Here is a 42,451-nt window from a genome sequence, read left to right on the forward strand (position 1 = left end):
CAGCGCCTGTTCCCGGTCGTCGTACCAGGACAGGTGGTTGCAGAACTCCGGCAGCACCACGAGCTTCGCGCCCCGGTCCGCCGCGGCGTCGATCATCCGCAGGGACGCGGCCAGATTGGCTCGCCGGTCCCGGCCCACGGCGAACTGGGCGGCCGCGACGCGAAACGTACGCGCTTCGTCCATGGTGAACTCCATTGGTTCCTCTAGCGGAACAGTGTTTCCCGAACATACACTCGCGGCGCCCTCCCGCGACAGAGGGAGGCGCACCCGAGCAGAGGAGCAACCACCGTGCTGGTGCACGTCGTTCTCATGCGCTTCACGGATCCGGGCGACGCCCCCGAGGCCGCCGTGAGACTGCGGCAGCTGGCCGTTTCGGTCCCGCAGGTCAAAACCCTGGACGTCGGCCTCGACATCACCGGATCGCCGCACTCCTACGACCTCGTCCTCACCACCCGCCACACCGACCCGGGTGAACTCGCCGCCTACCAGAGCCACCCTGACCACCTGCAGCTGGCCGCCTGGCTCGGCCCCCGCCTCGCCCACCGCGCCGTCGTCGACCACCTGGAACCCTGATACCCAGCCCGTGGTCCCGCCCGCGGCGCCGTCTGACCTCCTGCCTTCAGGGCCCTGCCGGGTAGGCTCCCGGCGCCATGCCCGCGCCCCCCGCCCGGAAGGCGCCGGGTGCGTGCGTGAGCACCGGCTGTACGTACTCCAGCAGGCCCTCGGCCCCGTACTCCCGCCCGTGCCCGCTGCCTTTGACGCCGCCGAACGCGGCCCGCAGCGCCATCCCCGTCCGGTTGTGGGTGTTGACGAACCGGAAGCCCGCGTCGATCCGGGCCGCCAGCGCGAAGGCCCGCTCCTCGTCGGCGCTCCACACCGACGCCGCCAGACCGTACGGCCCGGCATTGACCCGCTCCACCAGCTCCTCCTCGTCCTCGTAGCCCAGCAGGGGCAGCGCCGGACCGAACTGCTCCTCGCACACCAGCGGAGCGTCGTCCCGCAGCCCCAGCAGCAGCACCGGCCGCACGAAGTGCCCGGCGCCCAGCTCCGCCCCGGGCCGTACGGTGCCCAGCTCGACGGCGGTGGCGCCGCGCGCCCGGGCGTCGGCGACCAGCGCACGGATCCGGTCCGCGGCCTGCGCCGAGATCACCGGCCCCACGGTGGTGCCCGGGTCGAGGGGGTCCCCGAGCCGCAGCACGCGCGCTGCGGCCGCCGCATACCGCTCGGCGAAGGAGGCCAGCCGGGACCGCGGCACATAGAGCCGCTTGGCGGCCATGCACACCTGCCCGGCCGTCGCGAAACTCGCCAGGACCAGCCGGTCCAGTTCCGCCTCCGACAGGTCGGCGTCGTCCAGCAGCACGGCCGCGTCATTGCCGCCCAGTTCCATCGTGGTCGGCGTCAGCGCCCCCGCCGCGGCCGCGCCGAGCGCCCGGCCCGCCTCCGTCCCGCCGGTGAACGACAGCTTCCCCACCCCCGGACGGCCCGCCAGCCGCAGCGCGGTCTCCGCGTGCCCGTGGCACACCCGCACCACGTCCGGCGGAAGTTCACGCGCCGCCCCCTCCAGGAACGCCGCCACGGCCAGCGGCGCCAGCGGCGAAGGCTTGACGACCACCGCATTGCCCGCGGCGAGCGCCGGAGCCAGCTTGACGGCGGTCAGGATCACCGGCGCGTTCCACGGGGTCAGCGCGGCCACCACCCCGTACGGCCGCAGCCGCCGCTCCAGCCTGCCCTCCGCGTCGTCCGCCGTGCGGGGCGACAGCAGCGGCGGCGCGTGCTCGGCGTACCAGCGCAGCACCGCCCCGGCGTAACCCACCTCGCCGCGGCAGTCGGCGAGCGGCTTGCCCGACTCCCGGGCGAGCAGCACCGCGAGTTCCTCCGCGGCCGCCTCCAGACCGGCGGCGATCCGCAACAGCGCCGCCGCCCGGTCCGCCGCCGGAGTGCGGGCCCAGCCGGGCGCAGCGCCGGCCGCGGCCGCCACGGCGGCGTCCACCTCCGCACCGGTGTGCGCCCGCACGCTCCCCACCGGCCGGGCCGTGCACGCCGGATTCTCCACCGTGATCGCGGCGGCCCCCCGCACTGGCGCCGGCGTCATCGCGTCCCCCCGGCCCCGCGCAGGGACTCGATCATCGAGCTGCGCAGCAGGGAGCGGCGCGCCGCCACCGGATCCGCGGCCGTCGCACGCAACTCCGCCACCAGGGCGGCCCGCCGGGCCGGCTCCCGGGCGCGCAGCCGCTCCCAATTGGCGTGCGTCTCGGCCCCCACGTAGCGCAGCGCGCAGGCACGGCGCTCCTCGGCGCGGTCGGACAGCTCCTCGTCGGTCGCCTCGCCGGTGAGGACGTCCGCGAGAGCGCCGCCCATCAGAACCGCGTCGTGGATGCCGCTGTTCATGCCCATGCCGCCCAGCGGGTTGTTCACGTGCGCGGCGTCCCCGCACAGCAGCACCCGTCCGCTGCGGAAGGTGCCGGCCACCCGCTGGTGGACCCGGTACAGGCTGGCGTGGGCCAGGGCCGGTCCGCCCGCCCGCGCGCTGAGCCCCCGCAGCCGGCCGGGCAGCCGGGCCAGCTCGCCGCGGTCGCAGGTGCCGTCCGGGGTGGGCAGCAGCACCCGCCAGTGGTCGGGGGTCCGCAGCAGCACCATCCACTCGTCCGGGTCCAGCACGTAGGCGATGGGCGCCAGGTCCGGCAGCACGGCCCGGGGGTCCTCGTCCAGCGAGGCGACGAGGAACCGCTCCGGGTAGGTCATCCCGTGGAACTCGGCCCCCACCGAGCGCCGCACGGCCGAGTGCGCCCCGTCCGCACCGACCAGCCAGGCTCCGCGCACCCGGCCGCCGTCGGCCAGCACGGCGTGAACGCCGCGGGAGGTCTGCTCCACCCCCGCCACCGCCGCCCCGAAACGCACCTCGGTGCCCGGCAGGCGGCCGAGGCGGTCCAGGAGCAGCGGCGTCAGCTTGTTCTGCTCGCACTGGAGCCGGTACGGGTACGGGGTGTCCCCGGCCAGCAGCGACAGGTCCAGGGTGGCGACGGTCCCGGAGCGCCGGTCGCGGAACTGGAAGGAGTCCGCGACCAGGCCGCGGGCCAGCAGCCCCTCCACGACACCCAGGTCGGCGAGCATCTCCAGCGTGGGCGGATGGAAGGTGGAGGCCCGGGACTCCCCGGCCAGTTCCGCACCGGCCTCCAGGACGGTCACGGGCACGCCCCGGCGGGCCAGTACCAGGGCGGCGGTCAGCCCCACCGGCCCCGCCCCGGCCACCAGGACCTTCTCGGCCGCGCTCACCGGGCCGCCTCCACACCCGTGACCCGGGCGCCGGTGAAGTGCAGCAGCGTCTCGGCGCTGCCCTCGTCGACCAGGCCGGAGGCCCCCCAGGCCGGCCGCGGCGTGTCCAGGTGGAGGCTCAGCACCGAGGAGCCGTTCACCTTCACCTCCCCGGCGGCGATGCGGGCGGCCACCCGCAGCCCGTGGTCGGGATCCGCGGCGCACACGTACCCCTCCAGGCCGTAGCCGGTGGAGTTGGCCAGGTACAGGGCCTCCTCCTCGCGCTGGTAGGTGTGGACGGCGGCCACCGGGCCGAACAGTTCCCGGCGGGTGGCCTCCTCGGGCGCCCCGGTGACGAGCAGCGGGGCGAAGTGGTTGCCGCGCTCCGGTACCCCCGTCCACCTGTGGGCCTCGGCCCCGGCCGCGGTCAGCTCGCGCACGGCAGCCGTCAGGGCGCTGCGGTGGCGCGAGTGCGCGAGCGGGCCGAAGCCGGTGCCGGGGGCCAGCGGGGCCCCGGCCCGCAGCGCGGCCAGCTCGCGGCCGGCCGCGTCCAGGACCTCCGACGCCAGGGCGGCGGGCAGGATCAGCCGGCCCAGCGCCCGGCACCACTGGCCGTTCAGCGTCGTCAGCAGCTCCGCCGCCATCCGGCCGGCCGCCCGCGGGTCGGCGCCCGGCAGCACGACCAGCGGGTTGTTGCCGCCCAGTTCGAGCTGGACGGGCTTGAGGGCCCGGCCGCAGACGGCGCCGATCCGGCGGCCCGCCTCCGTACCGCCCGTGAAGGAGACCACACGGATCCGCCGGTCGGCCACCAGGCCGGCCCCGGTCGCGGCGTCCCCGTGCACCAACTGCAGGGCGGCCGCCGGCGCCCCCGCCGCCGCCAGTCCGCGGGCGGCCGCCTCCACCAGCAACTGGGTTCCGTAGGGGACCAGTTCCGGCGCCTTGACGATGACCGGGCAGCCCGCCGCTAGTGCGCTGGCCGCCTTGTGGGCGGCCATCGGCGCGGGCGCGTTGTACGGCACGACGCACAGGGCGGGCCCGAGCGGCGCGCGGCGCACCAGCACCGGCCGGCCGCCGCTGCCGGTGACCGTGCGCCGCAGCAGCCCGGACCGCAGCCGGGCCGCCGCGATGTGGAAGGCACCGGAGAGGATGACCCCGAGGCCCGTGGTCTGACCGAGCGGTACGCCGGTGGCGAAGGCCTCCGCCACCACGATGCGGTGCGCGGCCGCTTCCACCGCGGCGGCTGCGCTCTCCAGGGCGCGGGCCCGGTCCTCGTCCGGCAGATCGCCCCAGACACCCGAGGCGTGCAGGTCGGCGGCTGCCGCCAGCGCGGCCTCGACCCGCTCGGCAGAGCTGCCGAGGGCCGGGCGGACCGCCCGGCCGGTGTCCGGATCCTCCAGGTCGAAGCCGAGGCGCTGCGCGCAGGGCTGCCAGTCACCGCCGGCGAAATCGGCCGTGGCGGGCAGCTCCGCCTCCGGGCCCGAGGAAGGCCCGGCTGCGGCGTCGGCGGGCGGCGGGGTCACCGGTCTTCCCCCAGCGTCGCGAACAGCGCGTGCTCCTGGGCCTCGGTGGCGATCTTCGCCGCTTCCAGACGGCCCCGCTCGGCCGGGAAGGTCATCACCAGCCCCATCGCCAGGTCGCGCAGGGTGCGGCCGATGACCCCGTCCAGGCGCGCCTCGGAGGTGCCGGACGCCTTGAGCGCGCCCAGGGCGACCGCGAAGCAGGCTTCGGTGACCGCGCCCTTGCCCAGCCGCCACTGGCTGAACACCTCCGGTTTGGGCCTGATGGGCGGCTCGGAGGTCTCCAGTTCGAGCTGGCGCCGCAGCCACTGGTAGGCGGTCTCCAGGTTCTGCGTCATGTCCCCGATGAGGACCTGGTGCATGGGCGAGGACGCGATCGGCCGGCCGGTGTCGGCGAAGGTCTTGCGGGTCAGCAGCTCCAGCGTGTAGTCGTACGCGGCCTGCGCGGCGCCCGTGTACACGGCGGCGATGGCGAGCTGGTTGCCGACGAAGCTGCCGCGGCTGACCTGGAGCATGCGGGTGAACGCGCCGGGCACGGCCAGCGCGTCCCGGTCGGCGACGAAGACCCCGTCGAGCCGGATCCCGTGGTTGGCGCTGCCGCGCATCCCGAGCCCGTTCCAGGGCGGCCGGGACGCCACCCCGGCGCCGTCGCGCCGGACGAGGAACATGGCCAGGCCCTCGGCCGTGTCCGTCTTCTCCAGCCGGGCGGTGACGAGGTACAGGTCGGCGACGCCGGTCGCGCAGCCGAAGGACTTCTCCCCGCGGAGCACCCAGCCGCCGTCGGTGCGCGAGGCGGTGGTGGCGATGGAGATGTTCGCCGCGGAGCTCTTCGCCGACTCGCTGGCGAAGTTGGCGAGCCAGGAGCCGGCCGCCATCGTGGTCAGCACCCGCTCGGCGAAGGCGGTCACCACCGGGATCTCCCGCGGCGTGAACAAGCCCGCGCGGATGGCCTCCAGGGGCAGCAGGCCGCGCGAGGCGCTGGTGTTGTGGAAGAAGAAGGCGAGCGCCGTGGAGGGGCAGGCGGTGCCCATGGCGTAGGTGGCCGCGGCGAGGTCGCGCAGTCCGCCGCCCAGGCCCCCGTACTTTTCGGGCACGACGAGTCCGAGCAGCCCCGCCTCCCGCAGCAGCGCGGTGTGGCCCGCCGGGAAGGCGGCCTGTGCGTCGGCGGCCGCGGCCGCTTCCCGCAGGGCGGGCAGGACGGATTCGACGCGCTCGGCGCGCGCCCGCTCGGCCGGCGTCATGCGGTCGAGGAGGTGCGCGCCCGTGAGCGGGAGCGTGGTCATCGGCAGGGTCTCCTTCACTGGGGTTCCGGGGCGCGGGAGGCGGCGGCCGGCGCGGGGGAGGGGGGCGGTGGGCCGGCGGCCGGCTGCGGGAGCAGGGCCCGCGCCTCGGCGCGCAGGGCCCGCAGGGCGGCGCCGTCCAGAGGAGCGGCGACACCCATGCGGGAGCAGAGCAGGACGAGCTGTTCGGTGGCCAGTGCGCCACCGTGGCCGGCGAGGCTGGTCTCGAAGCAGCGGACCCCGCTCTTCATGCCGGTCAGGGCGTTGACCAGGCCGAGGCCGTGGTGGTCGCGCAGGGCCAGGCGCAGTGGCACGGCCCCGGCCTCGGGGACCGCGTCCTGGAGCAGCCGGCGCAGCGCCAGCGGGGAGGCGCCGTCCGCCTCGTCGGGTCCCTCGGCGGGCTCTTCGAGGACGATCTCCCCGCATCCGGCGGCGGTCAGCCGCTGCACGGTCAGCAGGCAGCCCCGGGCCAGCCCCGGGCGCAGCGCGTCGCGTATCCGGGCCACCACGAGCGTGTGGGGGTGTCCGGAGCTGCGTACGGCCCGGACCGTGGCGGCGGCGGCTGCGCCGTCGCCGTCCGGTGCGACGGTGAACTCGACGGCGGGGGAGCCGGCCGCGGCCGCGGCGACGGCTGCGGCGCTGTCGGCGACGTGCACCGAGGAGCCGGCCGGGCTGCCGGACCCGGCCCTGTCGGTCCGCGCTCCGTCGGGGTCGCCGTCCGCGGGGCGTGCCGTCCGGACGCGCACGCCGGCCAGCCGCAGGGCGCGGGCCAGCCGCGCGGTGTGCGGCGCCGCCGCCGCACCGGCCAGGCCGGTGTCGGCCAGGTCCACGCGGTCGGGCAGCGGATCGGCCAACTGCCCCCAGGAGCGCGAGTGGAAGAGCAGCGGGGAGGTGATGCGCGGGACGCCCGCGGCCACCACCTCGCCGAGGAAGATGGTGTGGTCCCCGCCGGGATACCGGTGCCGGACGCGGCAGTCCACCCAGGCCGCCGAGTCCGTCAGGACGGGACTGCCCGTGGCGCCGGGCAGCCAGTCGCCCGCCGCGAAGCGGTCGGTGACACCGGCTTCCATGCCGGCGAACCGGCGCCCCAGTGCGAGGTGGTCGCGGCCCAGGACGTTGACGGCGAAGACGCCGTTGCGTATGAGCAGGTCATGGGAGCGGATGTCCCGGTCCAGGCAGACCAGGACGAGAGGTGGTGCCAGGCTCACGCTGCTGAACGAACTCGCCGTCATGCCGTGCCATCCGTCCGCACCCGCCGTGGTGACGATCCCCACGCCGCTGGGCCACCGGGACAGCACCTGACGGAAGGTCGACTCGTCGATGACGGTGGTCATCGCACCCCCCGCTGGTCGGTGTTTCCTCTAGTGAAACGCTGTATCCACTACGGTAACGACCGGGCGTTCCCGGTGTCAACGAACCGGACGCCCGCGAACCCGCTGTTTCCCATGGGGAAATCACCGTTATGCTGTCGGCACGTCGGGAAAGGGGGCCGTCGCAGCCCCCCCGAGACCATCGCGCAGAAGGACAGCCGTGACCGAGGAGACGAGCAGTAGCCGGTCCGTGGCCGCCGTCGAACGGGCCATGGACGTGCTGTTGATGTTCGGCCGCAGCGGCCGCCCGGATCTCGGCGTCACCGAGATCGCCCAGGAGCTCGGCATCACCAAGGCCGCCGTGCACCGCATCCTGACGGCCCTGCGCAACCGCGACCTGATCATCGCGGACTCCGTCACCCGCCGCTACGCCCTCGGCCCCGCCGCCATCTCGCTCGGCCGCGCCTACCTGGCCCGCACCGACCTGCGGGTGCTCGCCGCCCCCGAGCTGCGCAGGCTCGCCGCCCAGTGCGGCGAGACCGCCACCCTCTCCATCCGCCGCGGGGACACCCGGCTCTACGTCGACCAGGTGGTCCCCGATCAGGAACTGCGCATGGAGGTGGCCCTCGGCATCCCGCTGCCCCTGCACGCGGGCAGCTCCTCCAAGGCGTTCCTCGCCTTCCTGCCCGACACCGAGATCGACACCTACCTCGAACGCCACGCCCTGGACGCGATCACCGACCGCACCATCACCGACCCCGAGCGCATGCGCAAGGAGCTGTCCGCCGTCCGGCGCCGTGGCTACGCCATGTCCGTGGGGGAGCGCCAGAGCGGCTCCGCCTCGCTCGCCGCGCCGGTCTTCGGGTATGACGGGCACGTCATCGCGGTGCTGAGCCTGGCCGGCCCGCAGTCCCGCTTCAAGCAGCGCCTGGCCGAGTGCGCCCCGCTGCTGATGGCCAGCACGGAACGGCTCTCGGCGGAGTTCGGCTACCGCCCCGGGGTCGGCTGACCGCGGCCCCGCAGACGGGGCCCGTCCGTCCTGCGGGCGGGCCGGCCCGGCTCAGAGGTCGGCGCCCGGCTTGAACACCCCCAGGGCCGCGGCTGCGAGGACGCAGGTCCAGATCCCCGCCACGTACGGGACGCAGCCGTTCACCGCCCGCCGCAGCGCCCGCTCCACCCCCGGGCTGCTCCCGGAGCCCGCCAGCGCGCCGAACGCGGCCCCGAACGGACGCAGCCTCAGCCGGATGCCCAGCCCGCAGGCGATCGCGGTCGCGTACAGCAGCACCTTGCCGCCCAGCCAGCGCGGATCGGTGTCCACCCCGAACGGCTCGTCGGCCAGCAGGGTGTAGAGCCCGACGCCCCACAGCGCGGCCGTCACCGCCACCCGCAGGGTCCAGTCCGCCCGGCGCGTCCACGGGTGGCGGCCCGGATGGTGGTGCTCGCGGACGGTCAGCCACAGCCAGAGCGCCGCGAACAGCCAGGTCGCACCCGCGGACCAGCCGTTCAGCAGGTGCTCCGCCCCGTGCGGTTCCAGCGCCATGAGCGTGATGCCGCTCGGCAGGACCAGTACCAGGCAGATCTTCGGTCCGAGATCGAGCCCGCTCATGACGGACAGGGCCGTCGAGCGGGCGGCGAACGGCAGGTCCGGTCGCAGGACGTACCGGCTGGAGACGTAGACACCGAGGTCACCCCCCAGCCAGAAGACGAACAGCAGCAGGTGGAGCAGGATCCACGCCCCGTGCGGATGCGCTCCCACGGCTACCCCTCCCGCCGCGGCGCGGCCGGAGCCGTGGCTCCGGGGAAGGGCCCGGCGCGGCCCAGCAGGGCGGGCACCTGCACGCCGAGCACGTCGCCCAGCCAGGTCCCGGCCGCGGCGGCCGCCTCCAGGTCGATGCCCGGGTCCAGGCCCATCCGGCGCAGCAGGTAGACCAGGTCCTCGGTGGCGATGTTGCCGGTGGCGGCCGGGGCGAAGGGGCAGCCCCCGATACCGCCGAGCGAGGAGTCCAGCCAGGCCGCGCCGGCCGCCGCCGCGGCGACCGCGTTCGCGTAGCCGGTGTTGCGCGTGTTGTGGAAGTGGCAGCGCAGGACCACCCCGGGCGCCTGCTCCCGTACCGCAGTGAGCAGTCGGGTCACCGCGTCGGGCGCGCCCACCCCTATGGTGTCGGCGAGGACGATCTCCTCGGCGCCCGACTGAGCCCCGATCCGCGCCAGTTCAGCCACCCGCGCCTCCGGCGTCTCACCCTCGAAGGGACAGCCGAACGCCGCCGCGATCGTCAGCGAGCGGCCGATCCCCTCCGCGTGGGCCCGGCCGGCTATGGCCTCCCACGCGGCCAGCGCCTCGCGGGTGCCCACGCCCTGGTTGCGCAGGGAGAGCGCCTCACTGGCCACCACCACGTAGTTGACCTCGTCCACGCCGCTGGCGCTCGCCCGCTCCATGCCCCGGGCGTTGAGCACCAGCCCGCTGTAGCGCACGCCGCCCCCGCGCCCGACCAGCCCCATCACCTCCTCCGCCCCCGCCATCTGCGGCACCCGGCCCGGGTGGACGAACGCCACCGCCTCGACCCGCCGCGCCCCGGCGGCCACGGCCCGCGCGATCAGGTCGGCGCGCTGCGCCGGCGACAGGGCGCGCGCCTCGTTCTGCAGCCCGTCGCGCGGGGCCACTTCCACCACACCGGGCCCGGCGGGCGGCCGGGCGGTCGGGGTGCGGTGCGGGGAACCGTCCGGGGAGCCGTCGTCCGCGGAGCCGTCGTCCAGGGAATCGTCCATGCGCCACATTCTGCCGCGTCGATTCCTCTAGCGAAACAGTGTTTCCCAAACTTACACTCGCGGCATGAGTGGACCCCTCTCCGACATCCGTGTCATCGAGACCGGCACCCTGCTAGCCGGCCCCTTCTGCGGCCAACTCCTCGGCGACCACGGCGCCGAGGTCATCAAACTCGAAGACCCCGGACGCGGCGATCCCATGCGCCAGTGGGGACGCGAGCGCCCCTACGGGAAGTCCCTGTGGTGGCCCGTCGTCGCCCGCAACAAGAAGTCCGTCACCTGCAACCTCCGCCACACCGAGGGCCAGGAGCTCGCCCGCCGTCTCGTCGCCCGCGCCGACGTCCTCGTCGAGAACTTCCGCCCCGGCACCCTGGAGCGCTGGGGCCTGGGATACGAGGAACTGCGCGCCGTCAACCCCGGCCTCGTCATGGTCCGCGTCACCGGCTACGGACAGAGCGGCCCCTACGCGCCCCGCGCCGGCTTCGGCTCCATAGGCGAGGCCATGGGCGGCATCCGCCACATCACCGGAGAACCCGACCGGCCCCCGTCCCGTACCGGCATCTCCCTGGGCGACGCCCTCGCCGGCACCATGGCCGCCTACGGCGCCGTCATGGCCCTGCACGCCCGCACCCGCACCGGCGCCGGCCAGATCGTCGACTCCGCCCTCTACGAAGCCGTCCTCGCCTACATGGAGTCCCTGCTCCCCGAATGGGAAGTGGGCGGCTACCAGCGCGAACGCACCGGCCCCGTACTGCCCAATGTCGCCCCCAGCAACGTCTACCCGACCGCCGACGGCGCCGCCGTCCTCATCGCCGCCAACCAGGACACCGTCTTCCGCCGCCTCACCGAGGTCATGGACCGCACCGACCTCGGCGACGACCCCAGGTACGCCACGCACACCGCGCGCGGCGCCCACCAGGGCGAACTCGACGACCTCATCACCACCTGGACCGCCGGCCACGACGCGCACACCCTGCTCGGCGCCCTGCACGCCGCAGGAGTCCCCGCAGGCAAGACCTTCACCGCCGCCGACATGCTCACCGACCCGCACTTCGCCGCCCGCGACGCGATCGTCCGCCTCCCGCACCCCGACTTCGGCGAGATCCCCATGCAGAACGTCGTCCCCAAGCTGTCCGCCACTCCCGGCGCCGTCCGCTGGGCCGGCCCCGAACTCGGCGCGCACAACGACGACATCTACGGCGGCCTCCTCGGCCTCACCCGGGAAGAGCGGGAGAAACTCACCGCGGACGGAGTGATCTGACATGGCCGACACGCCTCTGGCCGATGACTACCGGGCAGCCGGATTCGGCCGCCGCATCGGCTGGGGCGAACACCCCGCCGTCCTCCTCGTCGACCCCGTCCAGGCCTACTGCGCCCCCGACAGCCGCCTCCACCTCGACACGGCCGAAGCGGCCCTGCACGCCATGGCCCGCCTCGCCCGCGCCGCACGCCGCTCCCAGTTCCCCGTCCTCTTCACCGCCGTCCACTACGACGAAGAACCGAGCGCGCACGCACCGCACTTCGCCCGCAAGGTGCCCGGCCTCGACGCATTCCGGGCCGGCAGCCCGCACGCCGCCTTCACCCCTCTCTGCGCCCCGGAACCGGGCGAGATCGTCATCCACAAGCACTACCCCAGCGCCTTCTTCACCACCCGGCTGCGCGACGTGCTGACCGTGCTCGGCGTGGACACCGTCGTCATCGGCGGCTTCTCCACCAGCGGCTGCGTCCGGGCCACCACCTTGGACGCCCTCCAGTACGGGCTGCGCCCCATCGTCGTCCGCGACGCCGTCGCCGACCGGGACGCGGGCCCCCACGAGGGCAGTCTCTTCGACCTCGACTCCAAGTACGCCGACGTCGTCGACCTCGCCGCCGCCTGCCGCCGCCTCGGCGAACCGCCGGAGGCCGGCCCCGCGCAGGCCTGAGGCCGCCCCGGACACCCGGCTGACCGGCCCCGGACGGGGGCTGCGGTCCGGGGCCCCTGAGCGCCCCTCGCCCGCCGACGGGGTCACGGGCCGACGGGAGCAAGGGCGGACAGGTCAGGGGCCGGGCAGGGTGAGGGCGGCCAGGGCGAGGGCGGCCCGGCCGTTCCGCAGCGGGCCGCCGCCCGTCAGGTCCGCCGACTGCCGCTGTTCCGCAGCAGCACCAGCGTGCAGCCGCCGAGCAGGAACAGCGTCCCGCCCAGCAGGGCGGCCACCGGCAGGCCGTCGGTGGACCCGGTCTGCGGCAGCGCGCCCGCACTGCTCCCGGCGCCGGCCGCGGCCGTCCCTCCACCACCGGTGGACGGAGCGGGGGCCGGTGCCGGGGACGCCGGGCCGCTCGCACCGGAGCCGCCCGCACCCACCGTGAGCGGCACCTCCACCAGCTCCTTCGTCGCCGAGATCGACACGGCGACGACGCAGTTCCCGGGCTTGGCGGCGCAGTCCGCCCCACCCGCCTTCGCCTTGACGGTGATCTGGGCGGTGGCCGCTCCGTCGGCCGCGCTGTGCCACACCCCGGCAGAGTCGGTCCTCCCGATGACGGCGGCGTCCGGCGAGGTCTCGCAGTCCGCGGGGCCCGCGGGTTTCGGCTTGCACAGCCCGATCGGCACGAACCCCTGACCGGGGCTCAGCCCCTTCGCCGACACCGTCACCTTGTCCCCGACCGCGAGTCCGGCCGATCTGCTGACGGTCAGCGTCCCGGCGGCGGTGGCCGGCCCGGCCACCACCGCGGCCAGCACCCATGCCGCGGCGAGCGTGCCCGCACAGCGGTTTCTTCGAAGCGATGTCATGCGTTTCCTCCAGAGCCGGAAGGGGACAGCGGGGGGTTCCCGGGCGCCGCCTCCGGGCGCGCCCGGACGAGCGACAGGGCGCCGAGCAGGAGACCGGCACCGGCCACGCCGAGGGACAGGGCCCACATCGGGGTGGACGGCCCGCCCCAGGCGTCGCCGGGTACGGGTCCTGCCGCGGCCACCGGAGCGGCCCGGCCGGTACCACTCGCCTCGCCAAGGACCGTTCCGCCCGCGAAACCGACCGCGACCTGAACACTGTTGGCCGCCGCCAAGGCGGGCGGGGTCCCCGACGGCAGGGGCGCGACACCGACCACGCAGGGCGTCGAACGACAGTCGATGCCCGCGAAGCCCGCGTGCACGGTGAGGGTGACCCGGGGGAGCACACCGTCGGAGCCGATGGTGACCAGGCGCGCACCGCCGCCCAGGTCGCAGTCCTTGTTGCCGGTGTAGCCCTTCTTGCACAGGCCGACCGCGACGGAGGTCAGACCGGGGCGGAAGCCGGTGCCGTCCACGGTGATCTCCTGGCCCTCCGTCAGGCCGGTCGCGGCCGACACCCGCACGGTGGCCCCGTCCGCGGCGGGACCGGCCCCGGTGAGGGCGAGCACCGCGGCCGCCGCGAGGGCCGCCCGGCCGATGCGGTTCTGGGAAATGCTCACGGCATGGCCTTTCCGTTGCGTCGCAGGAGGGCTGCCCGGAAGCCGCCGGGCGCGGGAAGCACGATCGGGCGCGGCCCGGGCACGGCCTGCCCCGCCGGGACGGCCACGAGGACCGCCGTGCCTCGGTCGGCGATCTGGCGCAGGACGGCGCTGACGCCGGGGTCCCTCGTGAGCGGGCCGCAGCCGGGCCCGGTCAGGTCCAGCAGGAGCAGCGTCGGCTGGGCGATGAGCGTCTGGGCCAGCCCGAGGAAGCAGCGCTCGTCGGGGCCGAGCCGGACACAGGCGCCCGCGCCCCCGGTCTCCAGGAACGGAAAGGCCGCGAGGACGCCCGGGGTCACCTCGGCCGCCCGCCGCTGGCCCAGGTGCGCGGTGGCGTCCGCGACCGCGTCCGCCACCGACACCGCCGGATGCCCGCGGTGCAGCACGCCCGCCCGGGCCATGTCCGCCGGGTCGACGAGGGCCGACATCCGCAGGTCCCACCGGCCCGGCTCGGCGACCCGGGACACGTCGTGGCCGCGCAGCCACCAGGTCCCCGCGTCCGCCCGGCGCAGCCCGCCGAGGACGGCCAGTACGGCCCCCGCCCGGCGGCCGGGCAGGCTGTCGGTCAGATACGCGATCTCGCCGGCCGCCACCGTCAGCTGCAACCGCCGCACGGCCGGCCCCTCGGCCGCCCGCACCCCCAGCCCCCGCACACGGAGGGCGGGGATGGCGGTACCGCCCGCCGCACCGGCGGTGTCCGGGTCCGCGGCCGGCCCACGCCTGCGGCGCAGCAGGGTGGCTGCCGTCGCCACCGCGGGAGCCGACCCGATCGCCACCAGGGTGTCCGGGCCGCCCAGCAGGCGACCGGACAGGACGACCGCGGTCATGGCGGCCGCCCCGCCCAGCAGCAGGGCGACCGCGTACCCGGCGTCCTGCGCCCCCCGGGCCACCGGTGACCCGGCGCGCCCCGTCACCGCCGCGGCGCCGCAGGTGAGGACGGCTGCCAGCGCGAGCATGAGCTGCCAGGGCCGGGCGGCTCCCGCGCACGCCGCGACCGAAGCCGTCAGCCCGCTCGCGAACAGCACCACACCCCGATCCGGCAACGCCGCACCCCGATCCGGCAGCACAGCACCCCCGCCGGCCAGCGCCGCGCCCTGGTCCGGCAAGGCCGCACTCCGGTCCGGCGGCGCCACACTCCGGTCCGGCAGCACAGCACCCCCGCCGGCCAGCGCCGCACCCCCGACCGGCAGGCGCCGCGCGGCCGCGGCGAGGCCACACGTCAGGGCCGCCGCCAGCAGGGCCGCACAGGCCAACGGCCGGACGCCCGCCCCGCCCAGCAGCTCCCAGCGGAAGACGACCAGGCTCTGCCCGGCGAACACCGCCCCGCATACGGCCGCGCCCACCGCGCCCGCGGTCCACCGGGAGGGGACGGCGCGCCCGCCGCGGCTGTCGCCCGGGGCGGCGGCCCGCCCACAGGCCGGAACGAGTAGCAGCGCGGCCAGCCCGCACCCGAGCGCGCAGGCGATCTCGGGTCGCTGCGCGAGGAGCACCGTCACCCCTCCCCCCGCAGCCGCCCCCGCCCAGCAGGCTGCGTGCCACGAGTGCGCCGGCCGGTAGAGGCCGAGCGAGCCGCCCGCCAGGGCCGCAGCCATCACCAGCAGGACCGCGAAAACCATCGCCGAGCCGCACAGTGCGGCGAGCAGCGGGGCGACGCCGGCCAGCAGGCACACCCCCACCGCCCGCCGGGCGGCCGCCGTCGCCGGCCCGGCCCGCCCCCGCCGCCGCACCGCCCAGCCGACGGCCCCGGCGAGCAGCAGGCCCGTCAGCAGCAGGTAGCGGACGGCCTCTCCGGGCATTCCGACGGGCCCGCCCAGCAGCGGGGCCGAGGTGACGTACACCCCGCCGGCCAGCCCGGTGGCCGCGCCCGCGCCCAGGTCCGGACGCGGACGCATCGTCAGTGCAGAGGTGGGGGAGACCATCACCGCTCCTTCTCCAGGGACGCCGCGCGCAACGTTTCGACGAGGGAACGCAGCCCGCCCGTGTCGACGAGTGCGGCCTCGCCCGCCAGTGCGCGGACCACCGCCCGGGTACTGACCAGTCGGGGGCGCGCCCCGTCCGCCCCGACCGCCCCGTCCGCCCCGTCCGCCGCCTCCGCGTCAAGGACGCCGGCCAGCCGCTCCGCCGCCACGAACGGTGGCAGCCCCGCCCCGACCCGGCCCACGGCGCCCGCCCGCCCCGCCCGCCGCCGCTCGCCGCTCCGGCGCACCGCGGCCGAGGCCGTGAAGACGGTCAGCAGGACGGCGAAGGCGGCGAGCCCCAACAGCCCCCACGGATACAGGTCGGTGGTGACGGCGAACTCGGCCGAGGCGTAGCGCCCGCCCACCGAGTAGCGGCCGAACGCCGCCGCCGGCAGCCGTACGGGGATCCGGTACGTCTGCTCCGCCCGCGCGGGCAGCTCCGCGGTGACCGGGTCGGCCACCGGCAGGTCGGCCCTCGACCCCGGTCCCCAGGCCACGATCAACGGCGCCCGCCCCAGCGGCTGGTCGCCGGGGTTGCGCAACGTCACGGTCAGCGTCCGGTGCGCGGGCGCGCCGAACAGCTCGGCGAACCGCGGCCGGCCGGACAGGGTCGCCGCGACCACGTCGACCCGTACGGCCCGCGCGGGGGCGGGCGCCGCCGGCGCGTCGGCCGTCCCGGCGACGGAGACGGGGGTCTGGGCCCGGGCTCCGCCCTGCGCAGCCACCGCCCGCAGGACGCAAGGACAGGCGGTGGGCGGTGCACCCGCAATGAGCGTCAGACGGAACGTGCCGTCCGCGGCGACCAGGGCGACCGCGGCGCGCAGCGTGTCGCAGTCGGGGCTGCCGCGCAGGGCCCCGCCCCCGCAGATCTCGACCTGGACGGTCGCGCCCGGTAGCCAGCCCGTCCCGGCGGCCTTCACGGGTCGACCCGGAACGGCGCGGGCGTCGTCCACGGCGACGCCCGGCCCGTCCACGGCAGCGCCGGGCCCTGCCACGGTGACCTCCGTGACAGCCGCCGCCCATGCCGCCCCGGCACCGGCCGTGACAGACAGAACCACCGGGGCCGGTGCCAGCAGGGCGGCCAGCAGAAGGGCCCCGAACGCCCGGCGCAGCGTCATGAGCGCGCCCCGGCACGGGAGGTAGCACCGGACCGGGTGCGGCGGAGCCGGCCCAGCAGGACCGCGAGGCTGCCGAGCAGTCCGGCCACGACACCGAGGGTGGGCCAGGACACGGCCAACCGCCCGCTCTGGGCTGTGGTCGCGGGCAGGCCCGGCGCCCGGACGCGTACGGAGGCGGTGAGGTAGTCCACGCCGGGGGCGTCCGGCCAGTCGGCGCTGACGTCGGCGCTCTGCCCGGGCAGCAGCAGGGGGAGCGTACGGTCGGCGAAGGCGCTGCGCCGCAGCCCGAACAGCCCGCGGACGCGCGGCGAGACGGTGGGCCGCAGTGCCGCGTTGCCGGTGTTGACGACCGTGTACGTGAGGGTGGCGCGCGCCCCGGCGAAGGGGGCGCCCTCCGGGCGGTGGCGCACGGTCACCGAGCGGACGGCGAGCCCGGGAGTGAGCGGTCCCTCCACGGTGAGCTGGATCCGGACCGCGATGGCTCGCTGGATGCCCACGTCGACCCCGGCGGCTTGGCCCGCCTGTTCGACGGCATTGTTGAGGGCGACGACCCCCCCGACGTGGCTTCCGGGGGTTGCGTCGGCGGGCACGTTCAGCGTGAAGGGGATGTCGGCGGCCCGGCCGGGCGGGATGACCAGGGCGTTCGTGCCGAGGGCAAGCCAGCTGCCCAGCCCGGTCTGCGCCTCTCCGGCCTGCCGGTAGGCGAGGGCGCCGTCACGGGGGGTGTTGTAGGCGTCCGAGCCGTAGACCTGGAAGGAGAGCGGGGCCCCGGACAGGTTGCTGACGCGGACCGCGTCCTTGACGGCCGTGCCGGGTGCGCAGTCCATGACGAAGGCGGCCCGGTCGGCGGCCCCGGCCGGGCGCACCGACCAGGAACCGCCGCCGGTGCCTGCGCCGCTGCTCCCGGCGCCGCTCCCGCTCGCCCCGGCGGCGGGCGGTGCGCCCGGGAGCAGGGCGGTCAGCAGTACGGCGAGGAGCACGGCCGCCAGGGCGCGGGCTGTTCCCGGGCGGCGCCCGGGCGGGCGGTCACTGCGCACAGGTGTCATGGTTCCGCTCTCGCCGGTACCCGGCGGCGGGCGCGGGGGCTCGCCGCCGGGCACGCTGCCGTGAGGAGGGGTGTCAGGACAGGGTCAGCCGCAACACGGCCGCGTACGCGCCGTTCTGCACGATCTCCGGGACGCGCAGCTTCAGCGCTGCGCCCGCGTCGAAGTGGCCGCCCGTGACGGAGGCCGGGTCGGCGCTCGCGGCCTGGGTGCAGAGCGCCGCCGCGGTGGTCGGGCTGAGCGGTCCGGCGCTGCCCGGGACGACGGCGGAGGCGGCTGCCGACCCGGGGTGGACGGCGCACTGCGGGGTCCAGGACAGCCGGTTCGCAGGGATCGCGGCTCCGGCGGCATTGCGGAAGTCGGTGACCGTGCCGACCAGCGACCAGCCCTCGGTGGTGCCGCGGAAGTCCTTGACCTCCAGGGCGCGCAGGCTGCCGGTGGAGTCGTGCGCGGCGCCGTCCACGGTGACGGGGGAGAGCACCACCTCGCCCGGCTCGGCCGACATGGTGAGCGCGCCGCCGCTGACGACCACCCGCAGGGTCTGGTCGGAGCTGCCGCCGTCGGCGCTGCCGGACCACGGGATGTCGGCGCTGTCCCCGCCGTCCTTCTCCTTCGCCACGATCTTGACCGCCCCGACCGCCGGGACGAGCGTCGCGGTGAAGTTGCCCCGTGCGTCGACGGGCGCGGTGGGGCCCGCCCCGCCGACCGGCCTGCCGTCCTTGTCCAGGCTGGTGACGGCGACCTCGTCGCCGGGGTCGAAGGCGGTGCCGGTGACCGTGGCGCTCGTCCCCGGCCCGCCCCCGCCGGGGGTGACCTGGAGCGTACGGGCGCCCAGGACGCCGAGCACCAGCGAGACGGAGACGGGGCCCTGACTGATCCTCAGGCGGTGCGGCCCGGGGGCGGCGCCCGCGCCGACCGTCACCGTACCGCCCAGCTTCCCGTCGGCGCCCACCCGGAGGTACGGGGTGAGGTCGGCGCCGGAGCACCCGGTACCGGCCAGGGAGCACAGCTCGACCGCGCCGACCGGGGCGCCCGCCTGCCAGCCCGCCCCGGTCAGGGTCAGCACGTCCCCGGGGCGCGCCCCGGTGGTGTCCGAGGCCGGGCGGCCGGAGATGTTGGTGACGGCGGCGGTGGCGCTGCCGGCCGCCGGGGTGACGGTGAGGGTGTGCAGTACGGGAGCCGCGCCCTGGAGGGTGCAGCCGAGGGAGAGTCCGTAGCTCGGGATGTCCAGGGCCAGCTGGTCCGGGGTCAGCGTCACCGTACCGGGCTGCGCCACGGTGAGCGTGCCGCTCAGGTCGGGGATCGGAATCTCGCCCTTGGCCGGGACGGGCGGGTTCGACGCCGGGGCGGTGAGCGTGAGCGGCGCCTGACCGGAGACCAGGATCTTCGCCGAGGGGACGACGCTGGCCGCGGGCAGCGCGACGGGGCCGTTGGCCGGGCCCTTGCCGGCGAGGCTGAGCTTGACGTCCACGCTCTGACCGGCGGCCGCCGTGGCCGGGGCGGTGAGGGTGGCGGTGGTGGTGAAGAACGAGTGGGAGGAGCTGAAGACGCAGTCGTAGGTCACGGAGGCACTGCCGGCGTGGGCGGGCGATCCGGTGAGGACCAGCGAGCCGGCCGCCGCCACCACCAGGGCGGCGAGCGAGGCACCGCCCCGGGTCCGGGCGGATCTGGTGGGTCGTGGGCGCATGAGCCGTGGGTTCCTCTCGGAGGGAGCCATCGGTTTCCCTGTACGGAACTCTGTTTCGTTTCTGCTCCCATACAGCCCGCCGCGCGCGCAACGTGTCAAGGGTCCGGACGCCCACCCGGGTAAAAGCTGCGTTTCCGAGACGTCCGGCCGGAGAGAAACGGGGGATCCCTCAGCGAAACGTCTCCATTGACCCCGGCGGCCCCCGCTCCTAAGGTGGGGCGGCCCCCCACTCCCGTCACCGGCACGCGCCTCGTACGCGTACCACCCCACCCGGCGCCGGGCCCCCTCCAGCGGATCGGAGCGCCGCGCCATGACCCCGCACCACACCGTGCCCCTGCCCGGGCCCGCGCCCGCACCCGTGCCCCGCTCCTACCTCTACGTCCCGGGCGACCGCCCCGGGATGCTCGCCAAAGCCCGGGCCCGCGGCGCCGACGCCCTGATCGTGGACCTGGAGGACGCCGTCCCCGCCTCGGGCAAGGACCGGGCCCTGACCCTGGTACGCGCCTGGCTGGCCGAGGAGCCCGCCCCCGCCCGGACGACGCCTCCGGAGGTCTGGATCCGCGTCAACCCCGGGGATCGGGGACGCGCGGAGAGCGCCCTGCTCGCCGGACCCGCGGTGACCGGTTTCTGCCTCGCCAAATGCTCCGCAGCCGACGCGGTCGCGGCCCAGGACGCCGTCCTGACCGCGGCCGAGGAACGCCACGGCCTCGCTCCGGGCGGCATCGCCCTCGCCCCGCTGCTGGAAACCGCCGGGGCGGTGCTCGACGTACGCACCATCGCCCGGTCCCCGCGCGTGCGCCACCTGCACCTCGGCGAGGCCGACCTGTGCGCCGAGCTGGGCATCACGGCGGCCGATGCGTCCGGACCGGGTTACGCGGCCCTGACCGCGATCCGCACCCAGGTCCTGCTCGCCTCCGCCGCCGCCGGACTGCTCCCGCCGATCGGCCCGGTCAGCACCGACTTCACCGACCTCGACGCGCTCGCCCGCGGCACCCGGGCCCTGCGCGAGCTCGGCTACCGCTCCCGCGCCTGCGTCCACCCCCGCCAACTGGACACCGTGCACCAGGCCTTTACCCCGGATCCGGCCGAGATCGCTGCCGCCCGGGCCCTGCTGGACCGCTTCGCCGAGGCGGCGCGGGACGGCTCCGGCGTCCTCACCGGCCCCGACGGCCGCATGGTCGACGAGGCCGTCGTACGCGCCGCCCGCCGGGTGCTGGCCACCCGCCGCTGACCGGCCGCAGCCGCGCACCCGCCGGATCCGTCACCCGATCCGCGTCAGGGCCAGCAGCGCCCCGACGGCGCCACGCGGCGCCGTCCCCAGCGCCCCCACCGCACGCACCACCCCGGCCGCCCGGACCGCCCCCAGCACGGGCTCGGCGTTCAGCCGGAACTTCCCCGCCAGCTGCTCCCTCGACAGCGGCGCACCGGGCCCGCCCAGCGACCCGGCGACCCGCTTCGCCAGCACCTGCCCGCTGCGCGTGCGGACCCGCAGCACGGCGCTGAAGGCGTGCGGGAACTCCGCGTCGCACTGCTCGTCCGCCACCACCTCCACCCGCCGTGCCAGCGCGAGCCGGCCCGGCTCGGTGAAGGCCGCCGGCGAGAAGTCCGCGTGCCCCAGACCCGGTTCGGCGGCGTCGCCCGCCTCCGACAGCAGCGCCGCCGCGACCGTGTACGGGCCGGAGAACTTCGCGTGGTAGGGGGTACGGGGGCGCACCTTCTCGGCGTACGGTTCCCCGATCGTGCGCCGTGGCGCGGCGGCCACCCCGAGCTGCGCGCTCAGCACGTCCTCGGCACGCAGCCCGGCCCGCCGCAGGGCCAGCGCGCAGTCGATCCCAGGGTGGGTGAAGTGGTTGGACGGGTACGGCTTGAACACGCTCCGCGCGTACTGCCAGTTGCCGGCGCTGCCCATGTCCTCCAGACCGGCCAGCAGCGGCCCGGCCGACCACCGCTCGTCCAGGAACGCCGTCAGGAAACCGAACCGCCCTTCGAGCACGGACGGCGGCCCGGTGACCCCGCCCGCCGCGAACTGGGCGGCGCACACTCCGCTGTGGGCGGCCCACCCGCAGTGCAGGCGTTTGACGCTGCCGCCCGTCCGGTTCGCCTCGATCACCCCCGCGCCCATCGAGCAGGCGATCCCGACGGCGTGCCCCAGCTCGGCCGCGCCCAGCCCGTAGAGCAGGCCGGCGGCGACGGCGGCGCCGACGGTTCCGCAGATGGAGGTGGCGTGTAAACCCTTCTCGAAGAACACCGAATTGCGCAACTCCGGGTCGTACGAGGCCATCCCCAGGCGGCAGCACACCTCACCGCCCGCCGCCAGCGCGGCCAGCAGCGCGGCCCCGGTCGCCCCGGTGGCTTCGGCGGCGGCGAGCGCCGCGGGCAGCACGGCGGCCGTGGGGTGCAGGACGGACGGCAGGTGGGTGTCGTCGAAGTCGAGTGCGTGCGCGAGGGTGCCGTTGACCAGGGCGGCCCGGTCGGCCGGCAGCCGTACCCCGCTGCCCACGGCGGTGGCCTCCGCCGTCCCGCCGCAGGCCCGCGCCATGGCCAGCGCCGCCGACTGCGGCGAGGCGCCCGCGGCCTCCCCAGTGTGCGGACCGAGCGCCCCCAGGCTGTTGCCGAGGCAGTCCAGCGTCCGCGCGGCCGCGTCCGCCGCGATCTCCCGCGGTATCCCGCCGTCGCGGCAGGCCGCCGCAAAGGCCGCCAGACGCGCCGCGTACCCCTGGCCCGTCCCGCTCATGCCCGGCCCTGCCGGTCGCCGTCGGGCAGGACGGCGAGCGGGCGGACGGGCGAGCCGGTGGCGCCGACCACCGGCAGCGGCGCCAGCACCAGCAGGAAGTCCGCCTGGCGCCGGTGCGCGGCGGCCTCGGCGAGCCCGGTGAGCCGCATCGTCTCGACGATGTGGATGCCTGCTTCCACCAACAGCTGCCGGTGCACGGGAAGTTCGGCATGTCCGCGCCCCGCCGGAACGTGCTCGTAGGCGACGGTCTCACCCCCGGTCACCCGCACCCCCCGCTCCGCGATCCAGGCCCCGGCGGCGGGCCCGGGGCCGGGCGCTCCGCCTTCCTGGCCGGTGAAGATCCGCGGGTCCGCCCAGTGCCGGGACCAGCCCGTCCCCAGCAGCAGGGCCTCACCCGGCTCGACGTCCACCCCGGCCGCGTCCCGGGCCTTCTCCAGGTCGGCGACGGTGATCTCGTATCCGGCGGGCAGCACGGGGACGCCGTGGACGGCGGCGACGTCCAGGAGGACCGCGCGGCCCACGTACGGCGGGAACTCCTCGATGCCGAGCCGGGAGAAGCCCTCGTGGCTCTGCACCGAGTGGGCCGGGACGTCCCCGTGCAGCAGCCCGGCCTGCGAGACGTGGGCCAGCGCGTCCACATGGGTGCCGACGTGGCCGCCGGTGACGATGAGCTCGTTGGCCGCGGATCCGCCGTCGGCGCGTACGTGGTCCCCGTGGCGGCGCTCCAGCAGCATCCGGAAGGGCGGGTGGTTGGGCGACTGCGGCATGCCCCGGCGCATCGGCTGGGCGAGGTCCAGTACGGGAGCGCCGGCCAGGGGCACCGGCCCGCCACGGTACCCGTGGACGCTGTTCATGGAGTCTCCAGGAGGAAGGCGGCCGAACGCGGCCGGGGACGTGCAGTCGGGAGGGCGTGGGCCGAACGGTCAGATGGCGCCGTCCGCAGCGAGTCGGTCAAGTTCACGCGGCGACAGGCCGAGCCGCTCACCGAGTACGGCACGCGTGTCGCGGCCGTGCACGCGGCCGGTCCAGCGGATGGCTCCGGGCGTGGCAGACAGCCGGAAGAGCACGTTCTGCATCCGGAGCGGACCCAGTTCCGGATCCTCCACCGTCGTGAGCGAGTCCAGGGCCCGGTACTGCGGGTCCTCGAAGATGTCCGCGATGCCGTACACAGGGGAGACGGCCGCCTCGGCCTCCTCGAAGGCGGCGATCACCGCGTCCCGGTCGCGGGCCGCGATCCACGACCCGACGTGTGCGTCGAGCAGGTCGGCGTGCGCGGCGCGCCCGGCGCCCCCGGCGAACCAGGGCTCGGCCGTCACCTCCGGATGTCCGACCAGTTTCATGACCCGTTCGGCGACGGACTGCGCCGAGGTGCTGACGGCGACCCAGGCGCCGTCCCGGGTCGGGTAGAGGTTGCGGGGGGCGTTGTTCACCGACCGGTTGCCGGTGCGCGGCGGCACGGTTCCCAGCTGGTCGTAGGCGGTGGGCTGCGGGCCCAGCAGGGTCAGGAGTGGTTCGATGATCGCGAGGTCGACGACCTGGCCCGGCCCGTTGTGCACGTCGCGGTGGTAGAGCGCGGTCTGCACCGCCGAGGCCGCGACCAGTGCGGCGACCCCGTCGGCCAGCCCGAAGGGCGGCAGCGTCGGCGGGCCGTCCGGCTCGCCGGTCAGCGCCGCGAAACCGCTCATCGACTCGGCGAGGGTGCCGAAACCGGGCCTGCGGGCGTACGGACCGTACTGCCCGAAGCCCGTCACCCGGGCGACGACCAGCCGGGGATTGGCACGGTGCAGCTCCTCGGGGCCCAGCCCCCAGCGCTCCAGGGTCCCCGGCCGGAAGTTCTCGATCAGTACGTCCGCCTGCGCGGCGAGCCGGAGCAGCAGCCCGGCGCCGGCAGGCCGGCTCAGGTCCAGGGTCACGGTGTGCTTGTTGCGGCCCAGCATCTTCCACCACAGCCCCTCGCCGTCCTTGGAAGGGCCGTGGGTGCGGGCCGGGTCGGGGCGGGTGGGGTGCTCCACCTTGACGACGTCCGCGCCGAAGTCGCCGAGGACCGTCGCGGCGAGCGGTCCCGCGAACAGGGTGGCGCAGTCCAGCACGGTGACACCCCGCAGCGGAGCTGCTGCCACGGGCGGGGCTGCGGGCGGAAGGGGGGTCTCCATCGGGGCTCACACACCTTCGGGGGATGCACGCGTGCCCGGGCACGCCATGCGGCTCACTGTCCACCACTGTTTCGCCTTGTGGAACGCTGTTTCGAAAAGCTAGCATGACCCGCCGTCACACAGAAGAGAAACGCTGTTTCCCCTGAGCCCACGGAAGCGGAAGGGAGGTACGGGTGGCGGCGCCCGAGAGGCTGCTGCCCGGCCTGTCATGTCTCGTTACGACCTGCTCATCAAGAACGGCACGCTCGTCCAGCCCCACCTCGGGGAGATCACCGCCGACCTCGCCGTGCGCGACGGGAAGGTGGCGGCGCTCGCCGACCGCATCGACGCCGCCGACGCCGCCGAAGTCATCGACGCCACGGGGCGGGTGGTTCTCCCCGGCGCGGTCGACGCCCACTTCCACCTGGGCATCTACCGCTCCCTGGAGCAGGATGCCGCGGAGGAGACCCGGTCCTCCCTGGTCGGCGGCGCGACGAGCGTGCTGTCCTACTTCCGCACGGGCGAGCACTACCTCAACCGGACGGGCACCTACGGCGACCTCTTCCCGGAGGTCCTCGCGGCGGTCGACGGCCGCTGCCACACCGACTACGGGTTCCACCTCGCCCCGATGGACACCGCCCAGATACGCGAGATACCCGACCTCGTGGCGAAGCACGGGGTCAGCTCCTTCAAGTACTACATGTTCTACAAGGGGTACAACCTCGCCGCCGACTCCCGCGACGCCAAAGGCTTCCGCATGGCCGCGGACGGCGAGGAGTACGACCTCGGCCACCTCTACCAGCTGATGGAGGCGGTCGCCGCCGCCGGAGCCGCCCGCCCCGCCGGCCGCGTCTCCCTCTCCCTGCACTGCGAGCAGTCCGAGCTGATGCGGCTGTTCATCGACCGGGTGCGCAGCGCGGGCGACCCCCAGACCCTGCGCGCCTACCACGAGGGCCGCCCGCCGCTGACCGAAGAGGTTGCCATCGGCGAAGCGGCGACCCTCGCCCGCGCCACCGGCTGCCCGGTCAACCTGCTGCACCTCTCCAGCGCCGCAGCCCTCGCCGGCGCCCGCGCGGCGCGCGCCGCCTCCCCAGGCCTGGACCTGCGGACCGAGGTGACCCTGCACCACCTGTGCCTGGACCACGACAGCCTGGACGCGGCCGGCCGCGGACTCGGCGCCAAGGTCAACCCGCCCCTGCGCACCCGCGCGGACAACGACGCCCTGTGGGAGGGCGTCCTCGACGGAACGGTGGACTGGATCGCCTCCGACCACGCCTGCTGCATGGAGGAGTCGAAGGGCGACGCCCTGTGGCCTGCCCTGCCCGGTTTCGGAGGCACCGCCCTGCTCTACCCGATCCTCCTCTCCGAAGGCCACCACAAGCGGGGGCTGCCGCTGCGCCGCGTCGCCGAACTGCTCTCCGCCAATCCGGCTTCCGCATACGGCCTCAAGGGAAAGGGCTCGCTGATGGTGGGCGCCGACGCCGACCTGGTGGTGGCCGACCTCGACGCGGTGCACACGGTCACCGCCGAGCTCCTAGTGTCCGGGCAGGACCACTGCCCCTTCGAAGGGCAGGAGCTCCGGGGCTGGCCCACGGTCACCGTCGTCGGCGGCTGCGTCGCCTACCGGGACGGAGCGGTCACCGCCACCCCCGCGGGCCGCTACCTGGCCCGCTGAAACCACCGGCACCCGCCGACCGGCGCCCAACGGCCCGCACCCACCCACCAGCCCTCACCCACCCCCACGCCACGCGCCCACGCGTGCCCGCCGACCCGCACGCGTTGACACGGCGACCGTAGGACCCCGACCATGACCGGGCGGTCACCCGGCCGCCCGGTCACCCCGTCGGGGAGCGCGCATGCCCACCACCACCTGGCTCCACCTGCCTCCCGACCGGCGCGAGCGGATCCTGGTCGCCGCGATGGACGAGTTCGGCACCCACGGCTACTCCACCGGCAGCCTCAACGTCATCGCCCGACAGGCGGGTGTCGCCAAGGGGTCCCTCTTCCAGTATTTCGCCGGGAAGCTGGACCTCTTCACCTACGTCGCCGAGCAGACCTCCCTGCGCATCTTCGAGGCCATGAGCCCGTGGCTGGAGGGCTACCCGGGGGGCGGACCGCGCACCGACGGGTCTGCTGCCGCCCGGGACTTCCCCACGTACCTCGTCGACGCCATCGACGCGTGGGTCTCCTACTTCGAGGCGCACCCCCTGGAGCGGGGGGTGACGGCGGCCACCAACCTGGAGATCGACCCCGTCGTCCGCCAGGCCGTCCTCGAACCCGTCCTGCACCTCTACCTCGCGGGGCTGCGCCCCCTCGTCGAGAGGGCGCTCGCCGCAGGCGAGCTGCGACCCGACACCGACGTCGACGCGCTGCTCTCCCTGCTGCTCCTGCTGCTGCCCCACACCGCCCTCGCCTCGTCCTTCCCCGCCGTCGCCGGCCCCGTCACCCTCCCGCGGGGGGACCGGGCCGCGCGCATCACGGCGATCGGACGGCTCGTGCACCCCGTCCTCGCCGGCTTCCTCCCCTCCCACACACCCGGCTGATCAGCGGGGATCCGCCCTGCCACCCCGCCAACACCTCACCCGCGGCGGGGCTTTCGGCATGCCCTGGACCGGTCCGACGCGCGCCGAAACAATCAACTCCGCACCGCTTGACGCCGTGACCCCGCTCGGGCCCAATGGGACCGCTGGAGAAACACCGTTACGACAGTGGAAACGCCCGCCTTTTACGGGCAGGTCAGGCGACGCCGCGACGCCACGCGGCCATCCCCCTTGGGAGTCCCCATGAGCGCCACCTCGCACAGGCGTACCACCCTCCCGCGCACCTTCTTCGCCGCCGCCCTGGCGGGCGCCGCGATCCTCACCGCCCTCTCACCCGCCACGGCCGCAGAGCAGACCTCCGCCGGCGTGGTGAAGGTCTCCAACACCGTCGACGTCCGCTGCGCCTTCCTGATCTACAAGCGCGCCGGAGACTGGTACTTCCCGGCCGGCGCCGCCAAGGGCACCGTCTGGCTCCAGCACGGCTTCAGCCGCGCCAACGACCACCTCGAGGACATCGCCCGCCGCTACGCCGCCGCCGGCTTCATCGTCTTCGCCCCCACCCTGCCGTCCTCCGACACCTTCGGCTGCACGGTCTCCAACCTCGGCAACAACACCGCGTTCCTCAACAACGTGGCCGACCTCTTCGGCAAGGCAGCCGACCCGAACGACAAGCTCGGCCGCAGCTTCGCCGACGCCGCGGCCAAGGCCGGCCGCCCCGGACTCCAACTGCCACCGAAATTCGTCTTCTCCGGCCACTCCGCCGGCGGAGAAGCCGTCAGCCACGTCGCCAACCGGCTGCGCACCCAGTACCCGACGGCCTTCGCGCGCCTGGCCGGCCTCGTCCTCCTCGACCCCGTCAACTCCTTCACCGGGCTCACGATGGCCAACGCCCTCAACGGCCTGAACACCACCAGTCTGCCGATGCACGCCATTTCGTCGCCGCCCTACCTCGCCAACGGGCAGGCATCCGGCACCAGGGAACTGACCACCGACGTCCACCGCGACTTCCTCGGCGTCCGGCTCAGCACCGGCTCGCACTGCGATGCTGAGGGCGCCAGCACCGACGCACTCTGCGCCGTGCCGAACGGCGCCCCCCAGGCCGCCAATGTCGCCCTCCTCCAGGAGTTCGCCGCCACCTGGGCCGCCGACGACGTGAACGGTACGGTCACCGTCACGCACCGCCCCGGCGGCAGCCGCTACGAGTCCCTGCGCGCGGCCGGCACCATCCAGACGCTCAGCGGTTCCTGATCGCCGACCGGTGCCGGTGGCCGCCCCCCGGCCGACGGGGGCGGGCAACGGCGCCGGGTTAATCTGTGCAGGTGGACATGACCGACCCGCGAGACGACGAGGGCCCCGACGCGCACCGGCACGGCGTCGCCGAGGCGCAGCTGCTGGCCATGGCCCGCCACCTGCGCAGCGTCCACAGCGAGATGAACGGCCTGATCCACCGCTTTGCCGACGAGACCGGCCTGCACGCCACCGACATCCAGGCCCTCGGCGCCATCCTCGACGCACCCACCCCCCTGACCCCCGGGCGGCTCGGCCAGCACCTGGGCCTGACCTCCGGCGCCGTCACCGCCTGCCTGGACCGGCTGGAGAAGGCGGGACACGTACGACGTGTACGCGACACGGCCGACCGGCGGGTGGTGCACCTCCACTACGAACCCACCGCCCGCAAGGTGGCCGCCGACCATTTCCGCATCCTGGCCAGGGCCACCCTGCGGGCCCTGGAGCGGGCCGGCGAGGACGACGCCTCCGCCGCCCTGCGGTTCCTTGACCTCCTCGTCCAGGAGATGTCCGCGAGCGGCGGCCGCCCCGAGCGGACCTGACCGCCGCATCCCTCCCGCAGGACGGGCCCCCGGCGCCGGCGGCTGCTACGCCGACGCCTCGCCGTCGAGGATCCGGTCGACGGTGCGGTGGGCGCGGGCGCGCTCCGGCGGCCGGTCCAGCAGCAGTGTGTCGAGCAGCAGCGGCGAGATGATCGAGGAGACGGCGTCCTCCCGCTCGCTCTCGGCCAGACCGAGGGGAGCGAGAGCCGAACGGAGCGGCTCCAGCAAGTCGTCCACGTAGCGGCGGCGCAGCTCACCCATCGCCGGGTCCCACGTCGCCGCCGCGACGATCGCATGCAGGAAGCCGCTGACCGGTTTGTCGCGCAGGCGGTCGCAGAGCGCGTCCACCACGGCGTGCAGATCGGCACGTGCCCCGCCGGTCAGAACGGTGCTGGGCCGCGGCGCGATCCGCACGAGCGCCGCCAGCACGGCGTGGGGCGTGGGCCAGTGCCGGTAGACCGTCGACCGGGAGACCCCGGTCACCGAGTGCAGCCGCTGAGCGGAGAGTGCCGCAGCTCCCTCGGTGAGAAGCAGGTCCAGGGCGGCAGTCAGTACGACGGCCTCGGTATCGGAAGTGGGCCCCGCGGGGCGGCCTGGTTGCGTCACCGAATTGACGATACATCTTGTAGCGGATTCGATTTACCGCTACGTTCCGTACCGGAAAGTCGAGGACCGTACACCGCACACCCCGCAGACCCGAAGCCGGGCACCCCCGGAGCCCTGGAGTTCCGGACATACGAAGCGGAAGGAACCCCGATGCGACCGCACGTGGAACTCGTGGACGAGCGCGATCTGATCTGGCACACAGCAGAGTTCGAACACGCCGAGGGCAGCGCGCGACAGCGCAACCTCAGCTACGACGAGGAGGACGGATCGGCATCGCTGAAGGTCCGGTTCACCACTGACTGGTCGCGACCTGCGGGAGTCCACCACGCCGCCACCGAGTGGTACGTCCTCTCCGGGCGCGTCACCATCGGTGACACGGTGCTGGAAGCCGAAGGCTTCTGCATGGCCCCGGCCGGTGTCCTCGTCCCCGCCGTCACCGTCGAAGCGGGTACGGAGATCCTGCTCTTCCGGGAGTACGGCGACTGGCGCTTCGACCTCGCCGACTCCGACCGTGAAGGGCTGCGCCCGGACCGGAAACTGGTCCTCCTGCCGACCGCGCAGATGCCGTGGACCGACGTCCGTGACGGCAGCCCCATGCGCTTCGACCTCGGAGGGACACCCGTTCCCGGCCTCTACATCAAGATGCTGCACCGGGACGAGAAGACCGGGTTCTACACCAGGCTGATCAAAGCCAAGCCAGGGTGGCGCGAGGAACCGCTGGCCCACCACCCCTGCACGGAGGAGGCCTACTGCCTCGACGGCGCGTTCGACTACAACTACGGAAAGATGTGGCCCGGCACCTACTTCTGGCGCCCCGCCCTCATACGGCACGGCGACTTCACCGCCGACGCGCAGCACGGCTGCATGTGGATCGTGCGGTCGGACAGCGACCTCGTGGACTGGTACACCTCCGACGCCCGCGTCACCATGGAGGGCACGGCCACCAACTGGGGCCCGGAGTACCCGCACAGCGTTCCACCCCGCTTCGTCGAACCGGTGCGCTCCCGCAGCATCGGCCCGTGGGAGAGGCCCTCGTACCAGTAGGCAGTGGACGCAGCCCGGCCCCGGCCCCGGCGCGCAGAGCAGGCTCAGCAGGGACGGCCGGTCAGGTCGCGTAAGCCGGCCGCATGGTGGCGTACCACGACACGCACACTCCCTCTCTCAGCTCCGGCTCTCGAAATGTTCAACAACTCCGCACGTTTGAAAGCTCCGGCACGGTGAAGACGGTTGTTAACACCGGCTTTATTCATCGAGGTAGGAGAAGCGCATGGGCATCATCGCCTGGATTCTGATCGGACTGCTCGCGGGCTTCATCGCCAAGGCCATCATGCCGGGCAAGGACCCGGGTGGCGTCATCATCACCATGCTCATCGGCATCGCGGGCGGTCTGCTCGGCGGCTTCCTCGGCAAGGTCATCTTCGGCGTCGACTCCATCGACGGCTTCTTCGACCTGTCCACCTGGATCGCCGCCATCATCGGCTCGGTCATCCTCCTCGCCGTCTACCGACTGGTCACCGGCAACAAGCGACACCACAGCCACGCCTGAACGACCTCGTACGACCCGGACGAAACGGCTCCCCCTCACTACCGAGGGCGGAGCCGTTCCGCTGTCACGAGCAGCCCGGGCCGCTGCTCTCCCGGTGGCGGCACGGTGCTCCGGTGCGTGCGATGCGTACGGGGCGATGCAACATGCGTAGGGCGACGCCCCGGGGGTAGGCGGGCGGGACTGCCCACGAGTGGAGGAGGACCTTGATGCCGGCCCGGTCCGTTCCAGAGCGCGACGCCGCGCCTGAATGCAAGGCCCTCCTGGGCGGTCGCTACCGGCTGCAGAGCCCCCTGGGATCCGGCGGTACGGCGGACGTCTTCCTCGGCGTCGACGAACTGCTGGGCCGCGAGGTGGCCGTCAAGGTGTTCCGTACGGGCGCCGACACCATCACTGCCGACCGCTTCTGCGACGAAGCCCGCACCCTGGCCCGCCTGTCCCACCGCGCCCTCGTCACCGTCTACGACGCCGGCCGCCATGACCACAGCGCCTTCATGGTGGCGGAGTTGATCCGCGGCGTCACCCTGCGGACCCGGATGGACGCCGGCCCGCTCAGCCCCGTCCAGGTCACGCGGATCGGCGCCGACATCGCTTCAGCCCTCGACCACGTGCACGCGCACGGCGTCATCCACCACGACGTGAAACCCTCCAACATCCTCCTGAGTGCGGAGGGCTCCCCGCACCTGGCCGACTTCGGTCTGTCCAGAACCGTCCATGACGACTCCCGCAGCGCCCCCGACACCCTTGTCGGCACCCTCGCCTACATGGCGCCGGAACAGTTCCTCGGCCACGGCGCGAGTACGGCCAGCGACATCTACGCCCTGGGACTGACCCTCCTCGAAGCCCTCACCGGCCACCGGGAGTTCCAGGGCACGCCCGTGGAAATCAGTACGGCGCACCTCCTACGCCAGCCCCGGATACCCGCAGAGGTCCCGGACGAGCTGGCCCGCCTGCTCAGGACCATGACCGATCAGGCCCCCGCGGCACGCCCCGACGCCGCCACCGTCCACCAGCGCCTGCAGGACATCGCCCAAGGCCCCCGCCGTCCCCACGCCGCACCGAGCGCGGCGCTCACCGGCCCCTCGACACAGCGCCCCTCTTCGCCGCCCACTGCCGCTCGCCCTACGCGAACGCCGGCACGAGCCGAGAGCAGGGCCATCGGGCGGCGGCAAGCAGCTCTCCTGACTCTCGCAGCCGTGAGTGTCGCGGCCGGCTGCGCGTCGGTGATGGGCGGCATGACAGCAGGTAGGGAAACACCCGCCGCCGTTCCGTCGGTGTCGAAGAACACCGAGGCGACTGGCCGGGCAGATGCTCCGAGCAAGCAGCCCGCGTCGCCTCCCCCCGCCTCTGCGCCGCCCCCGCAAGCGCCCGTCGCTGCGCCCTCCACCCCGGAGGAACGTGAGGCGTCCACCCGCCCCGCCGCTTCGCACTTCGCTCCACCCACCACCGGCCGCGCCGGGAAGACTCCTGAGCCCGCGAAGACGAAAGAGGTCTCCGGAAAAGCCAAAGGAAAGAAGGACAAGGAGCGGTAGCGCCCCTTTTGCGCAGCAGCCATAACAGGTCGCCACCTACGCAGCGGGGGAGTGGGGCTGGGGGGCGGGACCACTTTCGCTCATCGAGGAGCACCGACCGCACTCGTAGCTGCCGCTGCCGCTGCCGCTGCCGTTCACGGGCGCCGCTTGAAGTGGCCGTGCCGGTGGCGCCTGTACAGCAACCAGATGCCAACGAGGATCACCACTCCGGCAAATGCCCAAGGGAACCACGGTGGCCCGTCCGGTCGTGCGTCCTGGGCGAGCTGGGCAAGGTCCTGCACATGCAGAGGCATCGACGTCATGCTGCGCCTTGTACCCCCGGGGCGTGAGGACACGCCGCGTACCTCAACCCCGGCCCAGAGTGGGCCTGTCGGCGCGGCCCCTGGGGAGCCTTGGCACGTGGTTGCCTGCCGGCCGCTCCTGCGCGCCGTACGACCACACCCGACAAACCCTCATCGGCGCAGGCCCTATGAAAAAACCCACACGCATACTCCTCGGATATCAGGGCACACGGTGTCCTCACGCCCCTGCCCGCTTTTCCGAACGGACCCGCCCCGCATGCCCCTATGGCTCACCGCGCTCACCGTCCTCGGCGCCTGGACCCTCACCAGCGCCGTCCTCGGCCTCGTGCTGGCGCAGCACATTCACCCTTCCCGCAGTACCTCCACCTCGGGCCGGCCGCTCCACTCCCTTACTACTTCTGAGTCACCCCCACGATGATGTAGCCTCCGGAACCGCTTGATCCATTTCGCTACTTGCTCTGACCAGGAGAATTCATGCTTCCCCGCATCGCCGCCACGATCGCCGTGCTTGAGAGAGGGAGATCAGGCGAGGACTCTGTCGGCCGTATGACTGGAGCCACCGACCCCACCCATGTCGCTGCGACCGGCCGCCCGTGCCCAGGGCGCATACGGACGGGGGGTTCACTGGTCTCTTGAGGTTCCGGATCGGACGCCCCACCAACCCGCCCACCAACCCGCCCGCTCACCCGCACCCACAGGACCATGCGCCCCAGCCGGCGTTCCCACCTCCCTCGGGCAGCTCCGAGCAGACTGCCGAGCCGCCCCTGTCGGCCCACGAGACAGCACTGATACGAAGCTCCGTCTCGGTCGTCGAACCCCTCGCCGCCGATATGACCGTCTACTTCTACGCAATCCTCTTCGCCCGCTACCCCGAAGTCCGTCCCATGTTCCCGTCGGGAATGGACGCCCAGCGCGGCCGATTGCTGCGCGCCCTGTTGCGCATCGTGGACTTGGTCGACGACCCGGACAACCTGGTCCGCTTCTGCGGCCATCTCGGACGAGACCATCGCAAGTTCGGCACCCTCAGTGCCCACTTTCCCGCCGTCGGAGAATGCCTCCTGGCCTCTCTCGCCCGCTACGCCGGCCCGGCCTGGACCGCGGAGACCGCCGCAGCATGGACCAAGGCGTACGGTGTGGTCGCCGACGTCATGATCAGCGCGGCGGAGCAGGACGAGGCACAGCGGCCCGCAGTCTGGCCCGCCACCGTGGTGCACAAGGTCCTGCGCGGACACGGCATCGGCGAGGTCACGGTGCGACCCCACTTGCCCTACCCGTATGCCGCTGGACAGTACGTCAGCCTCGAAACGCCGTGGTGCCCCAAGCAGTGGCGGTACTACTCCCCGGCCAACGCCCCCCGTCCAGACGGCACCCTCACCTTCCACGTACGCGCGGTGGCGGGCGGCTCGGTGAGCGGCGCACTCGTGCACCGCTCCTCCGTAGGCGACGTCCTGCAACTCGGAGCGCCCATGGGTGACATGGTGCTGGACGCCGCCGTCCACAGCGACCTGCTCTGCGTGGCCGGCGGGACCGGTCTCGCACCGATCCGCGCGATCGTCGAGGAAGTGGCTCGCCGGGGCGGTCGCCACAAGGTAGACCTGTTTCTCGGCGCCCGCACCGGGGCCGAGCTGTACGGGGTCGACGACATGCTCCGCCTGGCCCAGCAGCACCACTGGCTGTCCATCAGAGGCGCCGTCTCCCACGAGTACATTCCCGGCATCCGGGGATCCCTGCCGGAGGTTCTCGCCGAGTACGGCCCGTGGTACCAGCACGACGTCTACATCAGCGGACCGGCGCCGATGGTGGTCTCGGCCAGCGAGACCCTCACGCTGCACGGCACCCTTCCGGACCGCATCCACCATGACCCCTTCGAGACCCCCGTGCTGTCCGCTCCGTGAGTGGTGTGCCAGCCGATCCTGCCAGGAGAACAACCCCATGTCCCTGTCCCCACAGTCGTTCGGATCAACGGGTGAACGCCGACTGCAGAAGCACCTCGGCAGCTCCGACCGCGCCAACCGGTTCTACGACCAGCAGGTCCGAGCGTGCCTCACGACCGAGATGCGGGAATTCATCGGGCGCCAGAGCATGGTCTTCCTGGCCACCGCGGACTCGCACGGGGAATGCGACGCCAGCTTCCGGGCAGGGCCTCCCGGTTTCGTGCACGTACTGGACGAGCGCACCCTTGCCTACCCGGAGTTCCGGGGCAACGGAGTGCTCGCCAGCGCCGGCAACATGACGGAGAACCCCCACCTCGGCATGCTCTTCGTCGACTTCACGCACGACCACGTCGGCTTGCACGTCAACGGCACCGCTCACCTCTACTCCGATGTCGAGCTCCGCTCGTCACACCCCGGCCTGCCCACCGACGTCGCTCCCGGGCGCGGCCCCGAGATGTGGGTCCACCTCACCGTGGAAGAGGCGTATATCCACTGTTCCAAGTACATACCGCACCTCGTGCCGGGCGCCCGCGTCGCCCCTGCCGCCGACCGCCCCCGGGACGCGGACTACTTCACCGGCTCCCCGGCGGCCCCGGCTGCATGGAGGCCTTGACACCGAGACGGGGGAAGCCGGTCGGGCGGATTACCGTCTCCGGACAGGCCATGTCGCTCGCCGAGGAGGTCCGCAAGCCACTTGGCTGCGCCGGTGTGGTCGGCCGCCGCAGCCCGCTCGCCGAGCGCGGCTGCCCGAGTCCTCCCGCGGCGTTGCCCGCTGACCGGTCATCGGCTGAAGTGCCGCCGGAAATGGCTGGTAGGTGCATGACAAGTCGGTGGGGTGCGGGGCTACTTTCTGAAGGCTCCGGAGGGGCTGCCGTCCGAACGCACGGGCCACAGGCGGGCGGTGGCGGCGTCTCCAGTGCCCCGGTTCCGCCGAGGAGCCGGGCCCCCCACGTAGGAAGGGAGACGGCCATGTCTCTGGGTACCTGGCTGAAAGTCGGCACCTCCGCCGCCGCGATGGTTCTCGCGGCGGCATCCGCTGCTACCGCAGCGCCCGCGCCGCTACCGGACGGCGCCACAGCGGTAGTGACGCTCCGTTACGACGACAGTCGGGCCGGCGGCTGGGAAGCGGCCATCACGGCGGGAGTCGCTGCCTGGAACGCGAACGTCAGCAACGTGCGGCTGGTGGAGGCCGCGCCCGGGGTGCGGGCCGAGATCGTCATCGTGGCCACCACCGGCTGGCCGCAGGCGACCCTCGGTCCGGTCCGCCCCGGACGGCAGGTGCGGGTGGAACTCGGCGCGCAGGCTGTGAGCGACGGGTACGACAAGACGCGCATCGCCGCGCACGAGCTGGGCCACAGCCTGGGCCTCCCGGACACCAAGCCGGGACCGTGCTCCCAGCTGATGTCCGGATCCAGCGCCGGTACGGCCTGCACCAACGCCGTGCCCAACGCGACCGAGCGGTCCCGCGTGCAGAACGCGTACGCGAACGGACTCGCGGCAACCGTGCCCACCGACGGTCGGGTACTCATCGACGCCCCCTGACCGGCCGGGCAGGGTCGGCGGGTGGGCCGGTACGGAAGCCTGATTGGGCGGGACCCCCGGCAGGCGACCGTGCCGGCCCACCGCCGCGCCATCATCGGAAAGCAGCGTCGGGCGCGGGCGCAGGCCCCGTCCCGAGAGAGCCGTCAGTCGGCCATGAGGATGTCATGCAGACTCACCGCGGGGCGCCCAAACATGTCGGTGAGCGTGCGCTGCTGGCGCTCCGTCAAGGAGGCAACGAAGACCACGGCGTCAGCGTCGGCTGTGGCACACGCCAAAGCCGCCTCCCGGACCTTCCCGTAGGTCAGCAGAGTCCGCGAGGAGTAGGGCAGACCCATCGTCCGAACCCCGCCGTTCGAGACGCCTCGTCGTTGCACCAACTGCGCGACGACCCGTGCGCCGTGCGCCGACAGTGCTGTGGCTGCCGACGCCATGAGCGTGGCGAGGTCCTTCTGTTTCGCGGAGAAGTAGCCGACCAAGACCACGTCGGCCCCCGCAGCAGGCAGGCGGAACGCCGGACCCTTGGCCGGCGCTGAGGGCACGCGGCGGGCAGGGCGCCGATCGCGCCGTCGTGTCTGGTGCATGGACCGCAGGCTAGAGCCTTGGCTCACTGCAGCGACAGCGATGTCCAGGAGCGGCCAAGGACGTGGACCGGCCGAGTCGAGGCAGCCGACACCTCGACGCACCCGTCCGGCACCTGCACGTCCGTCAGCGCCCGTCGGGCGGGCGTGGCCGGTCACCGACAGCAGGTGACCGACCGCCGGGCAGGTCAACAGGTCGGCAGGTCAACAGGCTGGCAGGTCGGAATCCAGAAATCCACAAATCCACAAATCGGGGAATCCGGGAAACACATGGCGACGGCCGGCTCATGAGATGCGGAGCGCGATGACGGCGAAGTCGTCGCCGGGCGGGGTGGACGCGTAGGCGGTGACGGCGTGTTCGAGTGCCGTCACCGTGTCGGCGGCGGATGAGTGGCGTGTGCCGGCGAGTACGTCGCGTACACCCTGCTCGCCGAGCATGGCGGAGCCCGAGCGGCGCTCGGTGACGCCGTCGGTGTACATCAACAGGAGGTCCCCGGGGTGCAGTTCGTCCTCCGTCGTGTGGAGCACAGGGTCTGCGAGTATGCCCAGGAACGTGCCGGCTCTGCCGAGCGGCACGATCGTCCCGTCCGCTCGGCGCAGGAGCGGGTGGGGGTGTCCGCCCAGGGCCAGACGCAGACGTACGGGGGTGGTGGTCATGTCGAGCTCGGCGTAGGCGGCGGTGCAGAAGCGGTTGGCGGGGCTGTCGGCGAGGATTGCGGTGTTGACGGCTTGGAGGGCGGAGCGGGGGTCGGGGTTCCACCGCCTGGCGGCGCGTGCGGTGTGGCGTACCAGACCCGTCAGCGCGGCGGCTTCCGGTCCTTTTCCGCAGACGTCACCGATGGCCAGGGCCCAGGTGGTGGGGCCGGTGGGGACGATGTCGTAGAAGTCGCCTCCGACAAGGGTCCCCTGGTCGCCCGGGTGGTAGCACGCCGCCATGTCCGCCCCCGGAATGTCCGGCAGGTCGGGAGGCAGCAGACTCTGCTGCAGGTAGTGTGCGACCTCGCTCTGGAGGCTGAACCGGCGAGCCTGGGCGACGGCCTGTGACGCCCGGCGCGCGAGTTCCTGCGCGAAGGGGATGTCGCGTTCACTGAGCACGGACTGCGTGGGAGTGGCCTGGATCAGGACCATGGCGCCGATGACGGCCCCCGCATGCGTCATGGGTACGGCCAGCCAGGAGGCTGCGGGCATGAGCTCGTGCAGGGCGGCGCGGTGTTCCGGGGTGCGGGCGAGCCGGTCCAGCGTGCCGGCGACGTCGGTGACGAGTTCATGCTCCCCGGTACGAATGACGGCGCCCACCCCGCCCTCGGCATCCAGGCGCGGAGGGAAGGCGTTGAGCATGGCACGCAGGGCCCGTTGCTGTTCCTGGTCCCGATGAGCGAGGGCGGCCAGTGTCGGCTGCCCGGTCCGCCTGTCGATGACGTGGATGAGGCAGCCGTCGGCGATCTGCGGGACGACGGCTGCCACCAGGTTGTCGAAGGTGGCGCCGGGATCGAGAGAGGTGGCCAGCACGGCGCTGACCTCGGCAAGGGCTTCGAGTTGCGCCTGCTTGTCCGAGGCCTCCTGTTGCAGACGTGTGCGTTCGATGGCCTGCGCACACTGCCCGGCCACAGCGGCGAGGAAGCTGCGCTCGGAGTCGGCGAAGTCGTGCCGCACGTCGAAGTGGAAGCTGACGGCGCCGAACAATCGAGTCTCCACCGCCAGGGGTAGGACGGCGGTCGCATGGTGCCGGTCGGTGAAGAACGGTGCGGCCTCGGGGAATGCCCCGGTCCGCTCGTCCGGATCGGCGAAGAACAGGGGGAGGCCGGTCCTGGCGGTGTGGGCCATGGGGAAGGGCGCTGTGACGCTGAAAGATGCCGGAGGACGGGTTTCCCGCTCTTGATCGTGGAAGTGCCGCACGGTGTACTGGTCGCTGCCGGCTTCGTTGAGGACTGCGGCGCCGACCGTCGCCCCGACCGCCGGCATGATCTGTTCGATCAGAATCGCCATGACCGAAGCCAGCGAGCCGGCCAAGGCCAGAGCGGCGGTCACCTGCGCCAGCAGCTCCGCCCTCAGCACGCGCTCGCTGTTGTCACGCAGCACCCATACGAGGCGGTCCGTTCCCACGCGCGTGGCCTGGTACTCGTAGTCCGCTGCCCGGTAGGTACTGGCCTGGGTCCACAGGAACGCCCCCTGCTCAGGCCTCCCGGTATCCAGAACCCGCATGCACGCTGCGAAAGATCCGTTCTGTACCATTTGGGGCCACAGTTCGCTGCACAGTCCGCCCAAAGGGGCGCGCCGGTCCGGCTGGCCGGCCCGGGCGGCCGCGTTCATGTACTCCAGCCGCATGTCCACCGCCGCTCCGCTCGCGTCCCGTACGGCAACGGAGACGGTGACGGCGTCCGGCAGGCACTCGAAAACCTCTGCCAGACCGGACTCGGTCAGCTCCCGCTCAGGCGGTACGTCTGAGAAGGTGCCGACCGCCCTCTGTCCTGACCTGGCCATCTGTCGTATCTCCCGCTGCTCCGCGACGCCGCAGAACAGTGGATACGTTCTGAGTCGTTCCACCTAAGGCAACTGTTGCCTCATGGCAAGTGTTGCACGGCGTTCGTGCAGGGGAAAGCAACCGGGGCGGAACTTGACCCAGCCGTGGCAGGAGGAACCCGGACCGTTGCCGCGGGAGGGACAGCCAAGAGCGTGGCCGACGGCGCCGCACACCGGGGCGCGAGGACGATCCTGGCGGCCGGAGCAGAGCGTGCACCCCGCCCGCGGGCCCCGCCCGGCCCGCGGCCGAGGCGTGGGTGACCAGCAGCCGAACAGCTCTTTCAGCGCCGGCCGTGCACGGGTCCACAGCGCCGAGTAGGGGGCGCGAACGAGCACGCGAGACCGCTGTCGGACGGGCGGTCTACCCGGATCCGGATCCGGTCCGGGGCCCGGGGTCCGGGGTCCGGGTAGACCATCATCCGTTCAGCAGCGGTTCCGACTCAGCAGCCGCCGCAGTTGTAGAACGTCACGTCCCAGTGGTTGCCCTCATCGGCGTAGACGTTGCCCGCGCCGGACTTCCACTGCGGGGCGCCGTCACCGCGTACGCCGATGTAGGTGAACGTGTTCTTGATGTAGCTCCCGACGCATGTGTACTTGCTGAAGTCGAGCTTGTAGCCGTTCCAGTGCGAGTACGTGCCGCCGGCGTGCCCGGTCTCGGTGCCACCGGTGATGTTCAGGGCGCAGCCGCTGGCGCTCTTCAGGGTCTGGGCGCCTTGCGCGCTGGCAAGGTTGAGCTGCTCAAAGGACGTACAGCTCGGGTTGTTGCGGTCGGAGCAACCGCCGGACGAGGACCAGGTGATCCCAGAGCTGCGGAACATCGAGGTCGCGGTCGAGTGGCTGATCTTGGTGGCTGCGTGGGCGTCGGTCGCACCGCCGACGACGCCCACGCCGGGAGCGAAGAGCGCGCCGAGGATGAGCGCGAGGGCGGTGACCAGCCCGCGGAGGGTCTTTCCTCGGAGGCGGCCGGCGGTCGTGAGGCCCGCCTCGGGACGGAAGAGCGACTGCGGAGGCTTCATATGCTTCTCTCCTGGTGCGGATTCGGCAGATGGGTGCGGAGGCGTGGGAAGTCGACCAGGGGGTCTACCCGCGTCGACTGACGAGCGCGGAAAGCCCCGGGCGCGGCCCGGGGGAAGATCAGACGGCGGAGCGGAAGGCCGGCAGGTAGCCGCCGGAGTGGCCCGCGGCCGTCGGGTGGTAGCTGTTGGAGACGGGCACCGAGACGCTGTGGAGCCAGGCGGCGCTCGAGCAGATCTCGTGGCCGGTGAACTCGTCCACGACACTGGAGTAGGCGAAGCCCGCGTTGGCGGCCTGCTTGGCGAGCATGCCGTTGAGGGCGTCGCTGCCCCGGTTGATCGCTGCGCGCTCGGTTTCGCTCAGCCCGGCGATGCAGCTGCCGTTCAGCTGGTAGAAGCGCGGGTAGCCGAGTACGACGACACGAGCCTGCGGGGCCTTGGTGCGGATGGCGCCGTAGAGGGCGGAAAGACTGCCGGGCAGGGTGGTGTTGACCTGGGCGACGGCCCTGTCGACCGCGCTGACGCAGGTCGCTTCGCTCTGCAGGACGCAGGTCTGCATGACGCTCGCGAATCCGACGTCGTTACCCCCGGCCGTAACGCTGACCAGGGTGGTGGTGCTGTTGAGGGGGGTCAGCTGGCTGCTCTTGACCGTGCTGGTCGTCGCGCCGGAACAGGCGGTGAAGACGAACGAAGCCGGGGCATTGGCCGCCGCCCACAGGGACGGATACGCCTTGCTGCTGCGCTGACAGCTGCCACTGTCGGACAGGTAGCTGCCCGCGCCCACGCCGGAGGAATAGGAGTCGCCGAGAGCCACGTACCGCGCGCCGGCTTCCACGGCGGCGGAGGCGGGCTGGGCAAGGCCGATGCTCGCGGCCGCGAGGGCCAGCAGGACAGGTAGGGCCCGTCTTAGCGTGCGCATGACAAATGACTCCTTGGAGTGTTGTGGGGAACAGGAGTTGTTGAAGCGTCATACTTGTAGCAGCGATCCCCGCCTGCGCGATAGGCGTAGGACACGCCCGATTTCCGTGCGCTCAGCGCATCGACAACGACCGACGCGCACCACAACAGCCCATCCCGGACGGTTTCGCACAGCGGCCCTTCACCAAGGGACAGGGGCGGGTACGAACGCGCATGCCCCGACACTGCTGTCACGAACGCCGGGGGCGGTGAGGGGCGCGGCCGGGCAGAGGACCCCTGCTCGGCAAGAACGGTCGGGACGCCCCCGGCAGACGGCCGCGCCCCCGATCGGCGCTCCGGCCACGCTCAAGCCCGGCGCGTACAGCCGTCCAGGCGTGCTGAACCCCTCGCCGGCCCGCCGGCCCGCCGGCCCGCCAGCCCCGTCCGGCTCGACCGTGCCCACTCCCGGCGTGATCAATGCCGTCCGCCCAGCCGAACCAACCACACCACCGCGCCGATTCCGAGCGAGTGCGCCCCCTCCGAAAGCGACTCCGCCCGGGCAAAAGCACTGCACATCAACAGACTCCGACACCACCGAATGCCGCGCGTGGGGAGTCTGCGCTTCTGCAGGCCATGGCGAAGTCATGAGGACGATGCGTCACGCATATGTTAGCCAAGAGGCGGGTCGCGGCGGCACCGGCAGCCCATATTGGTGCACGCATCAACACAGGGCCCGACAGATCTGCATTTGGCGTGGGCCGCGATCTGGACTGAGCCACCCAGGAAGGGAAGCCACGACGCGGCAGGCCACCTATACGCAGACGGCATGTCGCACGCATACGGCAACCAGGCGACGGCACAGCGGGACGGCAAGACCCGGGGCTACACCCGCCCCGTGACCGCTTCGGCGCCGACGCCAAGGTCTGCACATGGGCACACTGGAGATGCGGTTCTGCAATAGAGTTCGCCCGTGCCGCCTACGCGCGCTCTGCTCCATGCTGGCGGCCCAGCTGCCTAAGAACTCCTAACAAAATGGGTTGGGCGTGTCCTCTGTCTGGGTGACGCCGTTGGGTGTGCGTGGGCAAGCGCGATCCTCAGCCGTGGGTGGTGGACGACGAGTTATGGGCTCGCATCAGGCCTCTGCTGCCGGTGCGGCATGGTCGGCATCGGTATCCGGGCCGGAAGGCTCTGGATGATCGTCAGGTGCTGTGCGGGATTCTGTTCGTCCTCTTCACCGGGATCCGGTGGGAGTGGCTGCCGGCCGAGCTGGGCTTCGGGTCGGGCATGACGTGCTGGAGACGACTGCGCGACTGGAATGAAGCGGGTGTCTGGCAGGCCCTGCACGAGGTGATGCTGGCC

At 73.4% G+C, this 42,451-nt stretch carries 38 protein-coding genes (1 of these 38 only partly in view); 16 read left to right on the forward strand and 22 right to left on the reverse strand.

Features of this window, described 5'->3' with window-relative positions; all coding sequences use genetic code 11:
* A protein-coding gene (locus ACLJTM_RS16235) for a nitrilase-related carbon-nitrogen hydrolase (RefSeq protein WP_411104272.1) crosses the window boundary here: on the reverse strand, positions 1 to 183 show its beginning. 1,608 nt of this gene lie to the left of the window's left edge; the window shows 183 of its 1,791 coding nt (coding positions 1-183); the start codon lies at positions 181 to 183; the stop codon falls past the left edge of the window.
* A gap of 105 nt (positions 184 to 288) precedes the next feature.
* On the opposite strand from ACLJTM_RS16235, the gene ACLJTM_RS16240 reads away from it, so the two are divergent.
* Positions 289 to 573, forward strand: coding sequence for a Dabb family protein (locus tag ACLJTM_RS16240; RefSeq protein WP_411104273.1), 285 nt, complete (start codon positions 289 to 291; stop codon positions 571 to 573).
* A 46-nt stretch (positions 574 to 619) separates the two neighbouring features.
* On the opposite strand, the gene ACLJTM_RS16245 is transcribed toward ACLJTM_RS16240, so the two are convergent.
* From ACLJTM_RS16245 to ACLJTM_RS16265, 5 genes are read right to left on the reverse strand one after another with little or no spacing between them, the layout of a single operon-like run.
* Complete coding sequence (locus ACLJTM_RS16245) at positions 620 to 2,092, reverse strand: aldehyde dehydrogenase family protein (RefSeq protein ID WP_411104274.1); 1,473 nt, start codon at positions 2,090 to 2,092, stop codon at positions 620 to 622.
* The gene (locus ACLJTM_RS16250; RefSeq protein WP_411104275.1) at positions 2,089 to 3,273 is read right to left on the reverse strand and encodes an FAD-dependent oxidoreductase; all 1,185 of its coding nucleotides are present in this window, start codon (positions 3,271 to 3,273) and stop codon (positions 2,089 to 2,091) included. The genes ACLJTM_RS16245 and ACLJTM_RS16250 overlap by 4 nt, the downstream gene beginning before the upstream one ends.
* Positions 3,270 to 4,772, reverse strand: a complete 1,503-nt coding sequence (locus tag ACLJTM_RS16255; protein ID WP_411104276.1) for an aldehyde dehydrogenase family protein — start codon at positions 4,770 to 4,772, stop codon at positions 3,270 to 3,272. Before ACLJTM_RS16255 ends, ACLJTM_RS16250 begins: the two co-directional genes overlap by 4 nt.
* Positions 4,769 to 6,052 carry an acyl-CoA dehydrogenase family protein gene (locus ACLJTM_RS16260; RefSeq protein ID WP_411104277.1) on the reverse strand — a complete coding sequence of 428 codons (1,284 nt, stop codon included), beginning with the start codon at positions 6,050 to 6,052 and terminating at the stop codon, positions 4,769 to 4,771. The genes ACLJTM_RS16255 and ACLJTM_RS16260 overlap by 4 nt, the downstream gene beginning before the upstream one ends.
* Before the next feature lie 14 nt (positions 6,053 to 6,066).
* The gene (locus ACLJTM_RS16265) at positions 6,067 to 7,383 is read right to left on the reverse strand and encodes a flavin reductase (RefSeq protein WP_411104278.1); all 1,317 of its coding nucleotides are present in this window, start codon (positions 7,381 to 7,383) and stop codon (positions 6,067 to 6,069) included.
* A gap of 196 nt (positions 7,384 to 7,579) precedes the next feature.
* Here ACLJTM_RS16265 and ACLJTM_RS16270 point away from each other — a divergent pair, with 196 nt between their 5' ends.
* Positions 7,580 to 8,368, forward strand: coding sequence for an IclR family transcriptional regulator (locus tag ACLJTM_RS16270; RefSeq protein WP_411104279.1), 789 nt, complete (start codon positions 7,580 to 7,582; stop codon positions 8,366 to 8,368).
* 51 nt (positions 8,369 to 8,419) lie between these two features.
* Here ACLJTM_RS16270 and ACLJTM_RS16275 read toward each other — a convergent pair whose 3' ends face one another.
* Entirely contained in the window at positions 8,420 to 9,115 is a 696-nt protein-coding gene (locus ACLJTM_RS16275; RefSeq protein ID WP_411104280.1) for a hypothetical protein, read from the reverse strand.
* Between the two features lie 2 nt (positions 9,116 to 9,117).
* On the reverse strand, positions 9,118 to 10,125 hold the full coding sequence (locus tag ACLJTM_RS16280; protein ID WP_411104281.1) for a hydroxymethylglutaryl-CoA lyase: 1,008 nt from the start codon (positions 10,123 to 10,125) through the stop codon (positions 9,118 to 9,120).
* Between the two features lie 64 nt (positions 10,126 to 10,189).
* Between ACLJTM_RS16280 and ACLJTM_RS16285 the strand changes: the two genes are divergently transcribed.
* Entirely contained in the window at positions 10,190 to 11,383 is a 1,194-nt protein-coding gene (locus ACLJTM_RS16285) for a CaiB/BaiF CoA transferase family protein (RefSeq protein WP_411104282.1), read from the forward strand.
* A gap of 1 nt (position 11,384) precedes the next feature.
* On the forward strand, positions 11,385 to 12,044 hold the full coding sequence (locus ACLJTM_RS16290) for an isochorismatase family protein (RefSeq protein ID WP_411104283.1): 660 nt from the start codon (positions 11,385 to 11,387) through the stop codon (positions 12,042 to 12,044).
* A gap of 185 nt (positions 12,045 to 12,229) precedes the next feature.
* Here ACLJTM_RS16290 and ACLJTM_RS16295 read toward each other — a convergent pair whose 3' ends face one another.
* The 6 genes from ACLJTM_RS16295 to ACLJTM_RS16320 form a co-directional block, all read right to left on the reverse strand.
* Complete coding sequence (locus tag ACLJTM_RS16295) at positions 12,230 to 12,889, reverse strand: neocarzinostatin apoprotein domain-containing protein (RefSeq protein WP_411104284.1); 660 nt, start codon at positions 12,887 to 12,889, stop codon at positions 12,230 to 12,232.
* Positions 12,886 to 13,545, reverse strand: a complete 660-nt coding sequence (locus ACLJTM_RS16300; protein ID WP_411104285.1) for a neocarzinostatin apoprotein domain-containing protein — start codon at positions 13,543 to 13,545, stop codon at positions 12,886 to 12,888. Before ACLJTM_RS16300 ends, ACLJTM_RS16295 begins: the two co-directional genes overlap by 4 nt.
* A complete protein-coding gene (locus ACLJTM_RS16305) occupies positions 13,542 to 15,503 on the reverse strand; it encodes a hypothetical protein (protein WP_411104286.1) in 1,962 nt (653 codons plus the stop codon). The genes ACLJTM_RS16300 and ACLJTM_RS16305 overlap by 4 nt, the downstream gene beginning before the upstream one ends.
* The gene (locus ACLJTM_RS16310; protein WP_411104287.1) at positions 15,503 to 16,537 is read right to left on the reverse strand and encodes a hypothetical protein; all 1,035 of its coding nucleotides are present in this window, start codon (positions 16,535 to 16,537) and stop codon (positions 15,503 to 15,505) included. Before ACLJTM_RS16310 ends, ACLJTM_RS16305 begins: the two co-directional genes overlap by 1 nt.
* Positions 16,538 to 16,656: 119 nt before the next feature.
* The gene (locus ACLJTM_RS16315) at positions 16,657 to 17,697 is read right to left on the reverse strand and encodes a DUF916 domain-containing protein (protein ID WP_411104288.1); all 1,041 of its coding nucleotides are present in this window, start codon (positions 17,695 to 17,697) and stop codon (positions 16,657 to 16,659) included.
* 82 nt (positions 17,698 to 17,779) lie between these two features.
* Positions 17,780 to 19,390, reverse strand: coding sequence for a hypothetical protein (locus tag ACLJTM_RS16320; protein WP_411104289.1), 1,611 nt, complete (start codon positions 19,388 to 19,390; stop codon positions 17,780 to 17,782).
* A 310-nt stretch (positions 19,391 to 19,700) separates the two neighbouring features.
* Between ACLJTM_RS16320 and ACLJTM_RS16325 the strand changes: the two genes are divergently transcribed.
* Positions 19,701 to 20,621: an HpcH/HpaI aldolase/citrate lyase family protein gene (locus ACLJTM_RS16325; RefSeq protein WP_411104290.1), complete on the forward strand. Its 921-nt coding sequence runs from the start codon at positions 19,701 to 19,703 to the stop codon at positions 20,619 to 20,621.
* A gap of 30 nt (positions 20,622 to 20,651) precedes the next feature.
* Here ACLJTM_RS16325 and ACLJTM_RS16330 read toward each other — a convergent pair whose 3' ends face one another.
* From ACLJTM_RS16330 to ACLJTM_RS16340, 3 genes are all read right to left on the reverse strand, one after another.
* Positions 20,652 to 22,124 carry an MmgE/PrpD family protein gene (locus ACLJTM_RS16330; RefSeq protein WP_411104291.1) on the reverse strand — a complete coding sequence of 491 codons (1,473 nt, stop codon included), beginning with the start codon at positions 22,122 to 22,124 and terminating at the stop codon, positions 20,652 to 20,654.
* Positions 22,121 to 22,978: a cyclase family protein gene (locus ACLJTM_RS16335; protein WP_411104292.1), complete on the reverse strand. Its 858-nt coding sequence runs from the start codon at positions 22,976 to 22,978 to the stop codon at positions 22,121 to 22,123. The genes ACLJTM_RS16330 and ACLJTM_RS16335 overlap by 4 nt, the downstream gene beginning before the upstream one ends.
* Before the next feature lie 69 nt (positions 22,979 to 23,047).
* Entirely contained in the window at positions 23,048 to 24,277 is a 1,230-nt protein-coding gene (locus ACLJTM_RS16340) for a CaiB/BaiF CoA transferase family protein (RefSeq protein WP_411104293.1), read from the reverse strand.
* Between the two features lie 208 nt (positions 24,278 to 24,485).
* Between ACLJTM_RS16340 and ACLJTM_RS16345 the strand changes: the two genes are divergently transcribed.
* The 4 genes from ACLJTM_RS16345 (at position 24,486) to ACLJTM_RS16360 (ending at position 28,625) form a co-directional block, all read left to right on the forward strand.
* Positions 24,486 to 25,931, forward strand: coding sequence for a dihydroorotase (locus tag ACLJTM_RS16345; protein WP_411104294.1), 1,446 nt, complete (start codon positions 24,486 to 24,488; stop codon positions 25,929 to 25,931).
* Positions 25,932 to 26,112: 181 nt separating this feature from the next.
* Positions 26,113 to 26,799, forward strand: coding sequence for a TetR/AcrR family transcriptional regulator (locus ACLJTM_RS16350; protein ID WP_411104295.1), 687 nt, complete (start codon positions 26,113 to 26,115; stop codon positions 26,797 to 26,799).
* 240 nt (positions 26,800 to 27,039) lie between these two features.
* Positions 27,040 to 28,044, forward strand: a complete 1,005-nt coding sequence (locus tag ACLJTM_RS16355; RefSeq protein WP_411104296.1) for an alpha/beta hydrolase — start codon at positions 27,040 to 27,042, stop codon at positions 28,042 to 28,044.
* Positions 28,045 to 28,121: 77 nt separating this feature from the next.
* On the forward strand, positions 28,122 to 28,625 hold the full coding sequence (locus ACLJTM_RS16360) for a MarR family winged helix-turn-helix transcriptional regulator (RefSeq protein WP_411104297.1): 504 nt from the start codon (positions 28,122 to 28,124) through the stop codon (positions 28,623 to 28,625).
* 45 nt (positions 28,626 to 28,670) lie between these two features.
* Here the strand turns inward: ACLJTM_RS16360 and ACLJTM_RS16365 are convergent, their stop codons facing one another.
* Positions 28,671 to 29,231, reverse strand: coding sequence for a TetR/AcrR family transcriptional regulator (locus tag ACLJTM_RS16365; RefSeq protein ID WP_411104298.1), 561 nt, complete (start codon positions 29,229 to 29,231; stop codon positions 28,671 to 28,673).
* Positions 29,232 to 29,381: 150 nt separating this feature from the next.
* On the opposite strand from ACLJTM_RS16365, the gene ACLJTM_RS16370 reads away from it, so the two are divergent.
* From ACLJTM_RS16370 to ACLJTM_RS16395, 6 genes are all read left to right on the forward strand, one after another.
* Positions 29,382 to 30,275, forward strand: a complete 894-nt coding sequence (locus ACLJTM_RS16370) for a DUF4437 domain-containing protein (protein WP_411104299.1) — start codon at positions 29,382 to 29,384, stop codon at positions 30,273 to 30,275.
* A gap of 223 nt (positions 30,276 to 30,498) precedes the next feature.
* Positions 30,499 to 30,777, forward strand: coding sequence for a GlsB/YeaQ/YmgE family stress response membrane protein (locus ACLJTM_RS16375; RefSeq protein ID WP_411104213.1), 279 nt, complete (start codon positions 30,499 to 30,501; stop codon positions 30,775 to 30,777).
* 206 nt (positions 30,778 to 30,983) lie between these two features.
* The gene (locus ACLJTM_RS16380) at positions 30,984 to 32,306 is read left to right on the forward strand and encodes a protein kinase domain-containing protein (protein ID WP_411104300.1); all 1,323 of its coding nucleotides are present in this window, start codon (positions 30,984 to 30,986) and stop codon (positions 32,304 to 32,306) included.
* Between the two features lie 934 nt (positions 32,307 to 33,240).
* On the forward strand, positions 33,241 to 34,503 hold the full coding sequence (locus ACLJTM_RS16385) for a globin domain-containing protein (protein ID WP_411104301.1): 1,263 nt from the start codon (positions 33,241 to 33,243) through the stop codon (positions 34,501 to 34,503).
* A 37-nt stretch (positions 34,504 to 34,540) separates the two neighbouring features.
* Positions 34,541 to 35,155 (forward strand): pyridoxamine 5'-phosphate oxidase family protein, encoded by a 615-nt coding sequence (locus tag ACLJTM_RS16390; protein WP_411104302.1) that lies wholly within the window; start codon positions 34,541 to 34,543, stop codon positions 35,153 to 35,155.
* A 356-nt stretch (positions 35,156 to 35,511) separates the two neighbouring features.
* Positions 35,512 to 36,084: a snapalysin family zinc-dependent metalloprotease gene (locus ACLJTM_RS16395; RefSeq protein ID WP_411104303.1), complete on the forward strand. Its 573-nt coding sequence runs from the start codon at positions 35,512 to 35,514 to the stop codon at positions 36,082 to 36,084.
* A 143-nt stretch (positions 36,085 to 36,227) separates the two neighbouring features.
* On the opposite strand, the gene ACLJTM_RS16400 is transcribed toward ACLJTM_RS16395, so the two are convergent.
* From ACLJTM_RS16400 to ACLJTM_RS16415, 4 genes are all read right to left on the reverse strand, one after another.
* On the reverse strand, positions 36,228 to 36,665 hold the full coding sequence (locus ACLJTM_RS16400; RefSeq protein ID WP_411104304.1) for a hypothetical protein: 438 nt from the start codon (positions 36,663 to 36,665) through the stop codon (positions 36,228 to 36,230).
* Between the two features lie 282 nt (positions 36,666 to 36,947).
* Entirely contained in the window at positions 36,948 to 39,143 is a 2,196-nt protein-coding gene (locus ACLJTM_RS16405; RefSeq protein WP_411104305.1) for a SpoIIE family protein phosphatase, read from the reverse strand.
* A 479-nt stretch (positions 39,144 to 39,622) separates the two neighbouring features.
* Positions 39,623 to 40,198 (reverse strand): hypothetical protein, encoded by a 576-nt coding sequence (locus tag ACLJTM_RS16410; protein WP_411104306.1) that lies wholly within the window; start codon positions 40,196 to 40,198, stop codon positions 39,623 to 39,625.
* A 118-nt stretch (positions 40,199 to 40,316) separates the two neighbouring features.
* Positions 40,317 to 41,114 carry an SGNH/GDSL hydrolase family protein gene (locus ACLJTM_RS16415; RefSeq protein ID WP_411104307.1) on the reverse strand — a complete coding sequence of 266 codons (798 nt, stop codon included), beginning with the start codon at positions 41,112 to 41,114 and terminating at the stop codon, positions 40,317 to 40,319.
* A gap of 1,082 nt (positions 41,115 to 42,196) precedes the next feature.
* Between ACLJTM_RS16415 and ACLJTM_RS16420 the strand changes: the two genes are divergently transcribed.
* Positions 42,197 to 42,451: transposase (locus tag ACLJTM_RS16420; RefSeq protein WP_411104333.1), on the forward strand; the 255-nt coding region annotated here is incomplete at its 3' end.

This window comes from Streptomyces sp. cmx-4-9 (assembly GCF_046548835.1).
Taxonomy (GTDB): domain Bacteria; phylum Actinomycetota; class Actinomycetes; order Streptomycetales; family Streptomycetaceae; genus Streptomyces.

Excerpts from the sequence above, each read along its gene's own strand:
- ACLJTM_RS16245 (WP_411104274.1), bottom strand. The coding sequence starts at position 2,092 with ATGACGCCGGCGCCAGTGCGGGGGGCCGCCGCGATCACGGTGGAGAAT.
- ACLJTM_RS16260 (WP_411104277.1), bottom strand. The coding sequence starts at position 6,052 with ATGACCACGCTCCCGCTCACGGGCGCGCACCTCCTCGACCGCATGACG.
- ACLJTM_RS16265 (WP_411104278.1), bottom strand. The coding sequence starts at position 7,383 with ATGACCACCGTCATCGACGAGTCGACCTTCCGTCAGGTGCTGTCCCGG.
- ACLJTM_RS16280 (WP_411104281.1), bottom strand. The coding sequence starts at position 10,125 with ATGGACGATTCCCTGGACGACGGCTCCGCGGACGACGGCTCCCCGGAC.
- ACLJTM_RS16285 (WP_411104282.1), top strand. The coding sequence starts at position 10,190 with ATGAGTGGACCCCTCTCCGACATCCGTGTCATCGAGACCGGCACCCTG.
- ACLJTM_RS16290 (WP_411104283.1), top strand. The coding sequence starts at position 11,385 with ATGGCCGACACGCCTCTGGCCGATGACTACCGGGCAGCCGGATTCGGC.
- ACLJTM_RS16295 (WP_411104284.1), bottom strand. The coding sequence starts at position 12,889 with ATGACATCGCTTCGAAGAAACCGCTGTGCGGGCACGCTCGCCGCGGCA.
- ACLJTM_RS16305 (WP_411104286.1), bottom strand. The coding sequence starts at position 15,503 with ATGGTCTCCCCCACCTCTGCACTGACGATGCGTCCGCGTCCGGACCTG.
- ACLJTM_RS16320 (WP_411104289.1), bottom strand. The coding sequence starts at position 19,390 with ATGCGCCCACGACCCACCAGATCCGCCCGGACCCGGGGCGGTGCCTCG.
- ACLJTM_RS16325 (WP_411104290.1), top strand. The coding sequence starts at position 19,701 with ATGACCCCGCACCACACCGTGCCCCTGCCCGGGCCCGCGCCCGCACCC.
- ACLJTM_RS16330 (WP_411104291.1), bottom strand. The coding sequence starts at position 22,124 with ATGAGCGGGACGGGCCAGGGGTACGCGGCGCGTCTGGCGGCCTTTGCG.
- ACLJTM_RS16335 (WP_411104292.1), bottom strand. The coding sequence starts at position 22,978 with ATGAACAGCGTCCACGGGTACCGTGGCGGGCCGGTGCCCCTGGCCGGC.
- ACLJTM_RS16340 (WP_411104293.1), bottom strand. The coding sequence starts at position 24,277 with ATGGAGACCCCCCTTCCGCCCGCAGCCCCGCCCGTGGCAGCAGCTCCG.
- ACLJTM_RS16345 (WP_411104294.1), top strand. The coding sequence starts at position 24,486 with ATGTCTCGTTACGACCTGCTCATCAAGAACGGCACGCTCGTCCAGCCC.
- ACLJTM_RS16350 (WP_411104295.1), top strand. The coding sequence starts at position 26,113 with ATGCCCACCACCACCTGGCTCCACCTGCCTCCCGACCGGCGCGAGCGG.
- ACLJTM_RS16355 (WP_411104296.1), top strand. The coding sequence starts at position 27,040 with ATGAGCGCCACCTCGCACAGGCGTACCACCCTCCCGCGCACCTTCTTC.
- ACLJTM_RS16360 (WP_411104297.1), top strand. The coding sequence starts at position 28,122 with ATGACCGACCCGCGAGACGACGAGGGCCCCGACGCGCACCGGCACGGC.
- ACLJTM_RS16370 (WP_411104299.1), top strand. The coding sequence starts at position 29,382 with ATGCGACCGCACGTGGAACTCGTGGACGAGCGCGATCTGATCTGGCAC.
- ACLJTM_RS16375 (WP_411104213.1), top strand. The coding sequence starts at position 30,499 with ATGGGCATCATCGCCTGGATTCTGATCGGACTGCTCGCGGGCTTCATC.
- ACLJTM_RS16380 (WP_411104300.1), top strand. The coding sequence starts at position 30,984 with ATGCCGGCCCGGTCCGTTCCAGAGCGCGACGCCGCGCCTGAATGCAAG.
- ACLJTM_RS16390 (WP_411104302.1), top strand. The coding sequence starts at position 34,541 with ATGTCCCTGTCCCCACAGTCGTTCGGATCAACGGGTGAACGCCGACTG.
- ACLJTM_RS16395 (WP_411104303.1), top strand. The coding sequence starts at position 35,512 with ATGTCTCTGGGTACCTGGCTGAAAGTCGGCACCTCCGCCGCCGCGATG.
- ACLJTM_RS16400 (WP_411104304.1), bottom strand. The coding sequence starts at position 36,665 with ATGCACCAGACACGACGGCGCGATCGGCGCCCTGCCCGCCGCGTGCCC.
- ACLJTM_RS16405 (WP_411104305.1), bottom strand. The coding sequence starts at position 39,143 with ATGGCCAGGTCAGGACAGAGGGCGGTCGGCACCTTCTCAGACGTACCG.
- ACLJTM_RS16410 (WP_411104306.1), bottom strand. The coding sequence starts at position 40,198 with ATGAAGCCTCCGCAGTCGCTCTTCCGTCCCGAGGCGGGCCTCACGACC.
- ACLJTM_RS16415 (WP_411104307.1), bottom strand. The coding sequence starts at position 41,114 with ATGCGCACGCTAAGACGGGCCCTACCTGTCCTGCTGGCCCTCGCGGCC.